Origin of the sequence: Nocardia vaccinii NBRC 15922 (assembly GCF_001613305.1) — a bacterium.
Classification (GTDB): Bacteria; Actinomycetota; Actinomycetes; order Mycobacteriales; family Mycobacteriaceae; genus Nocardia; species Nocardia vaccinii.
The window spans coordinates 57,672-114,305 of record NZ_BDCC01000017.1 but is presented as its reverse complement, the minus strand read 5'-3'; the positions used below and the strand labels follow the sequence as shown (position 1 = coordinate 114,305).

55 protein-coding genes and 1 pseudogene (2 of these 56 running past the window's edge) are annotated in these 56,634 nt (G+C 69.2%); 34 read left to right on the top strand and 22 right to left on the bottom strand.

Annotated features, from left to right (window positions below):
* The 4 genes from ruvX to NV1_RS12875 form a co-directional block, all read left to right on the top strand.
* Positions 1-406, top strand: the 3' portion of a protein-coding gene (ruvX, locus tag NV1_RS12890; RefSeq protein ID WP_067890035.1) for a Holliday junction resolvase RuvX. Its footprint begins 185 nt before the window's first position; only the last 406 of its 591 coding nucleotides appear in the window; its start codon lies off the left edge, out of view; it ends in the stop codon at positions 404-406.
* Positions 403-2,220, top strand: coding sequence for an endolytic transglycosylase MltG (gene mltG / locus NV1_RS12885; protein WP_067890032.1), 1,818 nt, complete (start codon positions 403-405; stop codon positions 2,218-2,220). The genes ruvX and mltG overlap by 4 nt, the downstream gene beginning before the upstream one ends.
* The gene (locus NV1_RS12880; protein ID WP_245713693.1) at positions 2,210-3,043 is read left to right on the top strand and encodes a shikimate dehydrogenase; all 834 of its coding nucleotides are present in this window, start codon (positions 2,210-2,212) and stop codon (positions 3,041-3,043) included. Before mltG ends, NV1_RS12880 begins: the two co-directional genes overlap by 11 nt.
* Positions 3,044-3,118: 75 nt before the next feature.
* Complete coding sequence (locus NV1_RS12875) at positions 3,119-3,601, top strand: B-4DMT family transporter (protein WP_067890535.1); 483 nt, start codon at positions 3,119-3,121, stop codon at positions 3,599-3,601.
* 69 nt (positions 3,602-3,670) lie between these two features.
* Here NV1_RS12875 and aroB read toward each other — a convergent pair whose 3' ends face one another.
* The 4 genes and pseudogenes from aroB to NV1_RS12855 form a co-directional block, all read right to left on the bottom strand.
* Entirely contained in the window at positions 3,671-4,789 is a 1,119-nt protein-coding gene (gene aroB / locus NV1_RS12870; RefSeq protein WP_067890029.1) for a 3-dehydroquinate synthase, read from the bottom strand.
* A 797-nt stretch (positions 4,790-5,586) separates the two neighbouring features.
* Positions 5,587-6,105, bottom strand: a pseudogene (locus NV1_RS45660) (shikimate kinase); the annotation flags it as partial.
* A complete protein-coding gene (aroC, locus tag NV1_RS12860; RefSeq protein WP_067890026.1) occupies positions 6,102-7,310 on the bottom strand; it encodes a chorismate synthase in 1,209 nt (402 codons plus the stop codon). The pseudogene NV1_RS45660 and the gene aroC, both read right to left, overlap by 4 nt.
* Positions 7,311-7,495: 185 nt before the next feature.
* A complete protein-coding gene (locus NV1_RS12855; RefSeq protein ID WP_067890023.1) occupies positions 7,496-7,951 on the bottom strand; it encodes a prepilin peptidase in 456 nt (151 codons plus the stop codon).
* A 212-nt stretch (positions 7,952-8,163) separates the two neighbouring features.
* On the opposite strand from NV1_RS12855, the gene NV1_RS12850 reads away from it, so the two are divergent.
* The 3 genes from NV1_RS12850 to nusB are packed head-to-tail and all read left to right on the top strand — an operon-like array spanning position 8,164 to position 10,416.
* The gene (locus NV1_RS12850) at positions 8,164-9,285 is read left to right on the top strand and encodes an aminopeptidase P family protein (RefSeq protein ID WP_067890020.1); all 1,122 of its coding nucleotides are present in this window, start codon (positions 8,164-8,166) and stop codon (positions 9,283-9,285) included.
* 32 nt (positions 9,286-9,317) lie between these two features.
* Complete coding sequence (gene efp, locus NV1_RS12845) at positions 9,318-9,881, top strand: elongation factor P (protein WP_067890016.1); 564 nt, start codon at positions 9,318-9,320, stop codon at positions 9,879-9,881.
* Positions 9,882-9,903: 22 nt separating this feature from the next.
* Positions 9,904-10,416, top strand: coding sequence for a transcription antitermination factor NusB (nusB, locus tag NV1_RS12840; protein WP_067890013.1), 513 nt, complete (start codon positions 9,904-9,906; stop codon positions 10,414-10,416).
* Between the two features lie 72 nt (positions 10,417-10,488).
* Here nusB and NV1_RS12835 read toward each other — a convergent pair whose 3' ends face one another.
* A complete protein-coding gene (locus NV1_RS12835; protein ID WP_067890010.1) occupies positions 10,489-11,469 on the bottom strand; it encodes a quinone oxidoreductase family protein in 981 nt (326 codons plus the stop codon).
* 82 nt (positions 11,470-11,551) lie between these two features.
* On the opposite strand from NV1_RS12835, the gene NV1_RS12830 reads away from it, so the two are divergent.
* Positions 11,552-12,127: a TetR/AcrR family transcriptional regulator gene (locus NV1_RS12830; RefSeq protein ID WP_067890007.1), complete on the top strand. Its 576-nt coding sequence runs from the start codon at positions 11,552-11,554 to the stop codon at positions 12,125-12,127.
* A 51-nt stretch (positions 12,128-12,178) separates the two neighbouring features.
* Here the strand turns inward: NV1_RS12830 and NV1_RS12825 are convergent, their stop codons facing one another.
* The 3 genes from NV1_RS12825 to NV1_RS12815 all read right to left on the bottom strand — a co-directional run bounded on the left by NV1_RS12825 (position 12,179) and on the right by NV1_RS12815 (position 15,017).
* Positions 12,179-12,370, bottom strand: a complete 192-nt coding sequence (locus NV1_RS12825; protein WP_157116864.1) for a hypothetical protein — start codon at positions 12,368-12,370, stop codon at positions 12,179-12,181.
* Between the two features lie 108 nt (positions 12,371-12,478).
* Positions 12,479-13,735 carry an SLC13 family permease gene (locus NV1_RS12820; protein ID WP_067890532.1) on the bottom strand — a complete coding sequence of 419 codons (1,257 nt, stop codon included), beginning with the start codon at positions 13,733-13,735 and terminating at the stop codon, positions 12,479-12,481.
* A 142-nt stretch (positions 13,736-13,877) separates the two neighbouring features.
* Positions 13,878-15,017 carry a serpin family protein gene (locus NV1_RS12815; RefSeq protein WP_084525351.1) on the bottom strand — a complete coding sequence of 380 codons (1,140 nt, stop codon included), beginning with the start codon at positions 15,015-15,017 and terminating at the stop codon, positions 13,878-13,880.
* A 391-nt stretch (positions 15,018-15,408) separates the two neighbouring features.
* On the opposite strand from NV1_RS12815, the gene NV1_RS12810 reads away from it, so the two are divergent.
* A complete protein-coding gene (locus NV1_RS12810; RefSeq protein ID WP_373864611.1) occupies positions 15,409-15,966 on the top strand; it encodes a DUF4334 domain-containing protein in 558 nt (185 codons plus the stop codon).
* A 44-nt stretch (positions 15,967-16,010) separates the two neighbouring features.
* Here the strand turns inward: NV1_RS12810 and NV1_RS12805 are convergent, their stop codons facing one another.
* From NV1_RS12805 to NV1_RS12790, 4 genes are all read right to left on the bottom strand, one after another.
* A complete protein-coding gene (locus NV1_RS12805) occupies positions 16,011-18,185 on the bottom strand; it encodes a hypothetical protein (RefSeq protein ID WP_067889994.1) in 2,175 nt (724 codons plus the stop codon).
* A 147-nt stretch (positions 18,186-18,332) separates the two neighbouring features.
* Complete coding sequence (locus NV1_RS12800; protein ID WP_067889991.1) at positions 18,333-19,046, bottom strand: HD domain-containing protein; 714 nt, start codon at positions 19,044-19,046, stop codon at positions 18,333-18,335.
* 101 nt (positions 19,047-19,147) lie between these two features.
* A complete protein-coding gene (locus NV1_RS12795; RefSeq protein ID WP_067889984.1) occupies positions 19,148-19,774 on the bottom strand; it encodes an alpha-ketoglutarate-dependent dioxygenase AlkB in 627 nt (208 codons plus the stop codon).
* Between the two features lie 32 nt (positions 19,775-19,806).
* On the bottom strand, positions 19,807-20,226 hold the full coding sequence (locus NV1_RS12790) for an SRPBCC family protein (protein WP_067889983.1): 420 nt from the start codon (positions 20,224-20,226) through the stop codon (positions 19,807-19,809).
* Positions 20,227-20,361: 135 nt separating this feature from the next.
* On the opposite strand from NV1_RS12790, the gene NV1_RS12785 reads away from it, so the two are divergent.
* A complete protein-coding gene (locus tag NV1_RS12785) occupies positions 20,362-21,168 on the top strand; it encodes a helix-turn-helix domain-containing protein (RefSeq protein WP_067889982.1) in 807 nt (268 codons plus the stop codon).
* Positions 21,169-21,239: 71 nt separating this feature from the next.
* On the opposite strand, the gene NV1_RS12780 is transcribed toward NV1_RS12785, so the two are convergent.
* Positions 21,240-22,139, bottom strand: a complete 900-nt coding sequence (locus tag NV1_RS12780) for an oxidoreductase (protein ID WP_067889981.1) — start codon at positions 22,137-22,139, stop codon at positions 21,240-21,242.
* Between the two features lie 83 nt (positions 22,140-22,222).
* Here NV1_RS12780 and NV1_RS12775 point away from each other — a divergent pair, with 83 nt between their 5' ends.
* Positions 22,223-22,807: a TetR/AcrR family transcriptional regulator gene (locus NV1_RS12775; protein WP_067889980.1), complete on the top strand. Its 585-nt coding sequence runs from the start codon at positions 22,223-22,225 to the stop codon at positions 22,805-22,807.
* Positions 22,808-22,932: 125 nt separating this feature from the next.
* Here NV1_RS12775 and NV1_RS12770 read toward each other — a convergent pair whose 3' ends face one another.
* On the bottom strand, positions 22,933-23,844 hold the full coding sequence (locus NV1_RS12770) for an alpha/beta hydrolase family protein (RefSeq protein ID WP_067889970.1): 912 nt from the start codon (positions 23,842-23,844) through the stop codon (positions 22,933-22,935).
* Between the two features lie 135 nt (positions 23,845-23,979).
* Between NV1_RS12770 and NV1_RS12765 the strand changes: the two genes are divergently transcribed.
* Positions 23,980-24,570, top strand: a complete 591-nt coding sequence (locus NV1_RS12765) for a TetR/AcrR family transcriptional regulator (protein ID WP_067889967.1) — start codon at positions 23,980-23,982, stop codon at positions 24,568-24,570.
* 34 nt (positions 24,571-24,604) lie between these two features.
* Here NV1_RS12765 and NV1_RS12760 read toward each other — a convergent pair whose 3' ends face one another.
* Positions 24,605-25,483 carry an alpha/beta fold hydrolase gene (locus NV1_RS12760; protein ID WP_373864610.1) on the bottom strand — a complete coding sequence of 293 codons (879 nt, stop codon included), beginning with the start codon at positions 25,481-25,483 and terminating at the stop codon, positions 24,605-24,607.
* A 410-nt stretch (positions 25,484-25,893) separates the two neighbouring features.
* Between NV1_RS12760 and pyrR the strand changes: the two genes are divergently transcribed.
* From pyrR to NV1_RS12690, 14 genes are all read left to right on the top strand, one after another.
* Entirely contained in the window at positions 25,894-26,604 is a 711-nt protein-coding gene (gene pyrR, locus NV1_RS12755) for a bifunctional pyr operon transcriptional regulator/uracil phosphoribosyltransferase PyrR (RefSeq protein WP_245713692.1), read from the top strand.
* A 34-nt stretch (positions 26,605-26,638) separates the two neighbouring features.
* Positions 26,639-27,601 (top strand): aspartate carbamoyltransferase catalytic subunit, encoded by a 963-nt coding sequence (locus NV1_RS12750; RefSeq protein WP_067889961.1) that lies wholly within the window; start codon positions 26,639-26,641, stop codon positions 27,599-27,601.
* 76 nt (positions 27,602-27,677) lie between these two features.
* A complete protein-coding gene (locus NV1_RS12745; protein WP_067889959.1) occupies positions 27,678-28,991 on the top strand; it encodes a dihydroorotase in 1,314 nt (437 codons plus the stop codon).
* The gene (locus NV1_RS12740) at positions 28,991-29,500 is read left to right on the top strand and encodes a PH-like domain-containing protein (RefSeq protein ID WP_067889955.1); all 510 of its coding nucleotides are present in this window, start codon (positions 28,991-28,993) and stop codon (positions 29,498-29,500) included. The genes NV1_RS12745 and NV1_RS12740 overlap by 1 nt, the downstream gene beginning before the upstream one ends.
* Positions 29,501-29,514: 14 nt before the next feature.
* Entirely contained in the window at positions 29,515-30,615 is a 1,101-nt protein-coding gene (gene carA / locus NV1_RS12735; RefSeq protein WP_157116891.1) for a glutamine-hydrolyzing carbamoyl-phosphate synthase small subunit, read from the top strand.
* Between the two features lie 142 nt (positions 30,616-30,757).
* Entirely contained in the window at positions 30,758-34,171 is a 3,414-nt protein-coding gene (carB, locus tag NV1_RS12730) for a carbamoyl-phosphate synthase large subunit (RefSeq protein WP_373864609.1), read from the top strand.
* A gap of 25 nt (positions 34,172-34,196) precedes the next feature.
* Positions 34,197-34,508, top strand: coding sequence for a hypothetical protein (locus NV1_RS12725; protein ID WP_067889950.1), 312 nt, complete (start codon positions 34,197-34,199; stop codon positions 34,506-34,508).
* A complete protein-coding gene (pyrF, locus tag NV1_RS12720) occupies positions 34,505-35,329 on the top strand; it encodes an orotidine-5'-phosphate decarboxylase (protein WP_084525331.1) in 825 nt (274 codons plus the stop codon). The genes NV1_RS12725 and pyrF overlap by 4 nt, the downstream gene beginning before the upstream one ends.
* 621 nt (positions 35,330-35,950) lie before the next feature.
* Complete coding sequence (gene mihF, locus NV1_RS12715; RefSeq protein ID WP_040824977.1) at positions 35,951-36,271, top strand: integration host factor, actinobacterial type; 321 nt, start codon at positions 35,951-35,953, stop codon at positions 36,269-36,271.
* Between the two features lie 17 nt (positions 36,272-36,288).
* A complete protein-coding gene (gmk, locus tag NV1_RS12710; RefSeq protein ID WP_067890521.1) occupies positions 36,289-36,870 on the top strand; it encodes a guanylate kinase in 582 nt (193 codons plus the stop codon).
* Between the two features lie 67 nt (positions 36,871-36,937).
* A complete protein-coding gene (gene rpoZ / locus NV1_RS12705) occupies positions 36,938-37,213 on the top strand; it encodes a DNA-directed RNA polymerase subunit omega (protein ID WP_025350704.1) in 276 nt (91 codons plus the stop codon).
* Positions 37,214-37,261: 48 nt separating this feature from the next.
* A complete protein-coding gene (coaBC, locus tag NV1_RS12700; protein ID WP_067889947.1) occupies positions 37,262-38,479 on the top strand; it encodes a bifunctional phosphopantothenoylcysteine decarboxylase/phosphopantothenate--cysteine ligase CoaBC in 1,218 nt (405 codons plus the stop codon).
* A gap of 265 nt (positions 38,480-38,744) precedes the next feature.
* Positions 38,745-39,959, top strand: a complete 1,215-nt coding sequence (gene metK, locus NV1_RS12695; protein WP_084525330.1) for a methionine adenosyltransferase — start codon at positions 38,745-38,747, stop codon at positions 39,957-39,959.
* A gap of 268 nt (positions 39,960-40,227) precedes the next feature.
* Positions 40,228-42,408 carry a primosomal protein N' gene (locus tag NV1_RS12690; protein WP_067890518.1) on the top strand — a complete coding sequence of 727 codons (2,181 nt, stop codon included), beginning with the start codon at positions 40,228-40,230 and terminating at the stop codon, positions 42,406-42,408.
* Between the two features lie 325 nt (positions 42,409-42,733).
* On the opposite strand, the gene NV1_RS12685 is transcribed toward NV1_RS12690, so the two are convergent.
* The gene (locus tag NV1_RS12685; RefSeq protein ID WP_067890515.1) at positions 42,734-43,579 is read right to left on the bottom strand and encodes an NAD(P)H-binding protein; all 846 of its coding nucleotides are present in this window, start codon (positions 43,577-43,579) and stop codon (positions 42,734-42,736) included.
* Positions 43,580-43,654: 75 nt separating this feature from the next.
* Between NV1_RS12685 and NV1_RS12680 the strand changes: the two genes are divergently transcribed.
* The gene (locus tag NV1_RS12680) at positions 43,655-44,233 is read left to right on the top strand and encodes a TetR/AcrR family transcriptional regulator (RefSeq protein ID WP_067889942.1); all 579 of its coding nucleotides are present in this window, start codon (positions 43,655-43,657) and stop codon (positions 44,231-44,233) included.
* Positions 44,234-44,274: 41 nt separating this feature from the next.
* Here NV1_RS12680 and NV1_RS12675 read toward each other — a convergent pair whose 3' ends face one another.
* The gene (locus tag NV1_RS12675; RefSeq protein ID WP_245713691.1) at positions 44,275-44,997 is read right to left on the bottom strand and encodes a TetR/AcrR family transcriptional regulator; all 723 of its coding nucleotides are present in this window, start codon (positions 44,995-44,997) and stop codon (positions 44,275-44,277) included.
* Positions 44,998-45,063: 66 nt separating this feature from the next.
* Here NV1_RS12675 and NV1_RS12670 point away from each other — a divergent pair, with 66 nt between their 5' ends.
* From NV1_RS12670 to NV1_RS12645, 6 genes are all read left to right on the top strand, one after another.
* On the top strand, positions 45,064-46,497 hold the full coding sequence (locus tag NV1_RS12670) for a carotenoid oxygenase family protein (protein WP_067889937.1): 1,434 nt from the start codon (positions 45,064-45,066) through the stop codon (positions 46,495-46,497).
* A 97-nt stretch (positions 46,498-46,594) separates the two neighbouring features.
* Positions 46,595-47,266 carry a PadR family transcriptional regulator gene (locus NV1_RS12665; protein ID WP_373864608.1) on the top strand — a complete coding sequence of 224 codons (672 nt, stop codon included), beginning with the start codon at positions 46,595-46,597 and terminating at the stop codon, positions 47,264-47,266.
* A gap of 72 nt (positions 47,267-47,338) precedes the next feature.
* Positions 47,339-48,388, top strand: coding sequence for an esterase/lipase family protein (locus NV1_RS12660; protein ID WP_084525329.1), 1,050 nt, complete (start codon positions 47,339-47,341; stop codon positions 48,386-48,388).
* A gap of 67 nt (positions 48,389-48,455) precedes the next feature.
* Complete coding sequence (def, locus tag NV1_RS12655) at positions 48,456-49,040, top strand: peptide deformylase (protein ID WP_067889935.1); 585 nt, start codon at positions 48,456-48,458, stop codon at positions 49,038-49,040.
* A complete protein-coding gene (fmt, locus tag NV1_RS12650) occupies positions 49,040-49,963 on the top strand; it encodes a methionyl-tRNA formyltransferase (RefSeq protein WP_067889933.1) in 924 nt (307 codons plus the stop codon). Before def ends, fmt begins: the two co-directional genes overlap by 1 nt.
* A 671-nt stretch (positions 49,964-50,634) precedes the next feature.
* Positions 50,635-51,963, top strand: a complete 1,329-nt coding sequence (locus NV1_RS12645) for an RsmB/NOP family class I SAM-dependent RNA methyltransferase (protein WP_245713690.1) — start codon at positions 50,635-50,637, stop codon at positions 51,961-51,963.
* Positions 51,964-52,009: 46 nt separating this feature from the next.
* Here NV1_RS12645 and NV1_RS12640 read toward each other — a convergent pair whose 3' ends face one another.
* From NV1_RS12640 to NV1_RS12620, 5 genes are all read right to left on the bottom strand, one after another.
* The gene (locus NV1_RS12640) at positions 52,010-52,252 is read right to left on the bottom strand and encodes a ferredoxin (protein WP_067889930.1); all 243 of its coding nucleotides are present in this window, start codon (positions 52,250-52,252) and stop codon (positions 52,010-52,012) included.
* Between the two features lie 103 nt (positions 52,253-52,355).
* Positions 52,356-53,597 carry an NADH-ubiquinone oxidoreductase-F iron-sulfur binding region domain-containing protein gene (locus NV1_RS12635; protein WP_067889927.1) on the bottom strand — a complete coding sequence of 414 codons (1,242 nt, stop codon included), beginning with the start codon at positions 53,595-53,597 and terminating at the stop codon, positions 52,356-52,358.
* Positions 53,594-54,163: a ferric reductase-like transmembrane domain-containing protein gene (locus NV1_RS12630; RefSeq protein WP_245713689.1), complete on the bottom strand. Its 570-nt coding sequence runs from the start codon at positions 54,161-54,163 to the stop codon at positions 53,594-53,596. The genes NV1_RS12635 and NV1_RS12630 overlap by 4 nt, the downstream gene beginning before the upstream one ends.
* A gap of 9 nt (positions 54,164-54,172) precedes the next feature.
* The gene (locus NV1_RS12625; protein ID WP_067889922.1) at positions 54,173-55,105 is read right to left on the bottom strand and encodes an FAD:protein FMN transferase; all 933 of its coding nucleotides are present in this window, start codon (positions 55,103-55,105) and stop codon (positions 54,173-54,175) included.
* Positions 55,102-55,398, bottom strand: a complete 297-nt coding sequence (locus NV1_RS12620) for a hypothetical protein (RefSeq protein WP_157116860.1) — start codon at positions 55,396-55,398, stop codon at positions 55,102-55,104. The genes NV1_RS12625 and NV1_RS12620 overlap by 4 nt, the downstream gene beginning before the upstream one ends.
* 330 nt (positions 55,399-55,728) lie before the next feature.
* On the opposite strand from NV1_RS12620, the gene NV1_RS12615 reads away from it, so the two are divergent.
* Positions 55,729-56,634 carry the beginning of a Pls/PosA family non-ribosomal peptide synthetase gene (locus NV1_RS12615; RefSeq protein ID WP_084525327.1) on the top strand. Its footprint extends 3,018 nt past the window's final position, so the window shows 906 of its 3,924 coding nt (coding positions 1-906); it begins with the start codon at positions 55,729-55,731; the stop codon falls past the right edge of the window.

Sequence of the window (56,634 nt, the reverse complement as noted above, 5' to 3'; positions counted from 1 at the left end):
GGTGCCGCGCGCCGGGAAGGGCAAGGGCGGCGCGGGTAGAGGGAAAGGCGCTCCCGCAACCGATCTGACCCGTATTGCCGAGATTGTGCGGGAATATGAGGCCGTCGAGGTGATCGTTGGGCTTCCGCGCACTCTTCGTGGCGAGAACGGCGCTTCGGCGACACTCGCCGAAAGGTTTGCGAAGAGTTTGCAATTGGTGCTTCCCGATGTGCCGATAAGACTTTCCGACGAACGTTTGACTACGGTGGCAGCTGCACGTGCACTGCGAGACAGTGGAGTTCGCGCACGTGGGCAGCGGCAGATGATCGACCAGGCGGCGGCCGTATCGATCCTGCAAGGGTGGTTGGACGAACGGAGTACGGTGCTAAGGTCGGCCGGTGACGCAGGCGGCGGGGTGGGCGAATGAATGACCGCTGGCTCCGTGCCGAAGAACGTCTTCGGCGCAGCACCGAGGAGCGGCGGTACCGTCGCTCGGACAATTGGGCGGAGGCGGACGAGCGTGCCGCGCACAGTGCGCAGAACCGGGCCGTGCGCGGCTCCGAGCTGGGCGCGCCGCGCGGTGCCGAGCCCCGGCACGGTCGGCGTGCGCGCCATGCGGCCCCGGACGAGTGGGATGAGCGCGAGGACGACACCACGGTCATCCCGGCCTATCGCGACGAGTACGAGGACGGTTATCCCAGCGGCGAGTTCGAGTACGGCGACAACGCCTATACCGGCGGGCATCGATACCTCGACCCGGACGACTATGTCGAGCAGGAGTACGCCGAAGCCGAGTACGCCGAGGACTACTACGACCAGGAGCCGCCGACAGAACCCGAACCCGCGCCGCGCCGCGCCCCGCAGCGGGCCCGGCAGCGCGAGCGAGGCACTCGGGAGGAGACCGCTCGTACCCAATCCGGCGGCGCCAGGACGACCCGTAAGCAAACTGGTGGCAAATCCGCGACCCGGAAGTCCGGCGCTCGTGGATCGGGCGCCGGGACACAGCGCACTCGCAAGCCCGGCTCGCGGGACGAGGCGCAGCGCGGCCGGTCCGGGCGGGGACGTCGATCCCGCGTCGCCTCCCGCAAAGCGGCCGAGCGCAAACGTCGCCGCCGCAATCTGATCTACGTCGGCACGGTCTTCGTGGTGTTGTTCGCCGTCGCGGTGGTCTACGCCGGATACAAGTTCATCGGCGGCTTCGGCGGCCCCGACGATTACACCGGTGCCTCCGGGCCGCTGACGGTCGTACGTGTCGCGCCCGGCGACACCGCGGAACAGATCGCCAAGACGATGCTCGACCGGGGAGTGGTGAAGAGTACCGGCGCGTTCTATCAAGCGGCCGTGCGGGATTCGGGGATGAACTCGGTGCAGCCCGGCTATTACGCGGTGCCGACGCACAGTAAGGGCGCCGATGCGGTGACCGCGCTGATGAGCAAGAACGCCCGGGTCGGCAATGTTGTCATCTCCGAGGGGCGGCGGCTGCACGATTCGACCGACGCGAACACCGGTTCCCGCAGCGACGGGATCTACCGCAAGATCGCCGACGCCAGTTGCATCGGCACGGGCAGCGCGAAGAAGTGCGTCACCTACGAGCAGCTCGACGCGGCCGGAGCGAGTACCGACCTGAACGCGCTCGGAGTGCCGCAGTGGGCGATGGACTCGGTGCGTCAGGTGCCCGACCGCACTCGCCAGCTCGAGGGCCTGATCGAAGCCGGCACATGGGATTTCGATCCGAGTGGGACTCCGGCGCAGATTCTGGCCCAGCTGGTCAGGCAGAGCGCGCAGAGTTACGAGTCGACCGGACTGCTGACGACCAACGCCAACAACTTGAACCCGTATCAGACGCTGACCGCGGCTTCGCTGGTCGAGCGCGAGGCTCTGCCCGCCGATATGGCCAAGGTGGCCCGAGTGATCGTGAACCGGCTCGCAGTCGATCAACCGCTGCAGTTCGATTCGACGGTGAACTACACCTTGGACAAGCTCGCGGTCGCCACCAGCGACGCCGATCGGGCCAAGCGCACCCCGTGGAACACCTACGCCATGTCCGGCTTGCCCGCGACGCCGATCGCCTCACCCTCGCTGGGTGCGTTGCGTGCCATGGAGAATCCGACACCGGGGCCGTGGCTGTACTTCGTCACCGTGGACAAACAGGGCATGACCCTGTTCACCGACAGCTACAGCGAACATCAGCGCAATATCGAAAAGGCCAGGCAGAGCGGAATTCTCGACAGTGGACACTAACGGCACCGCATCGGTGCGCACGCATCGCCGGGCGGGCGTGCTGGGCAGTCCGATCGCGCATTCCCGCTCACCTCAGCTGCATCTGGCGGCGTATCGCGCCCTCGGCCTGGATTGGACCTACGAGCGCATCGAGTGCACCGCCGAACAGCTGCCCGGTTTGGTCGCCGGACTGGGGCCCGAATGGGTGGGGTTATCGGTGACGATGCCGGATAAGGTGGCCGCGCTCGAGTTCGCGTCCGAGCGCACCGAGCGGGCGATCCTGGTCGGTTCGGCGAATACTCTGGTGCGGACCGCGTCCGGATGGCGGGCGGACTGCACCGATGTGGACGGGGTGCGCGGCGCGCTGCGCGGCGGCGGCGTCGAGAAGGTCGCCGAGGCGGTGGTGATCGGTGCGGGTGGTACCGCACGGCCCGCGCTGTTGGCGCTGTCCGAACTCGGGGCACATGCGGTCACGGTCGTCGCGCGCGATGCCGGCCGGTCCGCGAGCGCGCTGGAATTGGCCGGGCGCCTGGGGATGTCGGCGACGATGATCGATTTCGACGCGGAGCGGCTGCGGGCCGCGTGCGCCCGCGCCGACGCGGTGGTCAGCACGGTGCCCGCGAACGGTGCTGCGGTGGTAGCGGATTCGATCGCCGCCGCGCCGGTGGTGCTGGACGCCATCTACGACCCGTGGCCGACCCCGGTTGCCGAGGCGGTCCTGCGGGCCGGTCATACGGTGATCAGCGGGCTGCAGATGCTGTTGAACCAGGCCTACGGCCAGGTTGAGCAGTTCACCGGCGCCCAGGCGCCCCGTGCTGCGATGATCGCGGCGCTGGACGGCTAGTTCACCCGGTCCGGGTTGCAGAACTGTAACCGGTTACTATTTTTCCGAATCCTTCGGCAGGTTAGGGTGGACGACATGAATGCGTGGGTGTTACGCGCCATTGGTCTGGGCGTGCTGACGGTTGTCCTGCGGACCCTGCTGGGCTTCGGGATGATCAACTGGCCGACCCAGGGAGCTTGGATGCGCTTGGTCTGCCTGATCGTATTGATCGCTGCCGGAGTGGCCTGGGGCCTGTTCGACGGTCGTGGCGACCGTCGGGCTCATCCGGATCCCGAGCGTGGCGGCGCGGATCTGACCATGCGCTGGCTGAAGGCGGGTGTGGTCGGCGGTCTGGGCTCGGGCGTGGTGGCCTGGGCGCTGGATTACGTTCCGTCCTTCGATCTCGGTGACAACGGCCTGGGTTTCGAGATCACCGCGGGCGCCGCGTTCATCGTGCTGATGATCTTCATCCCCGCCATGGTGGGCGTCGGGCTCGGGCGCTTCCTGGTCAACCGGGAGAACAACAAGGCGGCCGAGACCTCGCGACCCTCGACGGATCACGCCGCCAGCCCCGCCTGACCCTTCGACAACGACGATGCCGTTCCGGGTTCGATCCGGAACGGCATCTCGCGTCTCGGTGCGGCACGTCTACAGCAGGATCGCACCGCCCTCGGCGGTGTCCTCGCGGGCGATGGTGGCATAGGCGGCGGCCAGCAGCGAGGGGTCGGGTCCCTCGAGGCGGCCGGGTTTGGCCAGGCCGTCCAGCACGACGAAACGCAGCATGCCGGCTCGATTCTTCTTGTCGGTCTGCATCCCCTCCAGCAGTTGCGGCAGGGCGTCGGCGTCATAGCTGGTCGGCAGGCCCACACTGGCCAGGACGGCGCGATGCCGGTCGGCGGTGGCGTCATCCAGGCGTCCGGCCAGACGACCCAGTTCCGCGGCGAAGACCAGGCCCACCGATACGGCCGCACCGTGCCGCCACCGGTACCGCTCACGACGTTCGATGGCGTGGCCCAGGGTGTGCCCGTAGTTGAGGATCTCCCGCAGGCTGGACTCCCTCAGATCGGCCGCCACCACATCGGCCTTCACCTGGATGGCGCGACGCACCAGCTCCGGCAGTACATCACCGGTGGGGTCCAGGGCGGCCTTCGGGTCGCGCTCGATCAGGTCCAGGATGACCGGGTCGGCGATGAATCCGGTCTTGATGATCTCGGCCATCCCGGCGACGATCTCGTTGTGCGGCACCGTCTCCAGGGTGGCCAGATCGACCAGCACCGCGGCGGGTTCGTGGAACGAGCCGACCAGGTTCTTCCCGGCCTCGGTATTGATGCCCGTCTTACCGCCGACCGCCGCGTCCACCATGGCCAGCAGTGTGGTCGGCACGTGGATGACCTGCACGCCGCGCATCCAGGTGGCGGCCACGAATCCGGACAGGTCGGTGGCCGCGCCGCCGCCGAGGCCGATGACGAGGTCCTGACGGGTGAGCCCGATGCGGCCCAGCACCTCCCAGCAGAAACCGGCCACCGGCAGATCCTTACCGGCCTCGGCATCCGGGATCTCGACGCGGTGGGCGTCGATTCCCTTGTCGGCCAGGGCTTTGCGTACCACCTCGGCGGTCTCGGTGAGCGGCGGCTGATGGAAGATGGCAACGGTGCGGACGGCGGGCCGCCCGGTCACCTGCTCGACGAGATCCTCCAGCAGGCCCCGCCCGATGATCACCGGATACGGCGCTGCGGTGCGGACGTCGATGCGGATCGGGTCGGTCATGCGGTCTGCTCCGATTCTTGTTGTGCTCGCAGGGTGCGTGCGCGGCGTGCTCGGTCCCACCGGGATCGGCCCGACGGTGTCGCATCATCCGAATCTCGTTGTGTCCCGGTACTGTTCGGGGAGGCGGCGGGGGTCCGCTCCGGTGAATCGCCCGAGGGGACCCGGCGTGCGGCATCGGCGGCGGCCGGGTCGGGGGCCGGTCGAGGAGTCGGTGGTCCAGCGGGGCGTTTGGCAGCGCGGGAACGTCGTGCACCGGTCGTGCGCGGCGATACGGTGTCCTGGTGGGCGGGTGCGGGAGTGGCCTCGGTGGGCGGCCGCGGGGCAGTGGCGCGCGTTCTGGATCGGGACGAGCCTGACCGGGATTGTTGTGCCGCCCCGGAATTCGATCGCGAGGCGCTTCGGCGCCGTGGGTTGGAGGCCTGGTCCGGAACCGGTTGTGCGGCAGTGGATCCGGATTGCGCTTCGGCGGCGGTGGTCGGCGAGTCCGGTGTCGTCGCGGGGCGCTGGCTCTTCGACCGGCGCCGGCCACCGCGCCGGGATCGCCGGGATCGGCGGGTGCTCGTCACACCGTCGGTGGCCGCGGCGTCCGAGGGAGACGCGTTCGGCTCGGTGATATCGGTTGTCCGGGCGGGCGCGGTCGCCGGCTGTGCTGTGGTGGTCGAGACCGCTTGTGCGGCAGCCTTGTTCGTGCCGCGTGAGCGGCCGCCGCGACGGCGTCGCCGAGATCGCCGGGCCGGGGCGCCGGAGGTCCCGGCGGGGTGTGGCGGTGTCACCACCGGCGCGACGGGTTCGAGACCGAGTCTGGCCAAAATATTGCGCACCACCCGGCCGGGGCTGCGGCCGTCGGTGCGCACCCGGACCGAGGCGACCTCACGGTAGAGCGGGCGGCGAATTCGCATGAGTTCGCGATATTTGACCGACGGGTCGCCGCCGGCCAGCAGTGGCCGGTGGGTGGCGGCCCCGGTGCGCCGAAGTCCCTCGGCAACACTGATTTCCAGATAGACCACGGTCCGCTCGCGCAGCAGTTCCCGGGTCGCCGCCGACAGGATCGCACCGCCGCCGAGTGAGATGATGCCGTCATCGGCCTGCACGGCGCGGCGGACGATATCCTCCTCGATGCGCCGGAATTCGGGTTCGCCCTCGGCGGTGAAGATCTCCGCGATGGTACGTCCGGCCTCGGCCTCGATCATCGCGTCGGTGTCGACCAATTCGGCCCCGAGTTCCCGGGCCAGTTTGCGGCCGATCGTGGATTTGCCCGCTCCGGGCGGCCCGACCAGCACCACGCAGGGCCGGTGCGGGCCGGTCTCGCGGGTCATGAGACCGCGGGGCCCGATGGCACATGGGGACGGGCGTTGATCCGTTTCAGGTAACCGTCGATATTGCCGATGGTCTCCGGTAGCGAGTCGCCGCCGAACTTCTCCAGCGCGGCCTGGGCCACGACCAGCGCGACCATGGATTCGGCGACCACACCGGCGGCGGGTACCGCGCACACGTCCGAGCGCTGATGGATCGCCACCGCCTCGTCGCCGGTGGTCATATCGACCGTGGACAGCGCCCGCGGGACCGTCGAGATCGGCTTCATCGCCGCGCGCACCCGCAGCGCCTCGCCGTTGGTCATCCCACCCTCCAGACCGCCGGCCCGGTTCGTCGAGCGCAGCACACCGTCCGGACCGGGCCGCATCTCGTCGTGTGCGGCGCTGCCTCGGCGACGCGCGGTTTCGAAACCGTCGCCGACCTCGACGCCCTTGATCGCCTGAATACCCATCAAGGCGGCCGCGAGGCGCGCGTCGAGGCGGTTCTCGCCGCTGGTGAACGACCCCAGCCCGACCGGCAGCCCCTCGACCACGACCTCGACCACGCCGCCGAGGGTGTCGCCGTCCTTCTTCGCGGCCTCGATCTCCGCGATCATGGCCGCTTCGGCGTTCTTGTCGAACGCGCGGACCGGGCTGTCATCGATGGCGGGCAGATCCGCGGCGGCGGGTATGACACCGGCGGGCGCGGTCGCGGTGCCGATGGATACGACATGGGAGATGACTTCCACGCCGAAGGCCTGGCGCAGGAACTGTCGCGCGACGGTGCCCGCGGCGACGCGGGCGGCGGTCTCGCGGGCACTGGCCCGTTCCAGGACCGGGCGCGCGTCGTCGAATCCGTATTTGAGCATTCCGGAGTAGTCCGCGTGGCCGGGGCGAGGCCGGGTGAGTGGCGCATTGCGGGCCAGTTCGGCCAGTTCGGCCTCGTCGACCGGATCCGCGGCCATCACCTCGGTCCACTTGGGCCACTCCGAGTTCGCGATCTCGATCGCCACCGGGCCGCCCATCGTGCGCCCGTGCCGTACACCGCCGATGACGGTGACCTGGTCGGCCTCGAACTTCATCCGGGCACCGCGGCCGTAGCCCAGGCGTCGACGCGCCAACTGTCCCGAGATATCGGCAGAGGTCACCTCGACCCCGGCCACCATCCCCTCGAGGATCGCGACGAGGGCGGGACCATGGGATTCTCCGGCAGTTATCCAGCGCAGCACGTCTCCTATCTTTCCACGTCAACACCGCTGCCCGGACATCTGGCCCGGCGCCGTGCGAGAGGGTACGCCCGATCGTGGTCCGGTGCGGGCCCGCACGGATCGTCGAGCGGGCGGCGAAATCGCAGCTACGCGGGCATCGTGCTGCGAACCGTTGCCGATCCGGGTGAACGCGGACCGCGACCGGGTCAGCGAGCCAGCAGCAGGGCGGTGAGCGTCGCCAGGCACATGGCCGGTCCGTGCGGTAGCGCCGGATCCGCGTGCGCGGGGCGGGCCGGGTGGCCACGCGCTCGCACGGCCATGCCGGCCAGCGCAGTGAGTACGGGGGCGGTGAGCGCTGCCCACACCCATACCTGCGCGCCGCCGCAGGCGGCAGCCGCACCGAGTCCGAGTGCCAATTTCACATCACCCGCCCCGAACGCGGCCGGAAACGCAAGGTGAATCACCAGATAAGGCACCGCGAGCAGGAGTGCGCCGAATACCGCGGCAGCGCCGTGCCCGGTGGCCGCCGCGACACCCAGTACGGTTACCGCACCCGCTGCGGTGAGCGCATTGGGCAGGCGGCGTTCACGCAGATCGATGACGCTCAGCAGAACGCACCAGCCCGTGAGTGCGAGAAATGCGGCGACGGTGGTGAGGGACATGAGCTCATCGTGCCCGCGCCGAAGGGGTCGTGACGGCCTCGACCAGGAAATGTGGACAACTCCGAAATTGTGAATAACAAACGCTTCATAATCCGCCCCGGGGGAGATGTTCGCCCAGTACGCCGAGCGGGAAGCCGATCCGGCGGGGCTGTGCAGCAGTATGGGGATACGACAGGAGGATGTTCCGCGCGGACAGCGGTAGCGTTGAACCCATGTCTGCTGATCACGGTGCCCGGCGCCCCGACCACGGGGCCCGCCGGGCCGCGCTGCGGGACCTACTGGTGGAGAACGGGGTCGATGCCCTGCTGGTGACGGACCTGGTGAACATCCGGTATCTGACCGGATTCACCGGATCCAATGCCGCTCTGCTGGTGTATGCCTGGGATACCGCCGAGGCGCGGACCGTGATCTGCACCGACGGCCGGTACATCACCCAGGTGGGTGAGCAGGTGCCGGATCTGCGCGCGGAGATCGCGCGGGCCAGCGCGCGGCGAATCGTGGAGTTGGCCGGGGAATGGCAGACCGGGCGCGTCGGATTCGAGAGCCATGTCGTCACGGTCGATCAGCACCGCGGCTTCGTCGAACAGGCCACCGGCCTGGAACTGGTCGCGGTGCCCGGCCTGGTGGAACAGCTGCGCATGGTCAAGGACGACTACGAGGTGGATCGGCTGCGCGCGGCCTGCGCGGCGGCCGACGCGGCGCTGGCCGCGCTGCTCGAGCGTGGCGGTATCCGGCCCGGTCGCACCGAACGACAGGTGGCGCGGGACCTGGAGTGGCTGATGTTCGAACACGGCGCCCGGGCGGTGGCGTTCGAGACCATCGTCGCCGCTGGCGCGAATTCGGCTGTGCCGCATCACCGTCCCACCGATGCGGTGCTGGCCGCGGGCGACTTCGTGAAACTCGACTTCGGCGCGGTCGTCGACGGCTATCACTCGGATATGACCCGCACCCTGGTCCTCGGCGAGCCCGACGACTGGCAGCGCGAGGTTTACGGCCTGGTCCGGGAATCGCAGCGGGCCGGGCGAAAGGCATTGAAGCCGGGGGTGGGATGCGCCGAGGTGGACGCGGCCGCGCGTGGCGTGATCGAGGCGGCCGGGCACGGCGAGCTGTTCGTACACGGGCTCGGGCACGGTGTCGGTCTGCAGATCCACGAAGCGCCCGGTCTGGCGAAAACGGGCACGGGTACACTGCTCGATGGCGTGGCGGTGACCGTCGAACCAGGTGTGTACTTCCCGGGCCGCGGCGGTGTCCGGATCGAGGATACCCTCGTGGTACGCGAGGGGGGTCCCGAGCTGCTCACGCTCACCAGCAAAGACCTGACCGTCGTCGATTGACGCGCGGCCCGAGAACAGGAGATCCGAGGACAGTGGCGGACACCAGCGACTTCAAGAACGGCCTCGTGCTGAAGATCGACAATCAGCTCCAGCAGATCGTCGAGTTCCAGCACGTCAAGCCGGGCAAGGGGCCCGCGTTCGTGCGCACCAAGCTGAAGAACGTGCTGTCCGGCAAGGTGGTCGACAAGACGTTCAACGCCGGAGTGAAGGTCGAGACCGCCACGGTCGACCGGCGCGATATGACCTATCTGTACCACGACGGGTCGGACTACATCTTCATGGACGGCGACACCTTCGACCAGATCAACCTGGGCGAAGCCGTGCTGGGCAAGTCCGCGGGCTTCCTGCTGGAGAACATGAGCGTCCAGGTCGCGATGCACGAGGGGGAGGCGCTGTACGTCGAGCTCCCGGTCGCCATCGATGTGGTGGTGACCCACACCGAGCCGGGCCTGCAGGGCGACCGTTCCAGCGCGGGCACCAAGCCCGCCACCGTGGAGACCGGCGCCGAGGTGCAGGTGCCGCTGTTCATCAACCAGGGTGACAAGCTGCGCATCGATACTCGCGACGGTTCCTACATCAGCCGCGTGAACTCCTGATTCGAGGAAGAAGCCAGCGACTGTGGCCGATCAGCCCGGGGACAAGAAGTCCCAGTACAAGAAGCTCGGCGCCCGGCACAAGGCACGTCGGCGCGCGGTGGACCTGTTGTTCGAGGCCGAGGCGCGCGACATCGATGTGACCGAGCTGATCACCGAGCGGGTGCAGTTGTCCACCGGTGACGATTCGGTCGCACCGGTGAACCCCTACACCAGCACGCTGGTCGAGGGCGTGGCCGACGATCTGGACCGGGTGGACGGCACCATCGAGTCGTACCTGCAGGACTGGACGCTCTCGCGGCTGCCCGCCGTGGATCGCGCCATCCTGCGGGTCGCGGTGTGGGAGTTGTTCCACGCCAACGACGTTCCCCCGGTCGTGGCCGTGGACGAGGCGGTGGAGCTGGCCAAGGAGTTGTCCACCGACGATTCGCCGAGCTTCATAAACGGCGTACTGGGGCAGGTGGTTCGGGTGGCCCCCCAGGTCCGCGCGGCAGCGGCGGCCACTCGCAGCACCCCGGTTTCGGGGTCCGAGGGGTAGCTCTTCCTGGGCGCGCGGCGTCGTTCCGTGATCGGGCCGAATCCCGCTGGGTCGGGGCTTCGGCCCGATACGTTATGCGGGAGCGTGGTTCGGTTGCAGGATGATCGTTCCGGTGGTTTGCCGGTCTTGGACCAGCCGATGTGCGTATGCTGCTCGATCCAGCGGCAGCGTCCGGTCGATCAGTGGCTCGAGTCCGCCCGCGGCGGTGCGGTCGAGCGCCTCCGCGCGAGTGGCGGCCACCAGTTGCAGCCAGGCCGGGCCCGCGCAGCCGGTATACGTGAGACCGCGGGCGAGCAGGTCCGTGGCGGTGATGGGTGCGGGTAGTCCCGACAGGGAGCCGTAGCCGAGCATCCGGCCGCGCAGCGGGGTCATCAGATCCAGGAGATCGGCGGCGGACTGCCCGCCGATCGCCTCGAAGGCGACATCGATCGTGTTGTCTCCGAGGATATCGCGCAGTCGCGCAATCCATTGTGGGTCGCGATGGTCGACGACCTCGTCGGCACCGAGCGCGCGGGCGCGATCGGTTTTCTCCCCGCCGGCGGTGGCGATGATGCGCTTCGCGCCGTATTCCTTCGCCAACTGCGTGAGGTAGCCCCCGACTCCGGTGGCCGCGGCCTGGACCAGGATCGTTTCGGCTCCGGTGAGTGCGGCCCGCCGCAGCAGGGCCAGCGCGACCGATCCGCCCATCAGTACGGCGGCCGCCTGCTCGGTGGGCAGCCCCGCCGGGATAAAGGTCGCGGATTCCACTGGGACGCAGACCCTTTCCGCGTAAGCTCCCGACCCCGTGGTGGCCGCGACGACTCGTGCGCCGAGCAGGGCGGAATCCACACCGGCGCCGATTTCGGTGACCGATCCGGCCGCCTGGAATCCGAATATCGCGGGAAGTTCGGCGGCCATCGGGAAAAGACCTCGGCGCAGCGCGATTTCGGGGTAGAGGACCGGAATCGCGGTGGGCCGCACGAGGATCTGGCCGGGGCCTGGGTGCGGATCGGGTAGTTCGCGGGCGAGGAGTACCTCGGGCTCGCCGGCGGCGGTCATTACGATGGCCTGCATCGAAACTCCATAAGTGGACTGGCGGTCAAGTTGCAGTGTCGACGATATGGACCGCCGGTCAAGTTGTCAACGAAGGGACGGCATGGCCGACGAACCTCGCAAGGAACGCGCCGATGCCGCGCGCAATCGACGCGCCATCCTCGATGCGACGGCGGCGTTGTTCGCGGAGCACGGTGCGGCCGGAGTCACGATGGAGCGCGTGGCGGCCGCCGCCGGAGTGGGTAAGGGAACCATCTTCCACCGCTTCGGCTCACGTGCGGGCCTGCTGCAAGAATTGGTCGGAGAGCGCGCGTTCGCACTGCGCGCGGCGGTCGTGCACGGGCCGCCGCCGCTCGGGCCGGGTGCGCCCGCCGCGGAGCGGCTCGTGGCGTATTTCGATGCGATGACCGAACTGGCGTTGGACAACCTCGACCTGGCCGTCGCATATCAGACGTTGCCCGAGCATCCCGAACGAGAGAACCTGCACGCCTTCTGGGCGGCGCACATCACCGGACTGTTGCGGGAGGCACGGCCCGAGCTGGACGCTCAGGCCATGGCGGCGCTGCTGATGGCGCCGCTGGGCAGTGAGATCGTCGTCCGCGCGGTGCAGACGGTGGGGCGAGAACGGATTCGGCAGAGTATGCGGGAACTCGTGGCCTCGGTGCTCGCCACGCGGTGAGCGGCCCCCGGACCGGTGCGGGGGATGTCGATCCCGCTCGGGGACCGGCCGTTATCCGGCCGAACCGCTTGGCGCCGGCGCGGGTGCGGGCAGCGGCTTGCCGTTCAGCAGGGCGCGGCAGTACTCGTCCGAGTGTCCGGCTTGTTTGCAGTTCGCCCATTGGACCTGGCCGTCGGTCCAGGCATCGGCGCTCGCCGCCGGTGCCGCAAGGCCCAGGGCACAGCAGAATGCCAGGCCGATCACGGGAACGATTTTTTTCAACGCAACCCCCAGATGAATCGTGGACATCAACTCGGGTTACCAGCATGCCATCGGCCTCAAACATCCGGCCAGGAGATTTACCTGCGCCGATCAACCGGTGATCAGCAGTGCGCCCACGGCGGCGACGGTCGCGGTGACGGCCAGTGCGAGCCCGGTGGCCAGGAATCGGCGCATCGGCACGCGCACGCCATGAACGCGGCAGAATTCCAGGCACAGCAGGGTGGCCAGGGACGCCCACGGCGTGACCACCGATCCGATATTCGTGCCGATCAGCAAGGCCAGCAACTGATTTCGATTGCCGGGAGGTATCACCGCTTCGCCCGCGGTGTACGCGGGCAGGTTGTTGGCGAGATTGGACAGCCCGGTTCCGGCGGCCGCGGCGCGCAGGGCCCCCGAGACGCCGGGATCGTCGCCGATCAGGGTGTGCATCAGCGTGGAGAGTCCGAATCGGCTCAGCGTGGGCACCACCAGGAACAATCCGACGACGAAGATCAACAGCTGCCAGGGGATCAGTGACCAGCGCAGCACGCGACGATCCAGGATGGCGAACGCCGCGATCGCGAGCAGTGCCGCCGCGGCCGCGGCCAGGCCGATGCTGTCGCCGACGAGCGGGATGGCGACCACGAACAGCAGACATGCGCTCGCGGTGACGCCCATCAGGACGCGTTCACGGGCATCTGCCGCACGCACTGGTTGCGGGGGAGTGTAGCGATCGGCCCCCCGACGGCCCCGCCGCCAGTACCAGATCCACAGCGCGAGCATCGTCATCAGCATCGAGGCCAGTTGCGGCGCCCACATGCGTGCGGCGAATCCGACGCCGTCGAGCCCGACCCGGTTCGCCGCGAGCAGGTTGGTCAGATTCGAGACCGGCAACAGCAGGCTCGCGGTGTTGGCCAGCCAGAGCGTGGTCATGGCCAGTGGCAACGGCGCGATGCGGGCGGGCCGGGCCAGCGCGAGCATCACCGGAGTGAGCAGCACCGCCGTCGTGTCGAGGTTGAGCAACGTGGTGGTCGCCATGGCGAACAGCACGCACAGCACGAACAGAGCGGCGTAATTTCCTGCCCCGAGTATCGCGACCCGATGCGCGATCACATCGAACACCCGCGCCCGCCGGGCCAACTGAGCCAGGATGATCACACTGCCCAGGAACAGCAGCAGCGGCGCGATCCGGCGCATATTGCTCGCGGCCTCGGCGCGCGGCAGCAATCCGGTTGCCACACAGAGCAATCCGACGATGAGCAGCGTGATCCGAATCCAATCCAGCAGAGCTACTCGGCGCAGTCTCGCGGATATCGACGGTTTTCGCGGGGTGGTGGTCCGCTGGTCGACTTCGGTCTGTTCGGGCATCGCAGCCATCATCCCAGAGCCCGCCGACACGTTCCGGCCGGACCTGAGCGGACGTCCAGGCGATGGCAACCGCTGACGGCGCGGGACGAATACGGGAACCCGTAGCACCCGTCGGACCGGTCGGCGGTGGAATCCTGTGCGCCTATATCGCAGGTCGGGCGACCCAGCCTGCGACCACGACCAGGCCGGTGGGGCGGTGGACGGCGAGGAATCCGAAGGGACGGTCGAAGGTGACGGCCGTTTCGACGGTGCTGTGGGGCCGCTGGAAGGCGACGGCGCGGACCATCCGGGTGGCGGTGACCGCGGCGGCCTCGAAGCCCTCCCGGGTGAATCGGGCACGGGTGTTCTGGGCGGCGCCGTCGATGCGTAGCGGAGTATCCGACAGCGCCGGGAAGTGGCCGGTGCGGGGATCGGTCGCGGTGCGTAGGCCGAACAGATCGCGGTGTTCGAGCAGATCGTGGGAGGAGTGGATCTCGAACGGCGGCAATTGGATTCGTAGCGTATCGGCCGTCGCGCGGGTCTGGCGAACGGTCAGCCCGGGTCCGCTGTCACCGACCCGCAGGGCGGTGTGCGCCTCGATCGAGCCGTCGAGGACGCCGAGTCCGGCCCGCAGCACCTCCGCGGGGCAGGCATCGCCGAGGAGAAGATGAACGTCCAGGTCGCCGGTGCCGCGCACGACAACCCGGGTTACCGGTGCGGGTGCGGCGAGAAGGGCGGCGTCGGTGCGGGTTTCGGAATTGCGGGACAGTCCCGGCCCGCGGTGGCCCGCCCACGGGCCCGACGCGGGTTCGAGTACATCGTCGTGGAATGGCGTGCGCCATGCCGTTTTCGCGACGATCGCGGTGGCCAGGATCATCAGTGTGTCGGGCTGCACCTCGAGCGGGAAGCGATCGATGAGCCCGCGAGTGTGCTCGTCGGCCCAGGCGTCCAGGGCGGGCCGGCCGGTCAGTTTCTCGACGGTGCCCGCGGGCAGGCTGCGCACCCACGCCTCGTGCAGGGGGAGGTCCGGGCGGACCCAGACGCCGAGCGCGGCGGCGGTCGAGGCCGCATCGGTGAGTTCGGCGAGCAGGGCCAGAGCGGCGGCCCGTGACTCGGCGGGCGCGAGCGATGTCGCGGCGGCGAGTTCGGAACGCGCGGGCTCGTCGGCGGCATCGGCGAGAATGCCCAGCAGCGGCCAGATTCCGCAGCCCGACAGGACGAAGTCGTTATCTCCCGCCTGTTCGCACCAGCGGCCGGTCAGGTCGTTGGCGGCGGCGATATGTGACAGAAGGCTCGGCTGCACACGATCCAGCGTAGCGATCGGGCGCTGCCGCATCCGGCGCGAACCGCGGGGCGATGATGTGCCCCGGAACCCCGTCGACGGGCGTACGAAAGGACGACGGGGTGTTCCGCGACCGCATCGGGCGGATTCGCGGACCGGGGTCGGCCACCATCCTCATACCTCGAGCATGCTCGAGGTCAAGAGCATTCGCGGAGCTGCGTTCCGGACCGGCGAACCCGGCCGATCGGTGCACGCCGCGCGATGCCGGGGTAGTCGATCGGTGCACGGCGCGGGAGCAATGGATCGGCGGACCGTGCGGGATCGCCGTAGGGGCGGACGTGTTCGAGGTCTCGGCGTGTCGAGATATTGTGAGGACCGATTATTCTTTTTCGCACGAATCGAGGAGGCTGGCGTGGCCGGTATCGGTACACCCGCGGCGCGGCTGGACGAACTGCGCGGCACGGGTTGCACCCCGCAGCAGGCGTGGGAACTTTTCGACAGCCTCCCCGGGGTCCGCGTGGAGGAGGTCACCACCGGCCGGTGGCGCGGTGGCGAACTGGACACCGGACATCCGTGGAAGGGCGTTCTGGTCGGATCCGGTTGGTACGGCAAACAATTCGACAGTGCCGACAGCGTGCAACCGCTGCTGTTCGCCGGACCGGACGAGCGGATCTTCCCGGTCGATCCGCGCCGCGTCCCGCTCTCGCTCGCGGGACGCGTTCCACTGGCCGGTGTCCGATTCTGTCGACGACTGCTGCCGCTGCTACGCCCGGCGCTGCGCGCGGGATCGCCGTGTGCCCGGCTGCGCGACCTCGAGTACCGCGGCAAGGTCGGTGCGGCCATGGTGTACGACCACCTGCCGATCATCGACTGCTTCCGCCTGGTGGACGGGGATACCCTGCTCGGCGTGATGGATATGCGCGGGATGAGCGACCCGTACTTCTTCGTTCTTTCGCGCGACCACTCCTGATCGCGCCGCCGGCCGCCCGCCGGAGCCTCGCGCCGGGCGGCCGGTCATTTCTCCGCCGAGCGCTCACCTCGGTGTGGCGTCCGCTCCTCGGCTGTGTCCTTGCTGCCGGCGGACCCGTTCGCGGCCGTGCTGTTTCCGCCGGGCAGGATGCGGAAACCGTTGTGCCAGTTCGAGACCGCGGCCTGGGCCGGATTCCGGTTCTGCCGGGTGGAGTTACCGGATTCGGCGTCCAGATCGGCCAGGATGCGCCGGATGGTGCGTGAGCTCGTACCCAGTTGCGCGGCGATCTCGCTGGTCGGCGCGTTGACCGCGTGGAGTTCGCGCACCCGCTCGCGGAATGCCGGATCCCGACGGTATTGCCGGTTCGCCTGGGTGGATTCGGACTGCGATGAGGCGGTAGGCGTCGCCGTTGCCGTATACCGTCCGGCAGGTCCGGTGTACTCCGATTCCCGGGGGTCGGCACCTTCATTCGCGAGCGTCGTCCATGCCGCGTCCGCCGGTGGCTGTCCCGACGGACTCGGCGTCGTCGGCGAAAGCTCTTGCCCCGCATGCCAAGTCCACGCTGTATTCGAGGACGGTTGTACGGTCGGCAGCGTTTGCGTCACCGCCGAGAGGTCCGGTTCGGTCGTCGGAGTCTGCGCTGTCCGGGGGAGTGCCGGGCCCGCGTCCGGGCTCTGTGCCGTTGCCGGGGCGGGCTGGACCGGCTCCGCGACCTGGGCGCTCGCGGGGAGGGGCTGTTCCGATTCCGGCGGCCACCCGGTCGCCGGAATCGGTTGGCCCGCTTGCCGGATCGGCGCCGTTCCCGAGATCCGTGTGCCCTCCTCCTGCGTCTGTGCCGGTGTCGACCGCGGTTGACCGGCTGCCGGTTCCCGGTTCGTCGCCGGGATCGGTCGGCCTGCCCGCTGGGCCTGTGTCGGAAGTGGTTGGTCTGCTTGTTCAGTCCGCGCCGGCGCGGGGATCGGTTGACCTGCTTCCCGGAGCTGTGCGGTCGCTGGAAGGGGCCGCTCTGTTGTCGACGGCGGCTGTCCGTACCCCGCCGTCGACGTTTGCGTTATCCGGTTCGCAGGTTCGGTCGACGGTTTCTGCTCGGTCGGCGAGAGAGGTTGCCCCGCCGATGAATCCGACTCCGTCGGTGCGGGAATCCGCGTTTCGGCTTGTGCCCGGCCGTCTTCCGGCGTGGCCGTCAGCGGTGCCGACCGGTCGGGCGATGCGGTCGAGTCTCCTGGAATCGACCGCGTACCAGCGGCTTCGGGCGAGTTCTGCGGCGAAGCGGAGGTTGTGCGGGAGCGCGCCGACTGTTCGTCGGGGACCGGAGCCGCCGCATCCGAGGCCGGGAGTGCCGGGGCCGCGAACAACACCGCGTCCGGCGCGCCGGATTCCTCGTCGAGGATCCACGGACTGGGCAGATCGAGATCCACCAGTGCGCCGGTGCCGGACAAGACGCGCAGATTGTCCATCAGCACGGTTCGCGGCGCGCGGGCGTTGTCCACCAGACCGCCGTCCTCCACCGCGCGGCGCATGACCCGTTGCAGGTGGCGCCGGGCACGATTGATCCGTCGCGGACCGGCGCCGGTCTCGCGCAGGGTCCGGGCGTGATCCGCGGCGAGGGCGACGTCGATGAGGCGGCGCTGGCGGGCGGCCTCACCGGCGGTGCGGTCGGTGGGATCGGCGATGCCGAGCCGAATCAGGACGCGTTCGGGGGTGATGCGCCAATTGATTCCGCCCAGCGCGCCGCTGCGGCGACGTTCGAGGGCCATGCTGCGTTCCCATCCCCATGCCGCGACCAGAGGTGCGGACAGACGGATCAGCACCGTGCCCGCGTTGTCCGCATCGGTGGCCGCCAGCACCGCGGACAAGCAGGTCAGCACCCACATCGCGACGCCGTCGATGCCGGCGCTGCCGCTGACCTGTTGTGCGCTGCGAGCCCGCAACGCCGAGGTCAGCACCATGATTTCGAGGAAGGCGAAGAACATGATCCGCAGCGACAACGTCAGATGCAGCGATTTGTCGAAGAACACCCACATGCCCTGCGCGCTGACACCCGTCGCGATCGCGGCCGCGAGCAGGGTGCCCGCCTGTTCTCCGGTGAGTCCGCGACGCCGGGCCGATCGCACGGCCCAGATCGCACCGCACCCGACCACGACGACGCCGAGGGCGGCGAGCACCGTGATCGTGAGATGTGACTCCAGGTTCGTCGCGATCCGATCGATGCCGTTCATCCGCCGGAGATCCTTCCATTCGCCAAACGCCGAGCCCGGTGATGGTCTCGCGTTCTCGGCCGCGCCGCACCCCGAATCATCCGAAAGGGTGGCGGATCACCGGCGCGTGGCGGGTCGAATCACTGTCGGGCGCAGCGGGAGCGGGAGTCAGTTCCCTTGCAGGATCGCGGCGAAACGTTCGTCGGCCAGGTCGAGCTGATCGAGAATGTGCTGCTTGACGTGTGCGGCCAACGGTGTGTCGGGGCGCGTGACCAGATCGCGATAGACGCTGGTGAGCGGACGATATTTGACCGCGAGGCGTTCCATGGCCGGGCTCGTGGCGTACAGGATGCCGACACCGTTGTCGGTGAAGTCGGAGAGCTTCACCACCCGTGCCCACGGATCGTGCTCCAAGCTGGTGGCGATGTGCGCACGGTATTGATGGTTACGATCGATATCCGGCTCGCGGACCGGATTGGTGACCGCGGCGACCAGCCCGGCGACCCGTGCACCGAAACGCTCGCGCACCGCGGCCAGGGCGGCCTCGGTCTCGGACCCTTCTCGGGTGCCCGCGAGCTCGGGTGCGTGATCCTCCACCGCGTCGTGCAGCAGGCCCGCCACGACCAGATCGGTATCGTGCACCTCGTAGTGACTGACGATTCGAATCGCCACGCGCAGTAGGTGGCTCAGATAGGGTTCGCGGCCGTACCGGTCGTCGCGATGCAGATCCGAGACCAATTCGAGTGCCGCGTCGACGCGTTCGGGCTCGGGCAGTTTCGCCGATTCGAGTTCGAGCCTACGGCGCAGCCCTTTCTCGCCGTGCACCTCGCTGATCGTGTGCAGCGGCATCACCGCCAGAATCCCCGCCCCTGTCGCGTTCATAATCCCAATCTATCGGGCGGCACCGACGAAGTGACCCATCGGTAGGCGAAATTACGGTGACCGAAAGGAGATCGGACAGGGTATGCACAGGGTAGCGCGGCTCACCGCACGCCCCGCGGACGGAACTGGATGCTGATTCGCGGGCCGACCGTGCGACGCGTCTTGGGCACCGCGTGCTCCCAGGTCCGCTGGCACGATCCGCCCATCACGATCAGATCGCCGTGGCCCAGCGGATATCGCAGACTTTCGCCGCCGCCGCGCGGGCGCAGCAGCAGGGCGCGGGGTGCGCCGATCGATACGATGGCCACCATCGTGTCGTGGGTCGCGCCGCGGCCGGACGTGTCGCCGTGCCAGGCGACGCTGTCCGCGCCGTCCCGGTAGTAGCACAGCCCGGCCGTGCGGAAGGGCTCGCCCAGTTCGTCGAAGTAGTGCTCGCTCAAGGCGATTCGCGCAACCTCCAGCGACGGGTCCGGCAGTTCCCGGCCCTCCTCGTAGAACCGCAGCAACCGTGGCACATCGACGACCCGGTCGTACATCTGCCGGCGATCGGCGCGCCACGGGACCGCCGTGACGAGCCGATCGAACAGCAGATCGGCGCCGCCGAGCCAGCCCGGCAGCACATCGACCCACGCGCCGCCGGACAGACGCACCCGGCGCATCCCGTCGAGCGGACCGAGGGCGATCTCCTCGAATCCGTCGAGCAACGACCCTTGCAGCGGCACCGACATGCGCTCGAATCTACGTTCTATCGAACATATGTTCAAGCATCGATGCTGGCATGGTGCACTTCGAAGGTTCGTTTGATGTAGTCGCCCCCTGCGCGCATCGAGGCCAGAAAGCCGTCGGCCGATTCGTCGGGCAGCAGGTCGCGCAGCCAGAGGAATCGGCTGTGCCCGGGACCGAGCGAGATCACCTGCATGACGGCGTTGTCGTGTTCGGGCTGGACGTCGCCGCCGACGACACTGTAGGCAATGCGCATACGTTCCTCGTCGACGGAGACGAGTCGTTCGCGCACCACGGTGCCGTTGGCGAAGGTGACCAGGCGATGATCGCCGTCGGCGGTGCAGCCGGTGACGAATCCCGGTGCCATTCGCACCGGACCGGTGTCGAATCGGCGGATCACCGCCCAGATGTCGGCGGCGTCGGCCGCGACCTCGAATTCCGTTCGGACGGTTGCCATGTCATCTCTCCAAGGGATGCGAAGGGGTGGACAGCGGTCTGTCCGGGACCGTGCGAGTGTGCCGCGCGGATTCGGCTCGCGTCTTGAACATTTTTGCGCCGCCGATCTGTCGGACCTCCGGCGTACCGTCGGTCCGTGCTCACTTCCACCGCTCTGGCCGTGCGACCGCGCTATGCCGTGCACGCGGTCGTATGCGACGGGCGCCACCGGGGCTGGTCGGAGCCGGATTCGTCGCCGGTGCATCGGCTGGTGATGGTGCGCAGCGGCCGATTCCGCAGGCGCGGACGCACCGGAACCGTCGAACTCGACCGGCTGTGCGGCTATCTCATGACGCCGGGGCAGCCGGAGCAGTACGCGCATCCGGCGGGCGGTGATGTGTGCACCTCCATCACGGTGGATTCCGCGCTGTGGCGATCGCTGGCCGGCGCCGGCGTCGTATCGGCGGCGGCGATCACCGTGGACGGACGTCTGGACCTCGCGCACCGGCGGTGTCTCGCCGCGGCCCGCTCCGGTGATCCGGACTTCGCGCTGGCCGAGGAGTTGATCGGATTGCTGGGGGTCGCGGTGCGGCGCGCGGTTCCCGGACCGATCCCGGATGCGTCGGGGCGTCGCGACCACGGACTCGTCGCGCAGGCGCGAGAGGCGATCCGGGAGCGGGACCCGGCCGCGGCCGGGCTGGTGTCGCTGGCGGAGCGGCTGACAGTCTCGCCCTTCCGGTTGAGCCGCGCGTTCTCGAGCGAGATGGGCGAGTCGATTACCGCGTATCGCAATCGTTTTCGCGTCGCGCGCGCCTTGGACGCGATCGAACATTCCAGCCGCAGTCTGGCCGACGTCGCCGCGGAGCTGGGGTTCGCTGACCAGGCCCACCTCGCACGTACCCTGCGCGCACAGGTCGGCTATCCGCCGTCGGCGATACGCGCCCTGCTGCGTCCGCCGGCCTGATGCCGACGCCTGGGATCAGGCGGTTGCGGCGGACGCCGACATGCAGTTCGCCCTCGATGCGGGCGGGGATGTCATCGTGTGCTGGTGCGGCTGAGCGGGAATCCGATACCGGTGAGCTGTTCGGAGGCGTTCCAGAGGCGGCGGGCGAGGTCGGGATCCTGTGCCGGTTCGGAGCGGTCGATGAGTTGCGGGGCGCCGCGCATGTGCGCGAGGTGCCGGGGGCCGGTGAAGCTGTTGCCGGGCAGGTCGGCCACGGCGGCGTACAGGACCGGCAGTGCGCCGTGGTCCGCGTCCTGGGCCATCAGTTTGATCGCGACCGACCAGACCAGGTCGATCGGGCGTCGCGGGCCCTCGTGGTGGTAGATGTTCGTCGCGACCAGGCCGGGGTGTGCCGCGTTCGCCCGGACGCTCGATCCCGCGGCGGTCAACCGGCGCTGCAGTTCCGCGGTGAACAGCATGTTCGCGAACTTGGAGTCGTTGTACGCCCGGGCGGGCTGGTAGGGGCGGTGTTCCCAGTTGAGGTCCGCGAAGTCGAGCTGGGCGAGTCGTTCGGCCTGTGAGGCCACAGTGACGACGCGGCCGGTGATGTGCGGCAGCAGCAGGTTGGTCAGCGCGAAGTGGCCGAGATGGTTGATGCCGAATTTCGCCTCGAATCCGTCGGCGGTACGAGTCAGCGTCGGTGCCGAGACGCCCGCATTGTTGATCAGCAGGTCGATCGGTCCCTCCCAGTTCGCGGCGAAGGTGCGCACGGATTCGAGGTCGGCGAGGTCGAGTTCGCGGACCTCGGTGATGCCGATGATTCCATTGGCGGCCACATCTCCTCGCTCGACACTGCGCACCGCGAGCACGACTCGCGCGCCCGCGGTGGCCAGCGCCCGCGACACCGACCGGCCGATTCCGCTGTTGGCGCCGGTCACCACCGCGGTGGTTCCGGAAAGGTCGGGCAGATCCACACCGTGAAAAGTTGTCATACGACCAAAGTAATCATTGAGTACATTGTCGTCAATGGTTACATTGTAATCGGTGGGTACATTAGGATGCTAAGGTGGCGGCCATGAGCGATCACGCCTATCACCACGGCAATCTGCGGTCGGTGCTGCTCGCCGGGGCCGAACGAACACTTCGCGACGAGGGCATCGATGGGTTGTCGCTGCGGGAACTCGCCCGCCGGGCAGGGGTGAGCAGTGCGGCGCCGCGGCGGCACTTCCCCGATCGGCAGGCCCTGCTGGACGCGCTGGCCGGAGTGGGTTTCGATCGCCTCGCCGATGAGATCGCCGCCGCGATCGACAGCGCCGATGGTGACTATCCGGCACGTCTGCGCGCGGCGGCCGTCGCCTACGTCCGATTCGCCACCCACGACGGTGCGCTGATGGACCTGATGTTCGCCGCCAAAACCCGAGCGGGGCATGCCGTTCCGGAGGAGGGGCCGGTGCGGCTGTTCACCGCCACCGGCGAACTGATCGGTGAGGGGCAGCGGATCGGCGCTCTCCCGCCCGGTGACCTCGACCGGTTGCGGCTGCTGTTGGTCGCCACTCTGCAGGGCGTCGCCACGCTCATCGCCTCGGGCAGGGCGCCGGCCGAGTTGGCCGACGCGCTCGCCGTCGACGCCGTCGCCCTATTTCTGCGCGACCAACCCTGACGCCGGACGTGCGCGGCGGCAGCCTGCCCCTCGCGTCGGATCACCCGCTGCTCCGGACGCTCGGAAGGCGCACACGGCGACGATGATTCGGCCGATGCGTCCGAACGTCCCGGCCCGGGGTGCGGTCATTTCGAATCGATCCGGCCCAGTGGCTCACCGGTCGATGCCAGGGCGTCTCGAACCTCGGGCCACGCGGCAGCGTCGAGGCCCAGCGCGGTGCGCAGATATGCCAGCGTCGCTCGCTGGACGAACGCGACGCGCTCGGGGCTTTCGTCGGTGGTCCGGGTGTCGTGCGCGCCCTGGATGCCGCCGAGCCCGTGTTCCGCGCCGAAGAGGGTCAGCAGATCGGTGGCGCCCGGCGCGAGCCGGTAGCCGTCGGCGAACCAATCCGGACCGCGGACGGTCAGCGGGGATTGGTCGTCGTCCCCGGCGATGAGCAGGCTCGGCGTCTTCATATCTCCGAAATCGGGGCTCATGAACGGGAAGTACTCGGCGGCCATCGGGGACAGGTCGGCGCCGCCGGTTCCGGGCAGGCTGAGCAGTACCGCCGCGCCGACTCGCGAGTCGGCCATGCTCTCCCCGGGCGTGCCGTTGTCGAGAACTCGCGCGCCGGCCAGCGTGCTCGCGGTCTGCGCGCCCCACGAGTGGCCGCCGGCCGCGATTCGCTCGCGATCGATGCGGCCGCTCAATCCGGGCACTGCGGCCTCGATCGCGTCGAGCTGGTCCAGGATACGGGTCAGGTCGGTGGTGCGGATGCGCCAGATGAGCGGGGTGCGCGGGTCGTCGGGCGGGAGGCCGAGGGAGTCGAGATGCGTGGGCTGGATGACGACGAAACCGTGCGCAGCCCAGAATCCCGCCAGCGGTGCGTAATCGTCCATGGTCAGGGTCATGCCGTGCGAGAAGACGACGACCGGCAGGTCCCGCCCGGTCGTCGGCGCCGAGACCCGTACCGGCAGGTCGCGGCCGCGGTCGGGGGCCGCGAGTGCGATCGGGGCGACCGAGATGACGGCGGCGGGCATTGGTGTGATGTCACTCATGAGGGTGGTCCTCGCTCGTGGATGGGAAGGTGCAGATGCCGGGAATGGCTATCTGGCAAAATGGTTACCGGAGCAGCGCTCCGATTCGAAATATACGGAGCGTTGCTCCGCTTGGCAACATGGGAGGTACCCGCGATGTCATCGGCTGACGACGAAGCCGGCGCCGGTCGGCGCAAACGGTCCGATGCGCGCCGAAACGCGCAGACCGTTCTCGACGCCGCCGCGATCGTCTTCGCACGCGCGGGGGTCGATGCTCCGGTGCGGGATATCGCCGCGGAAGCGGGCGTCGGCATGGGTACCGTCTATCGGCATTTCCCCACTCGCCCCGACCTGGTGGTCGCGGTCTTCCGTCACCAGGTCGACGGGCTCGCCGCGGCGACCGTCGCGACCGAGGCCCCCGAGGAGGCCCTGCGCGCATGGGTCGGTGGGTTCACCGACTTCCTGGTGACCAAACACGGCCTGGCCGAGGCGCTGCACTCCGACCAGGCCGGATTCGAGAGCCTGCACGCCGAATTCGTCGATCGCCTGGTCCCGGTGCTCGGCGAACTGCTACGAGCAGGGGTCGACGCCGGCCGTCTTCGTGCGGACGTGCGCCCCCTGGAACTGATGATCGCGATCGGGAACCTGTGCATCGGAGCGGCGACCTTCCCCGACTACCGCGCTCGTCACATGGTCGACGTACTTCTCGCGGGCCTTGCGGTACAGCCCGATCGCGGGAGCGACTGAGCGGGGCCGTACCCGGTCCCGCGCAGCTGTCGGGTCAATCCTGGTGTTCGCCGAGGTGGGCGCGGACGAAATCGACCACGGCGTCGGAGAATTCGTCGTTGACGTCGCTCGCGGCGGTATGGGCGGCGGCGCTGATCTCGACGTATTCCAGTTGCGGGACCAGGGTGCGGAAATCCGCGACGCCCTGTTCGCTGACCACGTCGGACAGTCGGCCGCGGACCAGCAGCACCGGCATGCTCAATTTGCGGGCGGCCTCTTCGAGCGCGGCGGTATGGGCCTCGATGTCCTCGACCTTGCCCGACATCATGGCCGGATCCCAGTGCCAATACCACCGGCCGTCCTCGCGCAGTCGCAGGTTGCGGCGCAGTCCCTCGCTGCTGCGTGGGCGGGTGCGGTGCGGCAGATATTCCGCGACGGCGTCGGCGGCCTCGTCCAGGGAGGCGAATCCGTCCTGATGTCCGCCGAGGAAGTTCAGGACCCGTTCCACGCCTTCGTGTTCCGGGCGCGGCACCACGTCGACCATGACCAGTCCGGCGATGCGCTCGCTGCCGGGACGATCGGTGGCCAGCAGTGCGGTCAGGCCGCCCATGCTCGCGCCGACCACGATCGCGGGGCGGTCCAGTTCGGCGAGGATGCCGAGCAGGTCGGCCGTCATCGATTCGCGTGAGTAGTCGCCGTCGGGCGCCCAGTCGCTTTCGCCGTGTCCGCGCGCATCCAGCAGCAGCGCCCGCAAGCCGACCTTGGCCAGCGCGGCCCCGGAATCCTTCCAGGAGTGCCTGGTCTGGCCGCCACCGTGCAGGAATACCGCCAGCGGCCCGCCCTCGGGTCCCCAGCTCTCCCCGGCCAGTGTGATTCCACCCGGGCCGCGGAAACTCACGCGGCGCGGCTCGCTGAATTCGGCATCGTTGCGCACATCTCGAGCATCGCACATTCGGATATACGGCGTATGAAGATAGGTACTGTATGGGGCATCGCGATCTTGTATCCATCCGGTTCGGCGCTCACCCCGAGTGATCGGACGTGTGTGAGGTTGCTCCCATCGCGAGGCGACGGATGCGGACGGCGGGGCATCGCACCGGCCGTGGCAATAACCGGACATTTGCCTGACAACGGCGAGAATTCCTTCGAATGCCGTGGTGAAGCCGCTGGTCCGAGCGTTGCGGCGGATCGCCCGGTGGCTCGGGCCGCATTTGCCGGCCCTGCCGCGCGAGGATCGATTGCCCACGGGGTGCGGTGCGGGCGCGAACCCGTCGCACTGCTAGGCTCGGGAGCCGAAAGACATCCTTTAACGGACCGTCCCGTGAGGCGGGGAAGGAGGTCGGCATGGCTGTGCCCGAAAGGCGTGGCAGTCGCGTCGGGCCCGAAGGCGGCGGCGAGCGTGACCACGCCGGGGCCGCGGATGCCGCCGGTGAACAGAGCGCGGTGAGGCCGAACGCCGCCGAATATTCGCAGCGGCACGATCCCGAGTGGGTTCAGGCCGGGCGTGAGTTGCTCTCCGCCCAGGATGTCGGCCGGACCATCGCGCGAATGGCGCACCAGATCATCGAGAAGACCGCACTGGATTCCGCCGATCCGGCGCTGGCGCGTGTGGTGCTGATCGGAATCCCCACCCGCGGAACCACTCTCGCCGAACGGCTCACCGAACGCATCCACGAGTTCTCCGGCGTGCGCCCCGCGCTCGGCTCGCTGGACATCACCCTCTACCGCGACGATCTGCGCAACCGCCCGCACCGCCCGCTGGAGCGCACCTCGGTCCCCGAGGGCGGCATCGACGACGCACTCGTGGTGCTGGTCGACGACGTGCTGTTCTCCGGTCGCAGCGTGCGCTCGGCCCTGGACGGCCTGCGCGATCTGGGCCGCCCCCGCGCGGTGCAGCTGGCGGTGCTGATCGACCGCGGCCATCGCGAACTACCCATCCGCGCGGATTACGTGGGCAAGAACGTACCCACCTCGCGCAGTGAGGACATCTCGGTGCTGCTGACCGAATGCGACGGCCGGGACGGCGTCTACCTGCAGCAGGAGGTTCAGGCGTGAGGACGTTCGCCGACCTGGCGCGAGGGGTGCACGCGTGAGGCATCTGTTGTCGGTGACCGATCTGGACCGCGGCGCGGCCACCGAACTCCTGGACGACGCACAGCGATTCGAGCAGGCGCTACTCGGCCGCGAGGTGCGCAAACTGCCCACGCTGCGCGGCCGCACCGTGATGACGGTCTTCTTCGAGAACTCCACTCGCACCCGGGTGTCGTTCGAGGTGGCGGGGAAGTGGATGAGCGCCGACGTGATCAACGTCAGCGCGTCGAGTTCCTCTGTCTCCAAGGGCGAATCGCTGCGCGATACCGCGCTGACCCTGCACGCCGCGGGCGCCGATGCGCTGATCGTGCGGCACCCGGCCTCGGGCGCGGCACATCAGATCGCCCGCTGGTTCGGTGAGATGGACAGCGGTGCAGGCGGTTTCGCCGGGCCCGGTCCGGCGGTGATCAACGCCGGGGACGGTATGCACGAGCATCCGACCCAGGCCCTGCTCGATGCGCTGACGCTGCGCCAGCGCCTCGGCTCGCTCGACGGCAAGCGCGTGGTGATCGTCGGCGACATCCTGCACAGCCGGGTGGCCCGTTCCAATGCCCTGCTGCTGAACATTCTCGGTGCGGAAGTGGTGCTGGTAGCGCCGCGCACGCTGCTGCCGGTGGGTGTGCAGCAGTGGCCGGTGCGCATCTCGCATTCCCTCGACGCGGAACTGCCGGGTGCGGACGCGGTGATGATGCTGCGGGTGCAGGCCGAACGGATGAACGGCGGGTTCTTCCCGTCGGCGCGGGAGTACTCGGTGCACTACGGACTGAACGAGCGGCGCATGGCGCTGCTGGACGAGGACGCGGTGGTACTGCATCCGGGCCCGATGCTGCGCGGTATGGAGATCGCGCCGCAGGTGGCGGATTCGCCGAAAGCCGCGGTGCTGCAACAGGTCACCAACGGCGTGCACATGCGCATGGCAGTGCTGTTCCGCCTGCTGGTCGGTGCGGGGGAGCCCGCATGAGCCGCTGGACGAACGCCCGGCGCATCGCTCTCCGGGCAGACCGCACCTCGGCGCGAGGCGAACAGATGGGAGCACGATGAACGACGTCCTGATCCGGAATGTGCGGCTCTACGGTGCGGGCGACGCGGTCGACGTGCGGCTCGGCGAGGGTGAGATCCGGGCGATCGGCCCCGCGCTCGACGCCGGGGACGCCGAGGTCGTGGACGGTGCGGGCCAGTTCCTGCTGCCCGGCTTCGTCGATCTGCACACCCATCTGCGCGAACCGGGCCGCGAGGACACCGAGACCATCGAATCCGGCTCCGCCGCAGCGGCTCTGGGTGGTTACACCGCGGTCTTCGCGATGGCCAATACCACGCCGGTCGCGGACTCGGTGGTGGTCACCGACCACGTGTGGCGGCGCGGGCGGGAGATCGGCCTGGTGGACGTCTACCCGGTCGGGGCGGTGACGGTGGGTCTGGCGGGTAGGCAACTCGCCGAGATGGGCACCATGGCCGCCGGTGAGGCGCGGGTGCGGATGTTCTCCGACGACGGCCACTGCGTCTACGACCCGCTGATCATGCGGCGCGCTCTGGAATACGCGCAGTCGCTCGGCGTACTGATCGCCCAGCACGCCGAGGAGCCGAGGCTGACCGAGGGCGCGGTCGCGCACGAGGGCCCCAACGCCGCCCGGCTCGGCCTGGCCGGATGGCCGCGCGCGGCGGAGGAGTCGATCGTGGCCCGCGACGCGCTGCTGGCCCGCGACGCCGGCGCCCGCGTGCACATCTGCCACGCGTCCACGGCCGGAACGGTCGAACTGGTGAAATGGGCCAAGGGACAGGGGATTTCGATCACCGCCGAAGTCACCCCGCATCACCTGCTGCTGGACGATTCCCGGTTGGAGACCTACGACGCGGTGAACAAGGTGAATCCGCCGCTGCGTGAGGCATCCGATGCCGAGGCTCTGCGCCGCGCCCTCGCCGAGGGCGTGATCGACTGTGTGGCAACCGATCACGCGCCGCATGCCGAACAGGACAAGTGCTGCGAATTCGCCGCCGCCCGGCCCGGCATGCTCGGACTGGAGACCGCGCTGTCGGTCATCGTGCAGACGATGGTCGCGCCCGGTCTGCTGGACTGGCGCGGCGTGGCCCGGGTGATGAGCGAGAATCCGGCGCGGATCGCCGGGCTCGATGATCAGGGCCGCCCGCTCGCGGTGGGCGAACCGGCGAATCTGGTGCTGATCGACCCGGAGGCGACCTGGACGGTGCGCGCGAGCGAGCTCGCGAGCATCTCCGAGAACACGCCCTTCGACGCGATGACCCTACCCGCGCGGGTGAGTGCCACCTTCCTGCGCGGCCGGATCACCGCCCGCGAGGGCAAAGCCGAACCGCGCGAGACCACGGGAGCGTCCTGATGGAGCGGACACTGCAGGTCGTCCTGCTGATCCTACTGTTCTGCCTGTGTCTGTGGCTGATGTACCGGGCCTGGCAGAAGAAGGCTCGGCGGCAGGCCGCGGCGGTCGGCGAGCTGCCGCCGGTGCCCGCCGAATTGGGCGCGCAGGTGCTGGAGCCGACGACGGGTTTGTACACCGGTACGACCCTCGCGCCCAGCTGGCAGAACCGGATCGCGGTGGGCGATCTGGGGTTCCGGGCCGCGGCGGAGCTGACCCGCTTCGAACGCGGCATCCTGCTCGAACGCGACGGTGCGCAGGTGCTCTGGATTCCGCAGGAGTCCATCACCGCGGTGCGCACCGAACGCGGTCATGCGGGCAAAGTGATGACACAAGATGGTGTGCTGGTAATTCGCTGGAAGCTGCCGACGGGAACCGAGGTGGACACCGGTTTCCGCGGCGACGACAAGACGGTGTATCCGGCGTGGGTCGCCGGAGCGACCGGCACGAAGACGGGAGAAGAGACGACGTGACCGGGCAGAGCGCGATGATGGTGCTGGAGGACGGGCGGGTCTTCCGCGGCTCGTCCTTCGGCGCCGAGGGACAGACCCTGGGTGAGGCGGTGTTCTGCACCGCGATGACGGGTTATCAGGAGACGCTGACCGATCCGAGTTACCACCGCCAGATCGTGGTGGCCACGGCCCCGCAGATCGGCAATACCGGCTGGAACGACGAGGACGACGAGTCCAAGCGGATCTGGGTGGCCGGATACGCGGTGCGCGATCCCGCGCGACGTGCCTCGAACTGGCGCGCGACCACGACGCTGCAGGACGAACTGGTTCGCCAGGACGTGGTCGGCATCGCCGGGATCGACACCCGGGCGCTGGTGCGCCACCTGCGTTCGCGCGGGTCGATGAAGGCGGGGATCTTCTCCGGCGAGGCCGCCGAGGCGTCGGTGGAGGAACTGCTGGCGCGCGTGAACGGCCAGCCCTCGATGTTGGGCGCCGATCTGGCCGAGGAGGTCAGCACCGATCAGCTGTACACGATCGAGCCGACCGGTGAGCGCCGATTCACCGTTGTCGCAGTCGATCTCGGCATCAAGACCAACACCCCGCGGATGTTCGCCGAGCGCGGGATGCGGGTGCACGTGGTGCCCTCGAACGTCACCCTGGACCAGATCAGGGAACTGAAGCCGGACGGGGTGTTCCTGTCCAACGGCCCCGGCGACCCGGCAACCCAGGACGACGCGGTCGCGCTGACCAAAGGCATTCTGGGCGAAGGTATTCCGCTCTTCGGCATCTGCTTCGGCAACCAGATCCTCGGGCGCGCACTGGGTTTGGGCACCTACAAGATGAAGTTCGGGCACCGCGGCATCAACGTGCCGGTGGTGGACCATGCGACCGGGCAGATCTCGATCACCGCGCAGAATCACGGATTCGCGCTCGAAGGTGAGGCCGGGCAGCGCTTCGACACCCCGTTCGGCGCCGCCGAGGTCAGCCACACCTGCGCGAACGACGGCACGGTGGAGGGTGTGCGGCTGGTGGACGGCCGCGCCTTCTCGGTGCAGTACCACCCCGAGGCCGCCGCCGGCCCACACGACGCCGCATATCTCTTCGACCGTTTCGCCGGTCTTCTGGAGGACCGATGAGTCACACTGCGCAGCCTACTTATTGGTCCGCATCGAACGCAGCCGGGTGTCCCGCAGCACAACACGGGTTGCCGGCAGGGCGTGACTTCGATCGCCCGATCGACCGGGTGCGGGTGTCCCGCATGCCACTGAAAGGAGCCTGATGCCTCGCCGCGAGGATCTACGCCACATCCTGGTGATCGGCTCGGGCCCGATCGTGATCGGCCAGGCCTGCGAATTCGACTACTCCGGCACACAGGCGTGCCGGGTGCTGCGGTCCGAGGGACTGCGGGTGTCGCTGGTGAACTCGAATCCCGCGACGATCATGACCGATCCGGAATTCGCCGACTCGACCTATGTCGAACCGATCACGCCGGAGTTCGTCGAGAAGGTCATCGAGAAGGAGCGCCCGGACGCGATCCTGGCCACGCTGGGTGGTCAGACCGCGCTCAATACCGCTGTGGCCCTGCATGAACGAGGTGTGCTGGCCAAGTACGGCGTGGAGATGATCGGCGCCGACTTCGACGCCATCCAGCGTGGTGAGGACCGGCAGAAGTTCAAGGACATCGTCGCGAAGGTCGGCGGCGAGAGCGCCCGCTCCAGGGTCTGCTTCACCATGGACGAGGTTCGCGAAACCGTTGCCGAACTAGGGTTTCCGGTCGTTGTCCGCCCGTCGTTCACGATGGGCGGGCTCGGTTCGGGCATGGCCTACGACGACGAGGATCTGGACCGCATCGCCGGCGGCGGCCTGGCCGCCTCGCCGACCGCGAACGTGCTGATCGAGGAATCCATCCTGGGCTGGAAGGAATTCGAGCTCGAGCTGATGCGTGATCGCCGCGACAACGTGGTGATCGTCTGCTCGATCGAGAACGTCGACCCGATGGGCGTGCACACCGGCGACTCGATGACCGTCGCCCCGGCCATGACCCTCACCGACCGCGAATACCAGAAGATGCGCGATCTCGGCATCGCGATCCTGCGCGAGGTCGGCGTCGACACCGGCGGCTGCAACATCCAGTTCGCGGTGGACCCGGCCGACGGCCGCCTGATCGTGATCGAGATGAACCCGCGTGTGTCGCGCTCGTCCGCATTGGCTTCCAAGGCAACGGGTTTCCCGATCGCGAAGATCGCCGCGAAGCTGGCGATCGGGTACACGCTCGACGAGATCGTCAACGACATCACCAAGGAGACCCCGGCCTGTTTCGAGCCCACGCTCGACTACGTGGTCGTCAAGGCTCCGCGGTTCGCGTTCGAGAAGTTCCCGGGTGCGGACCCGACGCTGACCACGACCATGAAATCGGTCGGCGAGGCGATGTCGCTGGGCCGCAACTTCTCCGAGGCGCTGGGTAAGGTGCTGCGCTCGCTGGAGACCAAGTCGGCGGGCTTCTGGACCCAGGGCGACGGCGAGTGGACCGATGTGCAGGCGATCCTGGACGATCTGAAGGTCCCCACCGAGGGCCGCATCTACCAGGTCGAGCGCGCGCTGCGGCTGGGCGCGAGCATCGAGGACGTCGCCGCGGCCTCGGGTGTGGACCCGTGGTTCGTGGCCGAGATCGCGGGCCTGGTCGAGTTGCGGCAGGAGATCCTCGACGCGCCGGTCCTGGACGAGCCGCTGCTGCGCACCGCCAAGCACTACGGCCTGTCCGACCGTCAGATCGCCGCGCTGCGACCCGAACTCGCGGGTGAGGGCGGCGTGCGGGAACTGCGTCACCGGCTGCACATCCGCCCGGTGTTCAAGACCGTCGACACCTGCGCCGCCGAATTCGAGGCCAAGACCCCGTACCACTACTCGGCCTACGAGCTCGATCCGGCCGCGGAGTCCGAGGTGGCCCCGCAGCGTGAGCGCGAGAAGGTCATCATTCTGGGTTCGGGCCCGAACCGGATCGGCCAGGGCATCGAATTCGACTACTCGTGTGTGCACGCCGCGCAGACGCTCTCGGCCGCCGGATTCGAGACCATCATGGTCAACTGCAATCCGGAGACCGTCTCGACCGACTACGACACCGCGGACCGCCTCTACTTCGAGCCGCTCACCTTCGAGGATGTGCTCGAGGTGTACAATGCGGAGTCCGAATCGGGAACCGTGGCCGGGGTGATCTGCCAGCTGGGCGGGCAGACGCCGCTGAGTTTGGCGCAGCGACTGACCGATGCGGGCGTGCCCGTGGTCGGCACCTCGGCCGCGGCCATCGACCTGGCCGAGGATCGCGGCGAGTTCGGCGAGGTGCTCACGGCCGCGGGGCTGCCCGCGCCGAAGTACGGCACCGCGACCACCTTCCCGCAGGCGAAGAAGATCGCGGCCGAGATCGGCTATCCGGTGCTGGTGCGTCCGTCGTACGTACTGGGCGGTCGCGGAATGGAGATCGTCTACGACGAGAAGTCCCTGGCGGACTACATCTCCCGCGCCACCGAGATCACCCCCGACCATCCGGTGCTGGTCGACCGGTTCTTGGAGGATGCCATCGAGATCGACGTCGACGCCCTGTGCGACGGCGAGGAGGTCTATCTCGGCGGCGTCATGGAACATATCGAGGAGGCCGGTATCCACTCCGGCGACTCGGCCTGCGCGCTGCCGCCGATCACGTTGGGGCGCAGCGATATCGAGGCGGTGCGCCGCTCGACCGCCGCACTCGCCAAGGGGATCGGCGTGCGGGGCCTGCTGAACGTGCAGTACGCGCTCAAGGACGACGTGCTGTACGTGCTCGAGGCCAATCCGCGGGCCAGCCGCACCGTACCGTTCGTCTCCAAGGCGACCGCGGTACCGCTGGCCAAGGCCGCGGCGCGAATCGCGTTGGGCGCCAACATCGCCGGGCTGCGCAAGGAAGGGCTGCTGCCCGCGGAGGGGGATGGCGGTTATGCGCCGATCGACGCCCCGGTCGCGGTGAAGGAGGCCGTGCTGCCGTTCCACCGGTTCCGGCGCCCGGACGGCACCGGTATCGACTCGCTGCTGTCGCCGGAGATGAAGTCGACCGGTGAAGTCATGGGCATCGACGCGGATTTCGGCACCGCCTTCGCCAAGTCGCAGAGCGCGGCCTACGGTTCGCTGCCCACCGAGGGGACCGCGTTCGTCTCGATCGCGAATCGCGACAAGCGCGCCATGGTGTTCCCGGTCAAGCGCCTGCACGACTTGGGCTTCCGCATCCTGGCCACCGAGGGAACTGCGGAGATGTTGCGGCGCAACGGAATTCCGTGCGAGCGCGTCCGCAAGCAGTCCGATCCGGCGCCCGGCGGCGACGCCGCCGCGAGCGCTGGTGAACTCGCCGGACCCACGATCGTCGACCAGATCAAGGACGGCGAGATCGATATAGTGTTCAACACCCCGTACGGTAATTCCGGACCTCGAGTCGACGGCTACGAGATCCGCACCGCCGCGGTGGGCGCGAGTATTCCGTGTATCACGACGGTGCAGGGTGCGGCCGCTGCCGTCCAGGGCATCGAGGCGACAATCAATGGCGGGATCGGTGTGCGATCCCTCCAGGAGCTGCACGCCGTCCTGCGGGCCGGTGCGAGCGACCGACCCGGAGGCGGCGGCGAGCGTGATGATCACGCCGCCGTTGACGTCACTATCGAGCACAGCTGAGAGAGGAACGAAGACGGTGGGAGCCATGGGTTTTGGTGCGGGACCCCGGCCGGGGACGCCGCGTCGGCGGCGGACCGGTCTCGGCGAGGTCCGGGTGCCGGGCGGCGATATCCGGGTGATGCGCAACGTCGGCGGGTACAGCACCGTCGGCTTCCGCGCCAACCCGCCGATCGACCGCACCCGGGCGTCCGAGCCCGCGGAGCAGTCGGACTTCGAGCGTGAGCTCGAGGTCATCGACCGCGAGCTGGCCGCAGCGGAACGCGATCTGGCCGTCAAGGGGGCGATGACGGATTCGCGCGAGCCCGCCGCGGCCGGTTCGGCGGCGGAACCGCGGTGAATCCGTTCGGTGTGCGGCTGCGCGATGCGATGGGCCGGCACGGCCCGGTGTGCGTCGGCATCGACCCGCATCCGCAACTGCTGCGCGCCTGGGAGCTGAGCGAGGACGTCGAGGGGCTCAAACGGTTCGCCGATGCCTGCGTGGACGCCTTCGCCGGTCGTGTCGCGCTGGTGAAACCGCAGGTCGCTTTCTTCGAAAGCTACGGCTCGGGCGGCATCGTCGTGCTGGAGGACACCATCGCGGCGCTGCGCGAGGCGGGCACGCTGGTGCTGGCCGACGCCAAACGCGGCGATATCGGCTCGACCATGGCCGCCTATGCGCGGGCCTGGCTGGCGGACGGGCCGCTGGGCAGCGACGCGCTGACCGTCTCGCCCTATCTCGGTTTCGGGTCGCTGACGCCCGCGCTGGAGTTGGCCGAGGCGAACAACCGCGGGGTGTTCGTGCTCGCGGCCACGTCCAATCCGGAAGGCGCGCAGGTACAGCGCGCCTTCGCGGCCGACGGGCGCAGCATCGCCCAGACGATCGTCGACGAGGCCGCGGCCCGCAACGCGGGCGCGGAATTCGGCTCGGTCGGCGTGGTGATCGGCGCGACTCTCACCGAGGCTCCCGATCCGGCCCGTCTCAACGGCCCGATCCTGATGCCCGGCGTCGGTGCGCAGGGTGGTGGAGCGGAGTCCATTCGCGCCCTGGTGCCCGCGCGGAGCCTGGGCGCCGTGGTGCCCAACGTCTCGCGGGAGGTGCTGGGTGAGGGCCCGTCGGTGGCGGCCCTGCGGACCCGGGTTACCCAACTCGCCGACGAATTCGCCTTCCTGCAGAGCTGAGCTCGGTGCGGCGGTGTTCCGTCGTGGCTGGACGACGACCGGACCGGTCACCCCGAATGACGGGGCGACCGGTCCGTTTTCCGTTACGGCCCCGCAGAGCCCCGGAATGTGGGTGATGGCCGGAGAATCGCGCCGATCTGCTTTACGCTGTCAGGGGGCCGTTCGGGCGGCGGTGCGGTCCCACTGTGTGACACCCCGATCCTTCCGGTCTCCTGCGCTACGCGATGTACCCGACGTGTACTCGTCCGATGGCCCGCCGCAGTGGCCGCCGAATGCGACACGCTGGGCAAAAATGTGCGACACGCGGATAAATTCCAGAAAATTCCTGGTCGGGCGATAACAGCGCGGTTACGAGTTGTCCGGTCGGTTCATCCGGTACCGCGAGTACCCGGTATCGAGTGGAGAATATGCTGGTCAAAGGGGTGTTCGCGATTTTCGCGGAAGCCCTCGCGACATCGTCCGGAATCCTCGCCGCAGGTCGTTCGCGCGGCGCGGTGAGTGCCCGAATCACCCGCTGACCTGGGGGGTGGGTTCGCAATCGGCAGGCCGCGTGGGTACGGTCGCTGAGACCGCCGGGTTACCGGGGGTAGATCATGCAATGAACGATGAGACGGAGGAACCGTGGCCCTTCCCCAGCTGACTGACGAGCAGCGCGCCGCTGCTTTGGAGAAGGCGGCTGCCGCTCGCCGCGCTCGGGCAGAGCTCAAGGAGCGCCTGAAGCGTGGCGGCACCGACCTGAAGACGGTCCTGAAGGATGCCGAGACCGATGAGGTCCTGGGCAAGATGAAGGTGTCCGCACTGCTGGAGGCCCTGCCGAAGGTCGGCAAGGTCAAGGCGGCGGAGATCATGACCGAACTGGAGATCGCGCCGACCCGCCGCCTGCGTGGCCTGGGCGACCGTCAGCGCAAGGCGCTGCTGGCGAAGTTCGACTTCGAAGCCTGAGCTAGGTGAGTTTCGGGGTGGTCGAACACACGAAGACGGGTCGGCTGGTCGTACTGGTCGGCCCCTCGGCCGTCGGGAAGTCCACTGTGGTCCGCTGTGTCCGCGAGCGGCTGCCGGAATTGGTGTTCAGTGTGTCGGCCACCACCCGGGCCCCGCGGCCCGGGGAGGTCGACGGCCGGGACTACCGGTTCGTGACCAGGACCGAATTCGACGCGATGATCGAGAAGGGGGAGATGCTCGAGTGGGCCGACATCCACGGCGGCCTGCAGCGGTCCGGTACTCCGGCCGCACCGGTCCGGGCGGCGCTGGCCGCCGGAAAACCGGTTCTCGTGGAGGTGGACCTCGCGGGTGCGCGCTCCATTCGCGCCGCGATGCCCGAGGCGCTGCTGGTGTTTCTGGCCCCGCCCAGCTGGGAGGAGCTGGTCACCCGGCTGACCTCGCGCGGCACCGAATCGCCCGAGGTGATCGAGCGCCGGTTGCTGACCGCGAAGACCGAGCTCGCCGCCTGTGACGAGTTCGACACAGTGATCGTGAACGACGAGGTGACTGCCGCCTGTGAGCAGTTGGTATCGTTGTTCGTTAGCACAAATTCGCGATAGAGCCCGCCCGTCTGCGGGCGGCAGCTCTGTCATCAGACCACCACACAGACCCGCAGGAGCCTCACCAGTGAGCGACACCAAGACCGTGCCCGCGTACGACACCCCGGTCGGCCTCACCAACCCGCCGATCGACGAACTGCTCGAGCGCACGTCGTCCAAGTATGCGCTGGTCATCTACGCGGCCAAGCGGGCGCGCCAGATCAACGACTACTACAACCAGCTGGGCGACGGCATCCTCGAATACGTCGGCCCGCTGGTCGAGCCGGGCCTGCAGGAGAAGCCGCTGTCGGTGGCCATGCGGGAGATCCACTCCGACCTGCTCGAACACACCGAAGGCGAGTGAGCCAGGGCCGCGAGGCACAGTGACCGACGCACCGAAGAGGCATGAGGTATGCGGATCGTTGTCGGCGTAGGCGGCGGGATCGCCGCCTACAAGGCCTGCTCGCTCATTCGTAAATTCACCGAGACCGGTCACGACGTCCGGGTGATACCGACGGAGTCGGCGCTGCAGTTCATCGGCAAGGCCACCTTCGAGGCACTGTCGGGCAATCCGGTGCACACCGGCGTCTTCGCCGATGTGCCCCAGGTTCCGCACGTGCGCCTCGGCCAGGAGGCCGATCTGGTGGTCATCGCCCCGGCGACGGCCGATCTGATGGCCCGGGCCGCGATGGGCCGCGCCGACGATCTACTGACCGCGACGCTGCTCACGGCGCGATGTCCGATCCTGTTCGCCCCGGCCATGCACACCGAGATGTGGGAGCATCCCGCCACGGTGGCCAATGTGCGCACGCTGCGTGAGCACGGCGCGATCGTCGCCGAACCGGCCTCGGGGCGACTCACCGGCGCGGACACCGGCCCCGGGCGGCTGCCCGAGGCGGAGGAGATCTTCGGGCTGGCCTCACTGCTGCTCGAACGTGACGACGCGATCCCCCGCGACCTCGAGGGCCGCCGGGTCGTGGTGTCGGCGGGCGGTACCCGCGAGCCGCTGGACCCGGTGCGTTTCCTGGGCAATCGCAGTTCCGGCAAACAGGGGTTCGCCCTGGCGCGCCTGGCGGCGCAGCGCGGTGCGCGGGTGACTCTGATCGCCGGAAATACCATCGGCCTGGACGCCCCGGCCGCGGTGGAGTTGGTGCACGTCACCACGGCCGAACAGCTGCGCGTCGCGGTCGACAAGCACGCCACCGGCGCGGATGCGGTGATCATGGCCGCCGCGGTGGCAGACTTCCGTCCGGTGAACGTCGCCGCCGCGAAAATCAAAAAGGGTGCCGGGGAACCCAATTCGATCGAGCTGACGAAAACCGAAGACATCCTGGCGGGTTTGGTGCAGGCTCGCCGGGACGGTCAGCTGACCGGAACCGCGATCGTCGGATTCGCCGCCGAAACCGGTGACGAACACGGCGACGTCCTCACCCACGCGCGCGCGAAGCTGAAGCGCAAGGGGTGCGACCTGTTGGTAGTGAACGCGGTCGGCGAGGGCAAGGCCTTCGAGGTCGACCACAACGACGGCTGGCTGCTGGGCGCCGACGGCACCGAGCACGCCCTCGATCACGGATCGAAGGCATTGCTGGCCAGCCGGGTGCTGGATGCGCTCGGTCCGCTACTGCGCTGAGCGGTCGGCGGATTCGGCTTATCCTGCAAGAAGGCATCCGATGCTCCACGGTATCGGGTGCACGGTTTCACCGATCGCCAAAACGGGGCCCTGTGGAGGCGTTGTGGCTGGTGCGGGCGTCTGTGTGACGTCATGCGAGACCCCACTGCGTCGGTGGTTTGGAATAGTCTGAGGCAAAGGCCTCATGACAGCGGGCCGAGCAGCACCGTGATCGCGGTGCTGTCGCGGGCCCGGACGAGAAACCCGTTGAGGGAGAGGGAGAACTGTGCGCACGTCTGGCAGCCGCCTATTCACCAGTGAGTCCGTGACCGAGGGTCATCCGGACAAGATCTGTGACGCCATCAGCGATTCCGTTCTCGACGCTCTGCTCGCGCAGGATCCGCGCAGCCGGGTGGCGGTGGAGACCTTGGTGACCACCGGTCAGGTGCACGTCGCCGGCGAGGTCACCACCGAGGCATACGCCGATATCCCCACGATCGTGCGGGAGAAGGTCCTGGAGATCGGATACGACTCCTCGGCAAAAGGTTTCGACGGTGCCTCCTGCGGTGTGAACATCGCGATCGGCGCGCAGTCGCCGGATATCGCCCAGGGCGTCGACCACTCGCACGAGGCCCGCGTCGGCGGCTCCGACGACGAGATCGAGCGACAGGGCGCCGGTGATCAGGGCTTGATGTTCGGGTATGCCACCAAGGAGACCCCCGAGCTGATGCCGCTGCCCATCGCGCTGGCGCACCGGCTCTCGCGGCGTCTGACCGAGGTGCGCAAGTCGGGTGTGCTGCCGTACCTGCGCCCGGACGGTAAGACCCAGGTGACCATCGAATACGAGGGCGCGCAGCCGGTGCGCCTGGACACGGTGGTGCTGTCCACCCAGCACGCCGCCGATATCGATCTGGACAATCTGCTGGCCCCCGACATCCGCGAGAAGGTGGTGCAGGCGGTGCTGGCCGATCTGGAGCTGCCCAACCCGCTGGACACCTCCGATTTCCGGCTGCTGGTGAACCCGACGGGCAAGTTCGTGCTCGGCGGTCCGATGGGCGATGCGGGTCTGACCGGCCGGAAGATCATCGTGGACACCTACGGTGGTATGGCCAGGCACGGCGGCGGCGCGTTCTCCGGTAAGGATCCGTCGAAGGTGGACCGTTCGGCCGCGTACGCCATGCGCTGGGTCGCCAAGAACGTCGTCGCGGCGGATCTGGCCGAGCGGGTCGAGGTGCAGGTCGCCTACGCCATCGGCAAGGCCGCCCCGGTGGGTCTGTTCGTCGAGACCTTCGGTACCGAGAAGGTCGACCCGAACGCGATCTCCGCGGCCATCGCCGAGGTTTTCGACCTGCGACCGGGCGCCATCATCCGCGACCTGGACCTGCTGCGCCCGATCTACGCACCGACCGCCGCGTACGGCCACTTCGGCCGTACCGACATCGACCTGCCCTGGGAGCGCACTGACCGTGCCGACAAGCTCCGCGCCGCGGCCGGGCTGTAGCCGGTTGGGAGGCTGTGTCGGATGTGTGCCGACAAGCTCCGCGCTGCGGCGGGCCTGTAGGCCGTTGGCAGGCTGTATCGGCCGCGTCGAATCGCGCGTGAGCTCGGTGCGCGCGGTTTGCGGACAGTAATTGTCCGAGGTCAGGGTGCCCGCGGGAGCCGCCAGATCCGCATCCGATGCGGCGGGCGCGGGGAAGCGGCGCGGGAAACGAGCGGAGGCGGCCGCGAACGACGCGGCCGTCTCCCACCCCGTCGCGCGGGTTCTGCCGATGTTGGAACCGGCCCACCTGGATCGTGACTTCGATTATCTGGTTCCGGCCGAGATGGACGAGCTCGCCCAGCCGGGTGTGCGTGTGCGCGTACGCTTTTCGGGCCGCCTGGTCGATGGTTTCCTGCTGGAACGTCTCGAGCGTTCCGACCACACCGGCACTCTGATGCGGCTCGAGCGGGTCGTCTCGGGCGAACGGGTACTCACTCCCGAAATCCTGCGCCTGATCACCGCCGTCGCCGCCCGCTACGCCGGTACCCGGGCCGACGTACTGCGCCTGGCGATTCCACCGAGGCACGCGAGAACCGAAGCGGGACCGGCGCATCCGAAGAAGGGGCGCGCGGCGAAGGAGGAATCCGCTGCGGAAACCGCTCCCGAGATCATGGTCGTGGCGGACCCGGCCACGAGGTTGGATGCGTCGAGCTCTGCCGAGCCCGCTGTCACGAGTGATGCGTCGGCAGAGCACGACTCCGCAGATCCGAATGGCACTGCGGGAATGGATGTTTCGCAACTTCCGGAGTGGTCTCGCTATCGGCACGGGGCCTCGTTCCTGAGTGCGTTGGCAGCGGGAAAGGGGCCGCGGGCGGCGTGGCAGGCCTTGCCGGGGGAGGATTGGGCGCGGCGGCTGGCGGAGATGGCGGCCGTGGTGGCCGAGGGCGGGCGAGGTGTGGTGGTGCTGGTTCCGGATCAGCGGGATCTGGATCGGGTGCTGGCCGCGTGTACGGAACTGGTGGGGGAGGCGGCGGTCGGGTTGGCCGCGGGACTGGGGCCCTCGGCGCGGTATCGGCGGTGGCTGGCGGCGTTGCGGGGTACAGCGCGGATCGTGGTGGGCACGCGCAGTTCGGTGTTCGCGCCGGTACCGGATCTGGGATTGATCGTGATCTGGGACGACGGCGACGACACCTTTGCCGAACCGCGCTCGCCGTATCCGCATGCGCGCGAGGTGGCGATGTTGCGGGCGCACGAGAGCGGTGCGGCCTTTGTCGCGGGGGGCTTCGCGCGGACCGCCGAGATCCAGGCGGTCGTCGACTCCGGGTGGGCGCACGATCTGGTCGCGGACCGGGCCGTGGTGCGGCAGTACGCGCCGCGGATCAGTGCACCGGGGGACAGTGACGTTGCGCTGGAACGGGATCCGGTCGCCCGTGCGGTCCGCATTCCCGCGGTGGCCTTCACCGCGGCCCGCAAGGCGCTCGCTGCCGGAGATCCGGTGCTCGTGCAGGTGCCGCGGCGCGGTTATGTTCCCGCATTGTCGTGTGCGCGGTGCCGTACGCCCGCTCGATGCCGGCACTGCAACGGACCGCTGGCCCTGCCCGGCGAGCCCGCCGCAGCGCGTCCGGCGGGGGAAGTCGCACGCCAGGGTTCCGCGCGGGAACTGGGAGTCGCGTTGTCGCGCAGCCGATCCGAGGAGGTTGCGCACAGTCCCCGGTGTCGCTGGTGTGGCCGGACCGATGCGGCATTCCGCTGTGGCGCCTGCGGTGCGCGGGCATTGCGGGCGGTGGTCATCGGCGCCGCGCGCACCGCGGAGGAACTGGGACGAGCCTTTCCGGGGGTGCCGATCCGGGGTTCCGGCGGTGCGACCGTGCTGGATTCGGTCTCCGAAGGTCCGCAGGTCGTCGTGTCCACCATCGGCGCGGAGCCGAGCGCGCCGGGTGGCTACGGCGTCGCGCTGCTGCTGGACGGCTGGGCACTGCTCGGGCGCGCGGATCTGCGTGCGGCCGAGGATGCGTTGCGGCGCTGGATGTCCGCCGCCGCGCTGGTCCGCTCGACCGGCCAGGTCATCGTGATGGCGGAGCCGTCGCTGCCGACCGTGCAGGCCCTGGTTCGCTGGGACCCGGTGACGCACGCGGAGTTCGAACTGGCGGCGCGGGCGGAGGTCCGCTTCCCGCCCGCGGTCCGCCTGGCCGCCCTCGACGGAACCACCGGCTCGATCGCCGAATTGCTCGGTGAGACACAACTTCCCGACGGTGTGGAGGTGCTCGGCCCGGTGCCGCTCCCGCCCGGGGCTCGCACGCCGTTCTCCGCCGGAGAAGCCCCCGCCGAAATCGAACGGATGATCCTGCGCGCGGACCGGGACCGGGCAACGGCCCTGTCCCGCGCCCTGACCGCGGCCCTCGCCGTCCGCAGCACCCGCCGCTCGGTTGATCCGCTGCGCGTCCAGATCGACCCCATCGACATCGGCTGAGCCCCAACCAATTCGGATTCTTTCCGGATGCTTCCGCCGGGCGGTCGGAGCTGTTCGTCGGCGGCCCGTACCGCGGATGGTCCGGAACGAATCTCGCGCGTCGACCGTGCCCCCTGTCCGGATGCGTCGACGGGTGGCCGCAGATCGAGATGATTCGTCGGACGGGCGGGGGAGCGCGGGCGGCGAGCGGCCGGATGCCGAGGGCTACAACGTCGATTCTGCCTCGTTGCCCCGTCCACGCCGCGGCAGTGACTCGACGGGCGCATCTACCGAGTTCGGTTTCCGCGGGGCCTGCCGTGGTTCGGTGTGAGCGGCGGGGGGACGGTCAGCGGAAGATCTCCGCGTGCCGGGTCGCCCAGGCGGTGAACGGTGTGGCGCGGCGGCCGAGGATTTTCTCGACGTCGGGGCTGACCTGCCGTTCGTCGGCGGTGGGCGTGCCCAGGATGGACAGCGTGACCTCCGCGACGGGTTCGGGCATGTAGTCGGTCATCGCCGAGAACGCCTGGGCACGAGTGAGTTCGTGGAAGGTGATCGCCTCGTCGAGCGCCCCGGACAGGATGCGGACCTGTTCGCGTGGGGAGATGGGTTCGGGGCCGGTGAGGGTGTACGCGTGTCCGGCGTGCGCGTCCGAACGGAGTGCGGCGGCGGCGACCTCGGCGATATCGGACGGATCGACCTGTGGCAGCGCGATATCACCGAACGGCCAGTGCACGGCACGCTGAGCGCGGACCGACTCGATCCAGGCGAAGGTGTTCGAGAAGAATCCGCCCGGACGCAGGACCGTCCAGGCCAGTCCCGAATCCCGCAGCGCCGCTTCGAAAGCGGTGATGCGCGGGGCCGCGGGGTTGCCGGGCCGGGTTCGCGCCGACTGTGAACCCAGCAGTACGACCTTGCCGATTCCGGCTCGCTCGATCGCGCGCAGCACATCGGCGGGCGGCGGCCCGGCCACGCCCTGCTCCCCGGACAGCAGCAGGAACAGCGCATCGCCGCCGTCGGCGGCGGTCGCGAGCCCGTCGGGATCGGACAGATCGGCACGCCGATACTCGACTCCCTGCTGAGGGTGGCTCTGCTTCTCGCCCCGGGAGATCGCCACCACCTTCTCGCCCTGCGTCACCAAGGTCCGTACGAGCGCATCGCCGACATTGCCGGTCGCTCCGGTCACCACGATCATCGACATCTCCTAAGTTAGTTGTCTAACTAATAGCACGATACGGCTCCTGACGGGTTGTTGTCTATAGTTAGTTGTGTGACTGACTCAGTCGAGCCGAAGCGGGTCGGCAAGAGGGAACGGCTTGCCGCGGCCGCCGCGCGCATCTTCCACGAGCAGGGTGTGGAGAAGACGACCATCGCCGACATCGCGCGCGCAGCGGACGTGCCGGTCGGCAATGTCTACTACTACTTCAAGACCAAGGATCAGCTCGTACGCGCGGCCATCGGCGCCCACGCGCAGGGCCTGCGCACCGTGATCGCGGAACTCGAACAGCATCGATCCCCGGCCGACCGGCTCAAGGAGCTCGTTCGGGGGTGGGTCGGCGGGCGCGACCTCGCGGCCCGATTCGGTTGCCCCTCGGGGACTCTGGCCGCCGAACTGGACAAGCGTGACGACGGTCTGGATCGCGAGCTGGCCGTGGTGATGCGGAGTCTGATCGATTGGGTGCGGGAGCAGTTCGCGGCGATGGGCCGCCCCGACGCGGCCGAATTGGCGGTGGCGCTGGTTGCTGCCTATCAGGGAATCTCGCTGCTCACCAACACTTTTCGCGATCCGGATCTGATGGTGGCCGAGGGGCGGCGGCTGGAGAACTGGATCGATTCGCTGGCGGCCTGACCGGACGGCCGGCGTTCCGCCAGGCGCCTGGCCCCCGGCCCTTATTCGGTTGCGTCGCCACCGGGTTCGAGAACGAGTCCGAGGGTCTCGGTGATCGTCCGCAGGGCGCGCTGCATCGAGCGGTTCAGTTCCGCTGTGTCGCTGCCCATTCCGATCAGCAGGTCCACGGTCGCGGGACCGAGTACGGCGGTCAGGGCCTGACCCTGGGTGCCGAGATGTCCGGTCAGTTCGAGCAGGACGACGCCGTGAATCAGTCCCCACAGCCGCGCGGCGACCTGCCGGGGCGGATCCGCGCGGATGCGTCCGGCGTCGATCATCCGCTGCACGACCGCGACGAGTTGCTGATACGTCGCGATATCGGTGCCCTTCTTCAGGGGTTCGGCGGTGAAGTCGTGGATCGAGCCGGTGTGCAGTGAGGTGAGGCCGAACATCAGCCGATACCGCTGCGGGCTGGCGAGGGCGTACTGCCGATAGGCCGCGCCCATCACGAGGAAATCGGCCGCCGGGTCCTCGGTCGGCGCGACCGCGCCCAGCGCCGCGCCGAACTGGATGAACGCCTCGGTGACGATGGCCGCGACCAGTCCGGGCATGCCCTCGAAGTGGGTGTAGACGGCCATTGTCGAGGTGCCCGCCGCCGCGGCGACCCGGCGCGCCTGCAACGCCTCGGGGCCGACCTCCTCGAGCAGCCGCATTCCGGACTCGATCAGTTGTTCGCGCATCTGCGCGCCCGTCCGCCGATTCGATTGGCGGGGATGAGAACTCACTGTTGCCACACCTCCATAACAAGGTTATTCTAGTCTATATAACGCTGTTATAGCCAGGAGCCTCGCATGGGAAATCGCTATCTCGAGGGCGGCTTCGCGCCGCTCCAGCAGGAATTCACACTTACGGATCTGCCGGTGACCGGCACGATCCCGGATCATCTCGACGGCAGATATCTGCGCAACGGCCCGAATCCGGCCGGTGAACTGGATCCGGAGCTCTACCACTGGTTCCGGGGCGATGGCATGGTGCACGGCCTGCGCCTGCGCGATGGCCGCGCCGAGTGGTACCGCAATCGCTGGGTGCGTGGTCCGGGCACCTCGGCCGCACTCGGCGAGAAGCCGCTCGCGGGCATGCCGGCCGCCGGAGGGGAGGGGCCGAATACGAACGTGATCGCGGTCGCCGGGCGGACGGTGGCCATCGTCGAGGGCGGCAGTGCGGCGTACGAACTCACCGATGAGCTCGACACCGTGGGCCCCTGCGATTTCGACGGCACGCTGACCGGGGGATATACGGCACATCCCAAGCGTGATCCGGTTACCGGCGAGCTGCATGCGGTGTCGTATTCGTTCCAGCGCGGAAACCGGGTGCAGTACTCGGTGATCGGCGTCGACGGCCGGGCGCGCCGCGCGGTGGACATCGAGGTCGGCGGTTCGCCGATGATGCACGATTTCTCGCTCACCGAGAATCATGTGGTGTTCTACGACCTGCCGGTCACCTTCGATACGCGGATCGCCGCGGAGATGACCGTGCCGCGGAGTCTGCGACTTCCGGCCCGGCTGATGCTCTCGGCGATGGTCGGCCGGGTGCGAGTGCCGACCCCGCCGACGCCGAATTCGCCGAGGCCCGCGCGCGATCGGCGAATGCCCTACAGCTGGAATCCGAAATATCCGGCCCGCATCGGGGTGATGCCGCGCGCCGGCGCTTCGGCGGACGTGCGGTGGTTCGACATCGAACCGTGCTACGTGTTCCACCCGATGAACGCCTATGACGACGACGGCGTGATCGTGCTGGACGTGGTCCGCTACGACACGATGTTCGAGGAGGGGCATCGCGGTCCGTCCGGGCGCTCGGCCCTGGATCGCTGGGAGGTCGACCTGAACGCGGGCAAGGTCCGGCAGTCTCGCCTGGACGATCGCCCGCAGGAGTTCCCCCGCGTGGACGAGCGTCTCGTGGGGCGGCCACACCGGTACGGCTACGCGCCCGCGGTCGGGCGTGATCTGGAGGCCGGCGCGACGCTGTACAAGCACGATCTGCGTACCGGCAATACCGCCGAACGTTCCTTCGGTACCGGAAAAGGGTTGGGGGAGTTCGTCTTCGAACCCGCGTCGCCGGACGCGGCCGAGGACGAGGGTGTGCTGATGGGCTTCGTCCACGACGCGCCGACCGATCGGAGCGAGCTGCTCGTTCTCGATGCCGGAACCCTGGAGACGGTGGCGAGTATCGCGCTGCCACATCGGGTGCCCGCCGGATTCCATGGCAACTGGATCCCCTCGAACTGAGCGAAGGCTGGTTCGTGCCTCGTCCCACACTTGTCAAAGATGCATTGTCGATATATCGTCGAATATGTAATCGAAGAACAAGCCCGAGGAGGCAGCCATGGAGAACATGGAGAACATGAATATGCGCGGTCGCCGCGGCGGCCCGCGTCCCGGCGATCGTCGATGGGAGGGCCGTGGCCCGGGTGGTCGCGAGCACTACCGTCGGCGCCCGCACGGCGGGCCCGGCTTCGGTCCGGAATTCGGTCCGTTCGGCGGCGATTTCGGGCCGGGCTTCGGCCGCGGTTTCGGTCGTGGCCGCGGTCGCGGCGGGCGGGGCCGGCGCGGTGATGTGCGCGCGGCGATCCTGCTGCTGCTGCGCGACCGTCCCATGCACGGCTACGAACTCATCCAGCAGATCCGCGAACGGAGTGGGGACGTCTGGCGGCCCAGCCCGGGGTCGATCTACCCGGCGCTGTCGCAGCTCGAGGACGAGGGTCTGGTGCTGATCGACAAGGTGGCCGGCCGTAAGACCGCCAAGCTCACCGAGTCCGGCGACGAATACGTCCAGCAGCACGCGGATGAACTCGGCGATCCCTGGCAGGAGGTCCGCGACGGTGTCGGGGATCAGGCCCTGGATCTGCGCGAACTCGTCGGTCAGCTGATGGGGGCGGTCGCGCAGGTAGCTCGCGCGGGCACCGCGGAGCAGGCGGGCAAGGCCGCCGAGGTGCTCACCGAGGCGCGTCGCTCGCTGTACCGGATCCTCGCCGACGACGAGACCGGCCAGAAGTGAATCGCTGTATCGGGCCGGTGAAATGCTGCGCCGCAGCACCGATTCCCGGCCCGGGTGCGCAATGATCGAAATATGGAACGATGCGGGCCCCGCATTGATCGGGGCTGGTCACGACGGTCGGGACGGGCGCGCCGGGGGAGCCGATCGCGCCGGGCGGTCGCGGCGGCGGCACTGGCGGGTGCGCTGATCCTCGGGATCGGCGCCCCCGGTTGGGCCGATCCGCCGCCGCCCGGATATCGACCGCCCGTCGTCCGGACGCTGCCGGGGCTGCCGCAAAAAGACCACCTGGGCGCGGTGCGTTATCAGAAGGCCCATCCCGGCGTCACTCCGGCGGGCACCAACGACTTCGGCTGCCGGCCCACCGCCGAACATCCGCGCCCGGTCATCCTGGCGCACGGCACCGATGCCACGGCCTATACCGATTGGGCGGCGATCGGCCCGCAGTTGGCCCGGGCCGGATTCTGTGTCTTCGCGCCGAATTACGGCGGTAGGCCCGGGGCGAATTCCTACGGCACCGAGGATCTGTGGATGTCTTCCTGGCAGATCGGCGAATTCGTCGATCAGGTGCTGACCGCGACCGGTGCGTCGAAGGTCGACCTGGTCGGATTTTCGCAGGGCGCCAACGTGACTCGGTACTACATCGACAAGCTCGCCGGCGCGTCCAAGGTGGGGCAGTGGGTCGGTATCGCCTCACCGACGAACGGCGGGACGATGTACGGGCTGGTCGCGCTGGCCGACGCGCTGCCCGGACTGTGGCCGATCTACCAGGATCTGACCTCGCTGGCCGTGATTCAGCAAGCCGCGGGCTCGCCGTTCATCCGGCGGTTGAACGAGGGCGGTGACACCGTGCCGGGAGTGCGGTACACCACGATCATCAGCCGCGTGGACGAGATGATCCAGCCCTATCGCAGCATGGAATTGCGCGGACCGGGCGCGCGCAATCTCGTCCTGCAGGATCTGTGCCCGGTCGATCTGACCGGGCATTTCCATTCGGTGTACGACCCGTACGTGCAACAGTTGCTGCGCAATGTGCTGGATCCGGCGCACGCCATTCCGCCGGCGTGCCGGTATGTGCCGCTGGGTACCGAAATTCCCGAGGTGATCCTGGGCGCGTACACCTGAGCGGGGCGTGCCGGGAGCATCCGTAAAATGAGGCGACCGCATTCTTTCATCGCCTCGGGGAGTTACCGTGACCGTCCAGCCCGTTCGCCTGTTCGGCGACCCCGTCCTGCGCGCCCGCGCGGACGAGGCCACCTCCTTCGATCGGGAGCTGCGTCAACTGGTGACCGACCTGACCGACACCATGCAGGCCAGCGGTGGCGTCGGGATGGCGGCGCCGCAGATCGGCGTCGGCCTGCGGGTGTTCGTCTACGACACGGTGGATGCGTCCCGCGCCGGGACGCCGCGTGCCGGACATCTGATCAACCCCTCCTACGAGGTGCTCGGGGACGAGGAGCAGACCGGTGCGGAGGGTTGCCTGTCGATTCCGGGACTGCGCTACGACGTGACTCGATCGCTGCGAGTGCGGGCGCGGGGGGTCGATGTGGACGGCGCACCGGTGGAATTCGAGGCCGAGGGGCTGTTGGCGCGCTGCGTGCAGCACGAATCCGATCACCTCGACGGCGTGCTGTACCTCGACCGGCTCGACCCCGCGGCACGCAAGGCGGCGCTGCGCGCGGTGCGCGGGTCCGAATGGTTCGGCGCGGGCAAGACCGTCATGTCGGCGGCCGAGGTGGCCGGGGCCCGTGTGGCCTCGGCGGGACAGGGGGACTGATGCGGCTGGTCTTCGCCGGAACGCCCGAGCCCGCGGTGCCCTCGCTGCGGCGGCTGCTCGAATCCACGCGACACGAGGTCGTCGCGGTGGTGACCCGTCCGGACGCGGTCGCCGGACGTGGGCGCAAGGTCTCGCGTTCGCCGATCGGCCGCCTGGCCGACGAGCACGGTATTCCGGTGCTCACCCCGAACAAACCGGCGGATCCCGAATTCGTCGCGCGCCTGACCGAATTGGCCCCGGACTGCTGCCCGGTGGTGGCCTACGGCGCGCTGCTGCCGCAGCAGGTGCTCGACATCCCGCGGCACGGCTGGGTGAATCTGCACTTCTCGCTGCTGCCCGCCTGGCGTGGCGCCGCGCCGGTGCAGGCCGCGATTCTGGCCGGGGACGAGATCACCGGCGCGTGCACCTTCCGCATCGAGAAGGGGCTGGACACCGGGCCCGTCTTCGGGGTGATCACCGAGCAGATCGGGGTCGCCGACACCGCGGGGACCTTGCTCGAGCGTCTCGCCGAATCCGGTGCGCGACTGCTGGATTCGACCATGGACGGGATCGAGGACGGTGTGCTGCAGGCCGTTCCGCAGGCCGCCGAGGGCGTATCGTACGCACCGAAGGTCGATGTGCAGGCCGCGCACGTGCGCTGGGATCAACCCGCGCTGGCGGTGAACCGGCGCATCCGCTCGGTCACGCCCGCGCCTGGTGCGTGGACCGAAATCGGCGGTAAGCGAATCAAACTCGGCCCCGTCGAACTGGTCGAGGAAGAGCTCCCGCCGCGCGTGATCGAGGTCCGCAAATCAGGTGTCTTCGTCGGCACCGCCACGACCGCGGTCCGCCTGGACCAGATCCAACCCCCGGGTAAACGCATGATGTCCGCCCTCGACTGGGCCCGCGGCGCACGTCTCGAACCCGGCGCGGTGATCGGATGACCCGCCCGAAGCGGGACGGGAACGACGACACGCCGGGCTCGCCCGGTCGGCGCGAGACCGCAGCGGGTGGTCCACGGGGTTCGCGGGGCGATGGTTCGCGTGATGACGCCGGTGCCGGACGTCAGAGGCGTGCGAACGACGGTGTGCGTCAAGGGGATTCGCAGCGCCACGGGGCCAGGCGAGGTGCAGGTGGCCGGGGCGAGCGCAGTGGCGGATATCGGGCGGACGACGCGCGCCGAGGCGGTGACGACCCGAGCCGGACCGATCGGGACCGTCCGGGGTCGCGGCGAGCGGGGGAGCCGAGGTCGTCGGATCGGGCGTCGAACGCACGTGATCGCGCCGATAACGGTGCGCACCAGCAGGATTCGGGACGCAGCTCCGGCGCGCCAGGGTACGCGGGCGGACGCGGGCCGGGCCGGGGTACCGCTGATCAGCGTGGGCGCGGGGTTGTCGGTGGCGACCGGTCGGACCCGCGGGGTGCAGGTGGGTCGGGCCGGGGGGCCGCTGGTCAGCGTGAGCGCGGCGGCGATCCGACGTCGCAGGGCGGTGCGCGGGGGCAGCAGAGTCGTGGTCGGGGACCCGGCCGGTCCGAAGGGGGCGGCCGGGCGGCAGGGCGTGACGGCGGGTCTGCGGGGCGGTCGCGTCGGCAGGGCGGGCGCAAGCCCGGGGTGGTGGACGCCCCGCGGGAGGTGGCGCGAGATGTCCTGCGCGCGGTGCGGGAGCGGGATGCGTATGCGAATCTCGTCTTGCCCGCGATGCTTCGGGAGCGGCGGGTGTCTGGGCGGGATGCGGCGTTCGCGACCGAGTTGGCGTACGGCGCGTCCCGGTCGATCGGGATGCTGGACGCGGTGATCGAGGCCTGCGCGGGGCGGGCGGTCGAGCATATCGACGGACCGTTGCTGGATGTGCTGCGTCTGGGCGTGTATCAGTTGTTGCGGACACGGGTCGGCGCGCATGCCGCGGTGGATACGTCGGTGGAGTTGGTTCGGGCCGAATCCGGTTCCGGCAAGGCGGGTTTCGTGAATGCCGTGCTGCGCCGGGCGGGTGAGCGGGATCAGCAGGGGTGGGTGGATGCGCTCGCGCCGCGCGATCCGGTGGGACATATGGCTTTCGAGTACGCGCATCCGATGTGGATCGCGCAGGCCTTCGCCGATGCGCTCGGCGCGTCGGCAGGGGAGTTGCGTGAGCTGCTGGCCGCCGACGACGAACGTCCGGCGGTGCATCTGGTGGCCCGGCCCGGTGCGATCACCGCCGAGGAGTTGGCGCTGGTGACCGGTGGTGAGCCGGGGCGTTGGTCGCCCTACGCGGTCTATCTGGACGGCGGCGATCCCGGCGCGCTGGAACCGGTGCGCGAGGGGCTGGCCGGTGTGCAGGACGAGGGCAGTCAGTTGGTGGCGCTCGCACTCACCCGCGCGGAACTGCTCGGTCCGGACAACGGCCGGTGGCTCGACCTGTGCGCGGGGCCCGGCGGCAAGGCCGCGTTGCTGGGATCCCTGGCCGATATCGACGGCTACCGGGTCGACGCGGTCGAACCCGCCGAGCACCGGGCCGAACTGGTGCGCACGGCGACCCGCGACTTGCCGGTGACCGTCCACGTCGCGGACGGCCGGGACAGCGGGCTCACCCCGGGCTACGACCGCATCCTGGTCGACGCGCCCTGTACCGGCCTTGGCGCGCTGCGCCGACGCCCGGAGGCGCGCTGGCGACGCACCCCGGCCGATGTGCGCGAGCTCACCGTTCTGCAACGCGAATTGCTCACCGCCGCATGGGATCTGCTGCGGCCGGGCGGCGTCGTGGTGTACTCGACCTGCTCGCCGCACCTGCCCGAAACGGTCGCGGTGGTCGGCGATGTCGTGCGCCGCACCGGCGCCGAGGAACTCGACAGCCGCCCGCTGCTGCCCGGTGTCACGGACCTCGGCGACGGTCCCGCCGCACAACTGTGGCCGCACCGCCACGGCACCGATGCGATGTTCCTGGCCGCCCTGCGCAAACCCCTGTGACCGGGGCCGGAGGATCCCCCGACGCGTGGAATCCTCCGGCCCTCGATCAGCTCCGCCGCATCCGGTCCAGTCTCAGCGCGAGCCGCGGGCACAGATCGACGGCATCACGAGCGCCGGCGATCCGATCCGCCCCGACGATCGGATCCCGATGGTCGCGAGTGAGCGGATATCCCCAATCATCGCGCGCGAGGACGTCCGGGAGTAGTTCATTGCACACACCCCGCCCGTCGCAACGCGTCCAGTCGATATGTAATCGCCACTCGCTCCGATCTTCTCCGGCGCGGCTCATGAGCGTGCGCCGTTCTCGACGTTCGATACCGTGCGGGTCCGCCGGGTGTCGCGCGGGGCGATGTGGTCCGTGCCGGCCGGGCGGTGATTCATCGCGATACGGGTCATGACCGTGCTCCGATCGTCGTCTCGGTGATCTGGCATCGGCCGTGCGGGTGCAGCGTGACGTCCCGGGCGAAGACGCCGAGTGCCGAGCGGACCAGCCGGGCGGTGCCGTCCGGGTGTGCGCACGCGCCGCGGCCGTCGACGAGGTCGGTGAGGCGGGCGATCTCGTGCGGATCGACCGGCTGTCCCTCGGCGAGTGCGGTGAATATCGCGGCGATCGCGGGCAGGCCGTTGCGGCACGGGCCGCACTGACCGGCGCTCTGGGCAGCGAGGTAAGCGATGATTTCGGCTGATGCTCGCAGGCCGCATTCGGCCCGGGAGAGCACCCGCACGATGCCCGCGCCGGGCGAGGCGCGCAGGGGGCGCAGCGCGGCGGCCGAGAGAGCGGCCCGGCCCAGGGCGGCCGCGGGGATCCAGCTGCCGTGGTATCCGCCGATGAGCACGGCGCGCACGGTGCTCGGATCGGTCCGGCCGTGCCGGGCGATCAGGTCGAGCAGCGGGATTCCGAGCGGTACCTCGACAACGCCGGTCGCGGCGGTTCCGGAGAGGGTGACCAGCATGGTGCCGGGTTCCTCCGGGGTGCCCGCGCTGCGGAACCACCGCGGTCCGTAGCGGGCGATGAGGGCGAGGTGCGCCAGGGTCTCGACATTGTGCACCAGTGTCGGGCGACCCCGTAAACCAGCGTGTGAGGTGCTGACCAGCTGATCCCCGGGCAGGGCGGGCGATCCCGCGATCCGGTTGATCACCGCGGTCTTCTCCCCGGACAGGAACGTCTCCGCCGACGCGGTGAGCCTGACGGTTCGGCGGTCGTATCCGCCGGCCCGGCGCTCCTCCAGCGCGCGATGCACACCGTCGAGTGCGGACGCGGGCGCGTAGAGGTGGCATTCCCGAGCGCCGACGGCCTCCGCTGCGACGCCGAGGCCGTCCAGCACCAGATGCGGTGCGCGGGACAGTAATACGGCATCCTTGCTACTGGCCGGCTCGCCCTCGGCGGCATTGGCGATGACGACGGCTCGGCGTCCCGCCGCGACCGCGGCGAGTTTGCGCGCGGCCGGGAAGGCGGCCCCGCCGCGGCCGGACAACCCGGAGGCGGCCACGGCGTCGAGGAATTCGACGCTCCCGGCTGTGGTCGGCCTCGAGCCGAAACACCTTGTATGTGAGGACAATTCAGGGCCCGAGAGCAGTAGCCGCCGAACGCCGGTCGGCGCCGCGGGCTCGATGGTCGCGGTCGTGGTGCTCATCGCGCACTCCTTCGCTGTATCCGTCCGAATTCGGTGAAATCCGCCGCGGTCCGCCAGGTCACGGCGGCGGCGACGGCGAGAACGCAGATCCCGGCGATGGTGAGCATCCACGGGCGCGTCGCGTCGGTGCCGGTCCCCAGCGCGTGGATCAATGCCACCGGCCACAAACCGTATGCGGCCCAGTGGATCCGGCGGAACGTCCGCGGGCCGAGCCGGTGCCGCAGCAGCGCCGAGACGACCACCGCGACGAGCAGATCGACCGCGACGGTGCCCAGTCCCATCCACACCGGTCGGTAATCCGCGGCGAAGGGCACCACGATGTCGATCAGCCGCAACTGTGCGTCGGGATCGGCGAGCAGGCTCAGCACGTGGATGCTGACGAGCGTGCAGGCGATGAGCGACGCGCCGCGATGCAGATCGGCGATCGCGCTGCGGGGCAACGCGATCGCACGTCCCGAGCGCGCCGCGATGCCGACGACGACCGCGACGGTCAGCACGACCAGCGCGGCGACTCCGCTGCCGCGCCCGAAGGCCCACAGCGCCTGGGCCATTGCCGTATCTCCCATGATGTCCCCCTACCGTTCCGCGGGCCAGCCGCCGAGGGTGGTGATCCGCCCGTCGCGGTCGACCAGCCGCGCGGGCGATCCGGATAGCTGCAGTGGCCCGAGCGCGTCGCGTCCGCGCACCACGGCCGCGGTGGCGGCCGCATTGGCCGTCAGGCAGTCGTTCGCGACGACCGAGACTGTGCGCCAAATGTTTTCGGCGGCGATGCCAGTTCGCGGATCGACGATGTGATGGACCAGATGACCGCCGCGCTTCCACTGCCGCCGCAACGTGCTGGAGGTGGCCAGCGCCGCGCCCGCGGGCAGGCTGATCCGGCAGCCGGGCTCGCCCGGACCGTCGCGAACCTCGATCTGCCAGCCGCCCGCGGGCGCCGCCCCCGCGGTGGCGATATCACCGCCGAGGCTGACCAGCGTCCCGCAGCCGAAACGATCGGCGACCAGCTGCGCACACCGGTCGGCCGCGATCGCCTTGGCGGTGGCGCCCAGGTCCAGCCGGACACCGCGCGGCACCGTCACGGTCCGCTCGTCGAGCAACACCGTCGTCCAGTCCGTGCGCGGGGTGAAGACCACCTGGATCGGCTCCGCCGTGTCCGTGCCCGCGACGAGCGCGTAATCCCGGTCGTAACCCAGTCGCGCGAGCGCCGCGCCGATCGTGGGATCCACGTCTCCCGCGGTGTCCTCGGCCACCGCGAGCGCCGCGTGCAGGTACTCCGCGAGCAGGGGGCCGACGGCGGCCGGCCGGCCCTGCCGCGCATTCAGCCCGCTGAGCTCGGAATCGTCACGGAACCGGCTGCAGGCGCGATCGACGGCGTCGAGGTATTCGCACACCGCCTCCCGGGCGCTGTCGAGATCTGCGGGATCGGTCACCACCAGCCGGGCCTGGGTACTCCACACCGGCCAGTCGGCCGCCGCGGTGCGGTCCGGCTCGAGCGTCGGCGCGGTCATGATCCGGCCGATCGCGCGTGCGCGTCGCCCGAGCCGGTCCCGATCTGCGGGACGGTTCCGGTTCCCGACGAGGTGCCGGAATCGTCGGAGGAGACGCCGTTCCGGGTCGTGCTCGTACTGCTGTCACCGCTGGTGGTACCGCTGTTGCTGCTGCTCGTACCGGTGCTCGCGGTCGCGGCGTGGGTGTCCGTGTAGGCCAGTGCCGCCGCGCCGATGGTTCCGGCGACGCCGAGTGCCGCCAGTATCCGGGTCGCGGTGCGGCCGGCCCGCCGGCCGGGATCCGATGACGCCATGGCATTCCTGTTCGCTCGTGCGAGCGCACTGTCGGCTCGCGTTCCACCGAGCATCCGGGCCGTCGCTGTGAACGCCATGAGAATTCATCGGGTGCCGCCTGTGTGAGCTGATCGCCGGCAAATACTCGACGACCGGAGAACCCTCCACCGCAACTATTCCGACGACCTGGGACAATAGGCCCGGCGAATCGGGACGATTCGTCCGGCAGGGACTGCCCGCCCCGGTGAGTGGGGGAGGTGAACGGAAGCGTTGCGTTTGCGCACCGGTAACCCTGACGTGAGACAACGGGTTGCGCGCGCTCGGCGCCGATCCGGAAAGGTGGACAGTACGTGACGCTCCAGTGGGACGTTTCACGGCCGCAGGTATCGGGCCCGCAGGGTTCATCGCCTTCGCCTCTGCTGCGATCCGCGCACGCCGCGCCGCCACGCACCCTCGTCGACGTTCTGGCCGCGACCGCCGAGGTTCACCCCGACGCACCCGCCCTCGACGACGGCTCCGATGTGCTCAGCTACGCCGAACTGCTCGCCGAGGTCGACGACACCGCCGACCGGCTGCGCGCGGCCGGGGTGCGCCGGGGTGACCGAGTCGGGGTCCGCATTCCCTCGGGCACCGCCGAGCTGTACGTGACCATTCTCGCGGTGCTGTATGTCGGAGCCGCCTATGTACCCGTGGACGCCGACGATCCCGACGAGCGTGCCCAGCTCGTCTTCGGCGAGGCCCGCGTCGGCGCGATCGTGACGGCCACCGGAATCGCCGCGACGGGCCACGCGAGCGGGGCCGAGTCCGCCCCGGATTCCGTGCCCGAGCCCGGTGACGACGCCTGGATCATCTTCACCTCCGGCTCTACCGGGACGCCGAAGGGCGTGGCGGTCACGCACCGCAACGCCGCCGCCTTCGTCGACGCCGAGGCCCGGATGTTCTTGCAGGACAAGCCGATCGGGCCCGGCGATCGAGTACTGGCCGGGCTCTCGGTCGCCTTCGACGCCTCCTGTGAGGAGATGTGGCTGGCGTGGCGGCACGGCGCGTGCCTGGTGCCCGCGCCCCGCGCGCTGGTGCGCAGCGGTATGGATCTGGGTCCGTGGCTGGTGCGCCGGGAGATCAGCGTCGTGTCCACGGTCCCCACACTGGCCGCGACGTGGCCCGCCGAGGCGCTGGATGCGGTGCGGCTGTTGATCTTCGGCGGTGAGGCCGTCCCGCCGGAGCTGGCCGAGCGGCTCGCCGGCAGCGGCGAGCGG

Excerpts from the sequence above, each read along its gene's own strand:
- NV1_RS12665 (WP_373864608.1), top strand. The coding sequence starts at position 46,595 with ATGGAGAACATGGAGAACATGAATATGCGCGGTCGCCGCGGCGGCCCG.
- NV1_RS12725 (WP_067889950.1), top strand. The coding sequence starts at position 34,197 with ATGGGTTTTGGTGCGGGACCCCGGCCGGGGACGCCGCGTCGGCGGCGG.
- NV1_RS12770 (WP_067889970.1), bottom strand. The coding sequence starts at position 23,844 with ATGAGTGACATCACACCAATGCCCGCCGCCGTCATCTCGGTCGCCCCG.
- NV1_RS12850 (WP_067890020.1), top strand. The coding sequence starts at position 8,164 with ATGTCTGCTGATCACGGTGCCCGGCGCCCCGACCACGGGGCCCGCCGG.
- NV1_RS12630 (WP_245713689.1), bottom strand. The coding sequence starts at position 54,163 with ATGGGAGATACGGCAATGGCCCAGGCGCTGTGGGCCTTCGGGCGCGGC.
- NV1_RS12875 (WP_067890535.1), top strand. The coding sequence starts at position 3,119 with ATGAATGCGTGGGTGTTACGCGCCATTGGTCTGGGCGTGCTGACGGTT.
- NV1_RS12625 (WP_067889922.1), bottom strand. The coding sequence starts at position 55,105 with ATGACCGCGCCGACGCTCGAGCCGGACCGCACCGCGGCGGCCGACTGG.
- pyrR (WP_245713692.1), top strand. The coding sequence starts at position 25,894 with ATGGCTGTGCCCGAAAGGCGTGGCAGTCGCGTCGGGCCCGAAGGCGGC.
- NV1_RS12790 (WP_067889983.1), bottom strand. The coding sequence starts at position 20,226 with ATGGCAACCGTCCGAACGGAATTCGAGGTCGCGGCCGACGCCGCCGAC.
- NV1_RS12620 (WP_157116860.1), bottom strand. The coding sequence starts at position 55,398 with ATGGCGTCATCGGATCCCGGCCGGCGGGCCGGCCGCACCGCGACCCGG.
- mltG (WP_067890032.1), top strand. The coding sequence starts at position 403 with ATGAATGACCGCTGGCTCCGTGCCGAAGAACGTCTTCGGCGCAGCACC.
- NV1_RS12690 (WP_067890518.1), top strand. The coding sequence starts at position 40,228 with ATGTTGGAACCGGCCCACCTGGATCGTGACTTCGATTATCTGGTTCCG.
- NV1_RS12795 (WP_067889984.1), bottom strand. The coding sequence starts at position 19,774 with ATGTCGGTGCCGCTGCAAGGGTCGTTGCTCGACGGATTCGAGGAGATC.
- NV1_RS12745 (WP_067889959.1), top strand. The coding sequence starts at position 27,678 with ATGAACGACGTCCTGATCCGGAATGTGCGGCTCTACGGTGCGGGCGAC.
- NV1_RS12820 (WP_067890532.1), bottom strand. The coding sequence starts at position 13,735 with ATGCCCGAACAGACCGAAGTCGACCAGCGGACCACCACCCCGCGAAAA.
- NV1_RS12640 (WP_067889930.1), bottom strand. The coding sequence starts at position 52,252 with ATGAGCCGCGCCGGAGAAGATCGGAGCGAGTGGCGATTACATATCGAC.
- NV1_RS12830 (WP_067890007.1), top strand. The coding sequence starts at position 11,552 with ATGGCCGACGAACCTCGCAAGGAACGCGCCGATGCCGCGCGCAATCGA.
- aroB (WP_067890029.1), bottom strand. The coding sequence starts at position 4,789 with ATGACCGACCCGATCCGCATCGACGTCCGCACCGCAGCGCCGTATCCG.
- NV1_RS12780 (WP_067889981.1), bottom strand. The coding sequence starts at position 22,139 with ATGACAACTTTTCACGGTGTGGATCTGCCCGACCTTTCCGGAACCACC.
- NV1_RS12660 (WP_084525329.1), top strand. The coding sequence starts at position 47,339 with ATGGAACGATGCGGGCCCCGCATTGATCGGGGCTGGTCACGACGGTCG.
- carA (WP_157116891.1), top strand. The coding sequence starts at position 29,515 with ATGATGGTGCTGGAGGACGGGCGGGTCTTCCGCGGCTCGTCCTTCGGC.
- NV1_RS12670 (WP_067889937.1), top strand. The coding sequence starts at position 45,064 with ATGGGAAATCGCTATCTCGAGGGCGGCTTCGCGCCGCTCCAGCAGGAA.
- NV1_RS12835 (WP_067890010.1), bottom strand. The coding sequence starts at position 11,469 with ATGCAGGCCATCGTAATGACCGCCGCCGGCGAGCCCGAGGTACTCCTC.
- NV1_RS12805 (WP_067889994.1), bottom strand. The coding sequence starts at position 18,185 with ATGAACGGCATCGATCGGATCGCGACGAACCTGGAGTCACATCTCACG.
- NV1_RS12775 (WP_067889980.1), top strand. The coding sequence starts at position 22,223 with ATGAGCGATCACGCCTATCACCACGGCAATCTGCGGTCGGTGCTGCTC.
- NV1_RS12800 (WP_067889991.1), bottom strand. The coding sequence starts at position 19,046 with ATGAACGCGACAGGGGCGGGGATTCTGGCGGTGATGCCGCTGCACACG.
- NV1_RS12635 (WP_067889927.1), bottom strand. The coding sequence starts at position 53,597 with ATGAGCACCACGACCGCGACCATCGAGCCCGCGGCGCCGACCGGCGTT.
- NV1_RS12765 (WP_067889967.1), top strand. The coding sequence starts at position 23,980 with ATGTCATCGGCTGACGACGAAGCCGGCGCCGGTCGGCGCAAACGGTCC.
- carB (WP_373864609.1), top strand. The coding sequence starts at position 30,758 with ATGCCTCGCCGCGAGGATCTACGCCACATCCTGGTGATCGGCTCGGGC.
- NV1_RS12740 (WP_067889955.1), top strand. The coding sequence starts at position 28,991 with ATGGAGCGGACACTGCAGGTCGTCCTGCTGATCCTACTGTTCTGCCTG.
- coaBC (WP_067889947.1), top strand. The coding sequence starts at position 37,262 with ATGCGGATCGTTGTCGGCGTAGGCGGCGGGATCGCCGCCTACAAGGCC.
- NV1_RS12855 (WP_067890023.1), bottom strand. The coding sequence starts at position 7,951 with ATGTCCCTCACCACCGTCGCCGCATTTCTCGCACTCACGGGCTGGTGC.
- NV1_RS12685 (WP_067890515.1), bottom strand. The coding sequence starts at position 43,579 with ATGATCGTGGTGACCGGAGCGACCGGCAATGTCGGCGATGCGCTCGTA.
- fmt (WP_067889933.1), top strand. The coding sequence starts at position 49,040 with ATGCGGCTGGTCTTCGCCGGAACGCCCGAGCCCGCGGTGCCCTCGCTG.